The 56,796-nt window shown below is 52.2% G+C and carries 54 protein-coding genes (1 of these 54 cut by a window edge); 14 read left to right on the top strand and 40 right to left on the bottom strand.

Annotated elements, in window-relative coordinates; genetic code table 11:
* Positions 1 to 188 precede the first annotated feature (188 nt).
* The 3 genes from ACIGCM_RS21875 to ACIGCM_RS21865 are packed head-to-tail and all read left to right on the top strand — an operon-like array spanning position 189 to position 3,247.
* A complete protein-coding gene (locus ACIGCM_RS21875) occupies positions 189 to 725 on the top strand; it encodes an ATP-dependent zinc protease (protein WP_397504173.1) in 537 nt (178 codons plus the stop codon).
* Positions 726 to 730: 5 nt separating this feature from the next.
* Positions 731 to 2,257 (top strand): inactive transglutaminase family protein, encoded by a 1,527-nt coding sequence (locus tag ACIGCM_RS21870; RefSeq protein ID WP_397504172.1) that lies wholly within the window; start codon positions 731 to 733, stop codon positions 2,255 to 2,257.
* Positions 2,258 to 2,260: 3 nt separating this feature from the next.
* Complete coding sequence (locus ACIGCM_RS21865; RefSeq protein WP_397504171.1) at positions 2,261 to 3,247, top strand: alpha-L-glutamate ligase-like protein; 987 nt, start codon at positions 2,261 to 2,263, stop codon at positions 3,245 to 3,247.
* Between the two features lie 90 nt (positions 3,248 to 3,337).
* Here the strand turns inward: ACIGCM_RS21865 and ACIGCM_RS21860 are convergent, their stop codons facing one another.
* The 7 genes from ACIGCM_RS21860 to ACIGCM_RS21830 all read right to left on the bottom strand — a co-directional run bounded on the left by ACIGCM_RS21860 (position 3,338) and on the right by ACIGCM_RS21830 (position 14,104).
* The gene (locus ACIGCM_RS21860; RefSeq protein ID WP_397504170.1) at positions 3,338 to 4,486 is read right to left on the bottom strand and encodes a MalM family protein; all 1,149 of its coding nucleotides are present in this window, start codon (positions 4,484 to 4,486) and stop codon (positions 3,338 to 3,340) included.
* Positions 4,487 to 4,499: 13 nt separating this feature from the next.
* Positions 4,500 to 6,080 carry an outer membrane protein transport protein gene (locus tag ACIGCM_RS21855; RefSeq protein WP_397504169.1) on the bottom strand — a complete coding sequence of 527 codons (1,581 nt, stop codon included), beginning with the start codon at positions 6,078 to 6,080 and terminating at the stop codon, positions 4,500 to 4,502.
* A 15-nt stretch (positions 6,081 to 6,095) separates the two neighbouring features.
* A complete protein-coding gene (locus ACIGCM_RS21850) occupies positions 6,096 to 7,100 on the bottom strand; it encodes a transporter (protein ID WP_397504168.1) in 1,005 nt (334 codons plus the stop codon).
* Between the two features lie 51 nt (positions 7,101 to 7,151).
* Entirely contained in the window at positions 7,152 to 7,913 is a 762-nt protein-coding gene (locus ACIGCM_RS21845) for a C39 family peptidase (RefSeq protein ID WP_397504167.1), read from the bottom strand.
* Between the two features lie 80 nt (positions 7,914 to 7,993).
* The gene (locus ACIGCM_RS21840) at positions 7,994 to 8,437 is read right to left on the bottom strand and encodes a DUF6160 family protein (protein ID WP_397504166.1); all 444 of its coding nucleotides are present in this window, start codon (positions 8,435 to 8,437) and stop codon (positions 7,994 to 7,996) included.
* Positions 8,438 to 8,681: 244 nt separating this feature from the next.
* A complete protein-coding gene (locus ACIGCM_RS21835; RefSeq protein ID WP_397504165.1) occupies positions 8,682 to 11,393 on the bottom strand; it encodes a LuxR C-terminal-related transcriptional regulator in 2,712 nt (903 codons plus the stop codon).
* Complete coding sequence (locus tag ACIGCM_RS21830; protein ID WP_397504266.1) at positions 11,390 to 14,104, bottom strand: LuxR C-terminal-related transcriptional regulator; 2,715 nt, start codon at positions 14,102 to 14,104, stop codon at positions 11,390 to 11,392. The genes ACIGCM_RS21835 and ACIGCM_RS21830 overlap by 4 nt, the downstream gene beginning before the upstream one ends.
* Before the next feature lie 342 nt (positions 14,105 to 14,446).
* On the opposite strand from ACIGCM_RS21830, the gene pabB reads away from it, so the two are divergent.
* Positions 14,447 to 15,793, top strand: coding sequence for an aminodeoxychorismate synthase component I (gene pabB / locus ACIGCM_RS21825; protein ID WP_397504164.1), 1,347 nt, complete (start codon positions 14,447 to 14,449; stop codon positions 15,791 to 15,793).
* 62 nt (positions 15,794 to 15,855) lie between these two features.
* Here the strand turns inward: pabB and thrH are convergent, their stop codons facing one another.
* A complete protein-coding gene (gene thrH, locus ACIGCM_RS21820) occupies positions 15,856 to 16,473 on the bottom strand; it encodes a bifunctional phosphoserine phosphatase/homoserine phosphotransferase ThrH (RefSeq protein ID WP_397504163.1) in 618 nt (205 codons plus the stop codon).
* A gap of 188 nt (positions 16,474 to 16,661) precedes the next feature.
* Between thrH and ACIGCM_RS21815 the strand changes: the two genes are divergently transcribed.
* Positions 16,662 to 17,396 (top strand): phosphoadenylyl-sulfate reductase, encoded by a 735-nt coding sequence (locus ACIGCM_RS21815; protein WP_397504162.1) that lies wholly within the window; start codon positions 16,662 to 16,664, stop codon positions 17,394 to 17,396.
* Between the two features lie 62 nt (positions 17,397 to 17,458).
* Here ACIGCM_RS21815 and cysB read toward each other — a convergent pair whose 3' ends face one another.
* The 5 genes from cysB to ACIGCM_RS21790 all read right to left on the bottom strand — a co-directional run bounded on the left by cysB (position 17,459) and on the right by ACIGCM_RS21790 (position 21,537).
* Positions 17,459 to 18,433 (bottom strand): HTH-type transcriptional regulator CysB, encoded by a 975-nt coding sequence (gene cysB, locus ACIGCM_RS21810; protein ID WP_397504161.1) that lies wholly within the window; start codon positions 18,431 to 18,433, stop codon positions 17,459 to 17,461.
* Between the two features lie 159 nt (positions 18,434 to 18,592).
* A complete protein-coding gene (locus ACIGCM_RS21805; protein WP_397504160.1) occupies positions 18,593 to 19,105 on the bottom strand; it encodes a universal stress protein in 513 nt (170 codons plus the stop codon).
* 191 nt (positions 19,106 to 19,296) lie between these two features.
* Complete coding sequence (locus tag ACIGCM_RS21800; protein WP_397504159.1) at positions 19,297 to 20,202, bottom strand: 5'-nucleotidase; 906 nt, start codon at positions 20,200 to 20,202, stop codon at positions 19,297 to 19,299.
* 7 nt (positions 20,203 to 20,209) lie between these two features.
* Positions 20,210 to 21,166 carry a putative 2-dehydropantoate 2-reductase gene (locus ACIGCM_RS21795; RefSeq protein ID WP_397504158.1) on the bottom strand — a complete coding sequence of 319 codons (957 nt, stop codon included), beginning with the start codon at positions 21,164 to 21,166 and terminating at the stop codon, positions 20,210 to 20,212.
* Positions 21,166 to 21,537 (bottom strand): thioredoxin, encoded by a 372-nt coding sequence (locus ACIGCM_RS21790; RefSeq protein WP_397504157.1) that lies wholly within the window; start codon positions 21,535 to 21,537, stop codon positions 21,166 to 21,168. Before ACIGCM_RS21790 ends, ACIGCM_RS21795 begins: the two co-directional genes overlap by 1 nt.
* Before the next feature lie 386 nt (positions 21,538 to 21,923).
* On the opposite strand from ACIGCM_RS21790, the gene ACIGCM_RS21785 reads away from it, so the two are divergent.
* Positions 21,924 to 23,003 (top strand): 3-deoxy-7-phosphoheptulonate synthase, encoded by a 1,080-nt coding sequence (locus ACIGCM_RS21785; protein ID WP_397504156.1) that lies wholly within the window; start codon positions 21,924 to 21,926, stop codon positions 23,001 to 23,003.
* Between the two features lie 142 nt (positions 23,004 to 23,145).
* On the opposite strand, the gene ACIGCM_RS21780 is transcribed toward ACIGCM_RS21785, so the two are convergent.
* The 3 genes from ACIGCM_RS21780 to ACIGCM_RS21770 form a co-directional block, all read right to left on the bottom strand.
* Entirely contained in the window at positions 23,146 to 23,424 is a 279-nt protein-coding gene (locus ACIGCM_RS21780) for a GNAT family N-acetyltransferase (RefSeq protein ID WP_397504155.1), read from the bottom strand.
* Positions 23,425 to 23,445: 21 nt separating this feature from the next.
* Positions 23,446 to 24,708, bottom strand: coding sequence for a hypothetical protein (locus ACIGCM_RS21775; RefSeq protein ID WP_397504154.1), 1,263 nt, complete (start codon positions 24,706 to 24,708; stop codon positions 23,446 to 23,448).
* A gap of 75 nt (positions 24,709 to 24,783) precedes the next feature.
* Entirely contained in the window at positions 24,784 to 26,160 is a 1,377-nt protein-coding gene (locus tag ACIGCM_RS21770) for a GntP family permease (protein WP_397504153.1), read from the bottom strand.
* Positions 26,161 to 26,477: 317 nt separating this feature from the next.
* Here ACIGCM_RS21770 and ACIGCM_RS21765 point away from each other — a divergent pair, with 317 nt between their 5' ends.
* The gene (locus tag ACIGCM_RS21765) at positions 26,478 to 26,729 is read left to right on the top strand and encodes an Lpp/OprI family alanine-zipper lipoprotein (protein WP_010483743.1); all 252 of its coding nucleotides are present in this window, start codon (positions 26,478 to 26,480) and stop codon (positions 26,727 to 26,729) included.
* A 134-nt stretch (positions 26,730 to 26,863) separates the two neighbouring features.
* Here the strand turns inward: ACIGCM_RS21765 and ACIGCM_RS21760 are convergent, their stop codons facing one another.
* The 3 genes from ACIGCM_RS21760 to ACIGCM_RS21750 all read right to left on the bottom strand — a co-directional run bounded on the left by ACIGCM_RS21760 (position 26,864) and on the right by ACIGCM_RS21750 (position 28,924).
* On the bottom strand, positions 26,864 to 27,826 hold the full coding sequence (locus ACIGCM_RS21760) for a L,D-transpeptidase family protein (RefSeq protein ID WP_397504152.1): 963 nt from the start codon (positions 27,824 to 27,826) through the stop codon (positions 26,864 to 26,866).
* 137 nt (positions 27,827 to 27,963) lie between these two features.
* A complete protein-coding gene (locus tag ACIGCM_RS21755) occupies positions 27,964 to 28,242 on the bottom strand; it encodes a hypothetical protein (protein WP_397504151.1) in 279 nt (92 codons plus the stop codon).
* A 64-nt stretch (positions 28,243 to 28,306) separates the two neighbouring features.
* A complete protein-coding gene (locus tag ACIGCM_RS21750; RefSeq protein ID WP_397504150.1) occupies positions 28,307 to 28,924 on the bottom strand; it encodes an arylesterase in 618 nt (205 codons plus the stop codon).
* 10 nt (positions 28,925 to 28,934) lie between these two features.
* Between ACIGCM_RS21750 and ACIGCM_RS21745 the strand changes: the two genes are divergently transcribed.
* From ACIGCM_RS21745 to greB, 3 genes are read left to right on the top strand one after another with little or no spacing between them, the layout of a single operon-like run.
* Positions 28,935 to 29,618, top strand: coding sequence for an ABC transporter ATP-binding protein (locus ACIGCM_RS21745; RefSeq protein ID WP_397504149.1), 684 nt, complete (start codon positions 28,935 to 28,937; stop codon positions 29,616 to 29,618).
* On the top strand, positions 29,618 to 32,122 hold the full coding sequence (locus ACIGCM_RS21740; RefSeq protein WP_397504148.1) for an ABC transporter permease: 2,505 nt from the start codon (positions 29,618 to 29,620) through the stop codon (positions 32,120 to 32,122). Before ACIGCM_RS21745 ends, ACIGCM_RS21740 begins: the two co-directional genes overlap by 1 nt.
* A gap of 55 nt (positions 32,123 to 32,177) precedes the next feature.
* Positions 32,178 to 32,675, top strand: a complete 498-nt coding sequence (greB, locus tag ACIGCM_RS21735; protein WP_397504147.1) for a transcription elongation factor GreB — start codon at positions 32,178 to 32,180, stop codon at positions 32,673 to 32,675.
* An 18-nt stretch (positions 32,676 to 32,693) separates the two neighbouring features.
* Here the strand turns inward: greB and ACIGCM_RS21730 are convergent, their stop codons facing one another.
* The 3 genes from ACIGCM_RS21730 to ACIGCM_RS21720 form a co-directional block, all read right to left on the bottom strand.
* On the bottom strand, positions 32,694 to 33,005 hold the full coding sequence (locus ACIGCM_RS21730; protein ID WP_397504146.1) for a class I SAM-dependent methyltransferase: 312 nt from the start codon (positions 33,003 to 33,005) through the stop codon (positions 32,694 to 32,696).
* Between the two features lie 294 nt (positions 33,006 to 33,299).
* The gene (locus tag ACIGCM_RS21725; protein ID WP_397504145.1) at positions 33,300 to 33,734 is read right to left on the bottom strand and encodes a DoxX family protein; all 435 of its coding nucleotides are present in this window, start codon (positions 33,732 to 33,734) and stop codon (positions 33,300 to 33,302) included.
* A gap of 102 nt (positions 33,735 to 33,836) precedes the next feature.
* Entirely contained in the window at positions 33,837 to 35,252 is a 1,416-nt protein-coding gene (locus tag ACIGCM_RS21720) for a transglycosylase SLT domain-containing protein (RefSeq protein ID WP_397504144.1), read from the bottom strand.
* 233 nt (positions 35,253 to 35,485) lie between these two features.
* Here ACIGCM_RS21720 and ACIGCM_RS21715 point away from each other — a divergent pair, with 233 nt between their 5' ends.
* The 3 genes from ACIGCM_RS21715 to ACIGCM_RS21705 all read left to right on the top strand — a co-directional run bounded on the left by ACIGCM_RS21715 (position 35,486) and on the right by ACIGCM_RS21705 (position 38,812).
* Positions 35,486 to 36,316 (top strand): TatD family hydrolase, encoded by an 831-nt coding sequence (locus ACIGCM_RS21715; RefSeq protein ID WP_397504143.1) that lies wholly within the window; start codon positions 35,486 to 35,488, stop codon positions 36,314 to 36,316.
* Between the two features lie 453 nt (positions 36,317 to 36,769).
* A complete protein-coding gene (locus ACIGCM_RS21710) occupies positions 36,770 to 37,213 on the top strand; it encodes an oxidoreductase (RefSeq protein ID WP_397504142.1) in 444 nt (147 codons plus the stop codon).
* Between the two features lie 6 nt (positions 37,214 to 37,219).
* Positions 37,220 to 38,812: a diguanylate cyclase gene (locus tag ACIGCM_RS21705; RefSeq protein WP_397504141.1), complete on the top strand. Its 1,593-nt coding sequence runs from the start codon at positions 37,220 to 37,222 to the stop codon at positions 38,810 to 38,812.
* On the opposite strand, the gene ACIGCM_RS21700 is transcribed toward ACIGCM_RS21705, so the two are convergent.
* The 9 genes from ACIGCM_RS21700 to selD all read right to left on the bottom strand — a co-directional run bounded on the left by ACIGCM_RS21700 (position 38,796) and on the right by selD (position 47,813).
* Positions 38,796 to 39,593 carry an acyl-CoA thioesterase gene (locus ACIGCM_RS21700; RefSeq protein ID WP_397504140.1) on the bottom strand — a complete coding sequence of 266 codons (798 nt, stop codon included), beginning with the start codon at positions 39,591 to 39,593 and terminating at the stop codon, positions 38,796 to 38,798. The genes ACIGCM_RS21705 and ACIGCM_RS21700 overlap by 17 nt on opposite strands.
* A 184-nt stretch (positions 39,594 to 39,777) precedes the next feature.
* Positions 39,778 to 40,551 carry a CHAD domain-containing protein gene (locus ACIGCM_RS21695; RefSeq protein WP_397504139.1) on the bottom strand — a complete coding sequence of 258 codons (774 nt, stop codon included), beginning with the start codon at positions 40,549 to 40,551 and terminating at the stop codon, positions 39,778 to 39,780.
* A gap of 78 nt (positions 40,552 to 40,629) precedes the next feature.
* A complete protein-coding gene (locus ACIGCM_RS21690) occupies positions 40,630 to 42,627 on the bottom strand; it encodes a DUF3488 and DUF4129 domain-containing transglutaminase family protein (RefSeq protein WP_397504138.1) in 1,998 nt (665 codons plus the stop codon).
* Positions 42,620 to 43,564, bottom strand: coding sequence for a DUF58 domain-containing protein (locus tag ACIGCM_RS21685; protein ID WP_397504137.1), 945 nt, complete (start codon positions 43,562 to 43,564; stop codon positions 42,620 to 42,622). The genes ACIGCM_RS21690 and ACIGCM_RS21685 overlap by 8 nt, the downstream gene beginning before the upstream one ends.
* 32 nt (positions 43,565 to 43,596) lie before the next feature.
* Positions 43,597 to 44,514: an AAA family ATPase gene (locus tag ACIGCM_RS21680; protein WP_397504136.1), complete on the bottom strand. Its 918-nt coding sequence runs from the start codon at positions 44,512 to 44,514 to the stop codon at positions 43,597 to 43,599.
* A 142-nt stretch (positions 44,515 to 44,656) separates the two neighbouring features.
* Entirely contained in the window at positions 44,657 to 45,265 is a 609-nt protein-coding gene (locus tag ACIGCM_RS21675; protein ID WP_397504135.1) for a flavin reductase family protein, read from the bottom strand.
* Between the two features lie 33 nt (positions 45,266 to 45,298).
* The gene (locus tag ACIGCM_RS21670; RefSeq protein WP_397504134.1) at positions 45,299 to 45,577 is read right to left on the bottom strand and encodes a hypothetical protein; all 279 of its coding nucleotides are present in this window, start codon (positions 45,575 to 45,577) and stop codon (positions 45,299 to 45,301) included.
* Positions 45,578 to 45,678: 101 nt separating this feature from the next.
* Positions 45,679 to 46,779 (bottom strand): tRNA 2-selenouridine(34) synthase MnmH, encoded by a 1,101-nt coding sequence (mnmH, locus tag ACIGCM_RS21665; protein WP_397504133.1) that lies wholly within the window; start codon positions 46,777 to 46,779, stop codon positions 45,679 to 45,681.
* Complete coding sequence (selD, locus tag ACIGCM_RS21660; protein ID WP_397504132.1) at positions 46,779 to 47,813, bottom strand: selenide, water dikinase SelD; 1,035 nt, start codon at positions 47,811 to 47,813, stop codon at positions 46,779 to 46,781. The genes mnmH and selD overlap by 1 nt, the downstream gene beginning before the upstream one ends.
* Before the next feature lie 110 nt (positions 47,814 to 47,923).
* Between selD and ACIGCM_RS21655 the strand changes: the two genes are divergently transcribed.
* On the top strand, positions 47,924 to 48,967 hold the full coding sequence (locus tag ACIGCM_RS21655) for a patatin-like phospholipase family protein (RefSeq protein ID WP_397504131.1): 1,044 nt from the start codon (positions 47,924 to 47,926) through the stop codon (positions 48,965 to 48,967).
* A 39-nt stretch (positions 48,968 to 49,006) separates the two neighbouring features.
* Here the strand turns inward: ACIGCM_RS21655 and ACIGCM_RS21650 are convergent, their stop codons facing one another.
* The 9 genes from ACIGCM_RS21650 to ACIGCM_RS21610 form a co-directional block, all read right to left on the bottom strand.
* The gene (locus ACIGCM_RS21650; RefSeq protein WP_397504130.1) at positions 49,007 to 50,095 is read right to left on the bottom strand and encodes an AI-2E family transporter; all 1,089 of its coding nucleotides are present in this window, start codon (positions 50,093 to 50,095) and stop codon (positions 49,007 to 49,009) included.
* A gap of 138 nt (positions 50,096 to 50,233) precedes the next feature.
* A complete protein-coding gene (locus tag ACIGCM_RS21645; RefSeq protein WP_397504129.1) occupies positions 50,234 to 51,043 on the bottom strand; it encodes a DUF4892 domain-containing protein in 810 nt (269 codons plus the stop codon).
* Complete coding sequence (locus ACIGCM_RS21640; protein ID WP_397504128.1) at positions 51,043 to 51,705, bottom strand: glutathione S-transferase family protein; 663 nt, start codon at positions 51,703 to 51,705, stop codon at positions 51,043 to 51,045. The genes ACIGCM_RS21645 and ACIGCM_RS21640 overlap by 1 nt, the downstream gene beginning before the upstream one ends.
* Before the next feature lie 50 nt (positions 51,706 to 51,755).
* A complete protein-coding gene (locus tag ACIGCM_RS21635; RefSeq protein WP_397504127.1) occupies positions 51,756 to 52,625 on the bottom strand; it encodes an alpha/beta fold hydrolase in 870 nt (289 codons plus the stop codon).
* Positions 52,622 to 53,446 (bottom strand): alpha/beta fold hydrolase, encoded by an 825-nt coding sequence (locus ACIGCM_RS21630; RefSeq protein ID WP_397504126.1) that lies wholly within the window; start codon positions 53,444 to 53,446, stop codon positions 52,622 to 52,624. Before ACIGCM_RS21630 ends, ACIGCM_RS21635 begins: the two co-directional genes overlap by 4 nt.
* An 86-nt stretch (positions 53,447 to 53,532) precedes the next feature.
* Positions 53,533 to 54,189, bottom strand: coding sequence for a LysE family translocator (locus tag ACIGCM_RS21625; RefSeq protein WP_397504125.1), 657 nt, complete (start codon positions 54,187 to 54,189; stop codon positions 53,533 to 53,535).
* Positions 54,190 to 54,233: 44 nt separating this feature from the next.
* Positions 54,234 to 55,043 carry an AraC family ligand binding domain-containing protein gene (locus tag ACIGCM_RS21620; RefSeq protein WP_397504124.1) on the bottom strand — a complete coding sequence of 270 codons (810 nt, stop codon included), beginning with the start codon at positions 55,041 to 55,043 and terminating at the stop codon, positions 54,234 to 54,236.
* Positions 55,044 to 55,157: 114 nt separating this feature from the next.
* A complete protein-coding gene (locus ACIGCM_RS21615; protein WP_397504123.1) occupies positions 55,158 to 55,601 on the bottom strand; it encodes a hotdog fold thioesterase in 444 nt (147 codons plus the stop codon).
* Between the two features lie 60 nt (positions 55,602 to 55,661).
* Positions 55,662 to 56,796: the 3' portion of an AMP-binding protein gene (locus ACIGCM_RS21610; protein ID WP_397504122.1), read on the bottom strand. 533 nt of this gene lie beyond the right edge of the window; only the last 1,135 of its 1,668 coding nucleotides appear in the window; its start codon lies beyond the right edge, outside the window — the gene reads right to left on this strand; the stop codon is at positions 55,662 to 55,664.

The following is a 56,796-nucleotide window of genomic DNA, read 5'->3' as shown; positions in this document are numbered from 1 at the left end:
ATCCAAACGGATGCGTTACTATCTAATAAAGCAGGCAATAACCTGTTATTGCACAAAACGGCCATGTTAGAATGCTTTCATGCATGCCAGCTAAAATGCACAAACTGCTACTCTCTCAATCTAGGCGCATGGATCGCGAAGCCTCATCGCCTTTTTACCCTCCACCTCCGAACCACCGAATAGGACTTATGCGACTGAAGCCCTCTGCACTGATTCTTTGCCTGCTGCTCTGTCCCGGCTTAAGTTTGGCTGCGGACAAGACGGTTTATGGCTTGAATGAATACGTCAAACTGACGGGCATCGACGCTGAAGTAGCGGCTAAACTAGATACCGGTGCAAAAACAGCATCGCTCAGCGCTCGGGATATCGAGCGTTTCAAGCGCGATGGTGAAACCTGGGTGCGTTTCTATCTGGCTATAGACGATGCCCACGACAATCCAATTGAGCGTCCATTGGCACGCGTCAGTAAAATCAAACGACGCTCCGGCGACTTTGATCCTGAAGAGCAAAAAACCTACACCGCTCGACCTGTAATCGAGCTTGAGGTGTGCATGGGACAAGCCCAACGCACAATTGAAGTGAACTTGACCGACCGAAGTGCATTCCAATACCCGCTGCTGATTGGATCCGAAGCGCTAAAACGCTTCAATGCACTGATAGATCCAAGCCTTAAATACGCATCAGGGAAACCTGCATGTACCACTGACGTAAACCTTGGCGAGTAATGCCCATGCGCTCTCTTACCCTGCATCTGAAAATCCTGATCACTATTTTGGTGAGCTTGGGTATTCTGATAACGGCATACCAAATTTTTATTCTTGGTATTCCACTGACATCAGATGAAACTGATGACCTTTGGAATATTGATGCAAAGATCGAATTTCAAGCCAGTTCAAAAGAGCCGGTCAAATTGCAGATGTTTGTTCCGCCATTGAACCAAGACTACGTCAGCCTCAATGAAAGCTTTATCTCGAATAACTATGGGGTGAGCGTCAACCGCGCAGACGGCAACCGCAAAGTGACTTGGTCAGCACGTCGCGCCAGCGGTAAGCAAACAATTTACTATCGCTTGGTGCTCACCAAGCGCTACAGCGGTGAACAAGCCAAGGCCAAAGGCCCAATCTTCCGTGATAGCTTGCCCGTTGAAGGCCCAGAGAAAATCGCGGCAGACGCCCTTCTCGCACCGATTCGCCAGCACTCGGCTGATGTTGAAACCTTCATCAGTGAAACCATCAAGCGTCTTAACAACGTAAATGATGACAACGCTAAGCTACTGCTCAGCGGTGATGCTTCAACGTCCAACAAGGCAAAAGCTGTCGAGTTGCTGCTGTCGATTGCACACGTGCCAATGGAACGCGTCCACACGGTGCGACTGGCAGCTGAAATTCAACAGTCTCCCGAGTTGTGGTTGCGCAGTTTTAACGGCGACAAATGGCTCTACTTCAATCCCGAAACCGGTGAGCAAGGCTTACCAGCAGACCGCCTAGTTTGGTGGGTCGGCGATGAAGACCTGATCAAGCTCGATGGTGGCAAGCAGGCACAAGTATCTTTCGCGCTAAACAACAGCGAAATGAATGCAATTCGCCTGGCCAAACTGACTGACGAAAGCACAGACGCAGACTTCTTGTCGTACTCACTGTACGGCTTACCACTGCAGACGCAGAACAACTTCCAGATCATGATCATGATCCCAATCGGCGTATTACTGATTCTGATCTTGCGTAACCTGGGCGGCCTGCAGACTCTCGGCACCTTTACTCCAGTACTGATTGCATTAGCCTTTCGCGAAACACAGCTTGGCTTCGGTATTGTTCTATTTACCTTGATCACTACATTGGGTCTTTCGTTACGCTCTTACCTGGAACACCTCAAGCTCCAGATGCTGCCAAGGCTTTCTGTGGTACTGACTTTCGTGGTCATTTTGATTGCAGTGATTAGCCTGTTCAGCCATAAGCTTGGCCTTGAGCACGGCTTGTCGGTAGCGCTGTTCCCGATGGTAATTTTGACCATGACCATTGAACGCCTGTCTATCACTTGGGAAGAGCGTGGTGCCTCGCATGCGTTTAAAGTTGGCGTCGGCACCCTCTTTGCCGCCTCAATGGCATACCTGCTGATGAACGTTCCTGAGCTGGTTTACTTTATGTTCACCTTCCCGGCCGTACTGCTTATTCTCGTAGGTTTCATGCTGGCAATGGGTCGTTATCGCGGCTATCGCCTGACCGAACTTTTCCGCTTCAAAGCCTTTCTTAAGGATTGAGCCATGCTAGGTCTATGGAAAACCTGGAAGGCCCTTGAAGCCAAAGGCATCATGGGCATCAACCGACGCAATGCGGACTACGTGCTGAAGTACAACAAACGGCACCTGTATCCGCTTGTGGACGACAAGATTCTGACTAAAGAGCGCGCCATCGATGCCGGCATAAATGTGCCAGAAATGTACGGCATCATCTCGACTGAAAAGGAAATTGATAACCTCAACGATATCATCGGCAACCGTACCGACTTTGTCGTCAAGCCCGCACAGGGCGCAGGCGGCGACGGTATTTTAGTGGTTGCCGACCGCTTTGAGGACCGCTACCGCACGGTCTCAGGCAAGATCATTGCACATGAAGATATTGAGTTTCAGATCTCAAGCATTCTCACAGGTCTCTACTCGCTTGGGGGTCACCGTGACCGTGCGCTTATTGAGTACCGTGTAATTCCGGATCAAATCTTCAAGAGCATTAGCTACGAAGGCGTACCGGACATACGCATTATTGTGCTTAAGGGCTACCCGGTGATGGCGATGCTACGACTGCCCACACGCCAATCTGGCGGTAAGGCAAACCTTCACCAAGGCGCAATTGGTGTTGGTGTCGACCTGGCAACAGGCCTGACCCTAAATGGCACCTGGCTCAATAATAAAATCACCAAACATCCTGACACCACCAATGCCGTAGATGGCGTTCAACTGCCTGACTGGGATGGTTTCATGACCCTTGCCGCCAACTGCTATGAGTTATGCGGCCTTGGTTATATTGGTGTTGATATGGTGCTCGACCAAGAAAAGGGCCCGTTGATCCTCGAACTTAACGCACGCCCTGGGTTGAATATTCAGATCGCCAATGACACAGGCCTAACCCTACGTGCACATGCGGTTGAAGCGCGTATTGCCGAGCTTGAGAAGGACGAAATCCAGGAAACGCCGCAAGAGCGTGTACGGTTCGCTCAAAACCTGTTTGCGCATAACTTCACCAGAGAAGTCTAAGTATTGCTGGAAGGTTAAAAGGCCGCTTATTGCGGCCTTTTTTATGCAAAATTGTCATACAACATAGACGTTGTGGCGCTCCCCCAAAGTTTACTGCACCACCGCTAACTCAAATGAGCCTACCCCAACATGAGCGTGAACCTGCACGCCAGCCTCATCAACGACAACGTCCTGTATTGGGCGCTTGAAAGGCTGATTATCCAAGGTGGATAAACCCTTGTCTTCGTCAGTCGTCAGGACTAACACATAGCGCTCGCGGGTTGCCGCCTGGATTTCGATTGTGCCCTGAATAAATGCAAAGTGAGACCAGGTTTCAGCATGTAACTGATACACCGCATCACTGACCAGGCGAGTGGGCCGCTTCTGTTCATCAAGAAACAACAGTGAAGGATACACCACCTGTTTGTTAGCGAAACTGCGCACCCGTAATCCATAGCGCCTTGTCGTTTTTGGTAACTTTATCGCCGCGTAGTAGCTTCGCCCCATTGGAAAGTCAAAACTAGGCGAAAAACGATTGAGCTCCTCGAAGCGAGGTTCATCTACCGATAAGTCTGTGAAATCATCATCTGTCAGTTGTGTACAGCAGCGATCGGTCAACTCGGCGTAAAGCCCACCCGACGGCTTGCTTCCCACTAACAACTCAGTCATAGCAGCATTGCGCTGCCCGTCAAGGTTAGGTATTAAGACCGGCTTCCTGACAAACTTAACCTGACGCCCCTCGGTAAACTCAATTGCGCCGGAAGCTGAGGATGCCTCTGAGCTGATGCGTGGACTGAGCAAGGAGTTTTGTACGCGCCCTTGCTCGTCAACCCATGTGTAATATTGGCCATCGTCACCTTCACGCTGGTAGCCACGCCCTTCGAGTACGTCTGCATCGATATAGTCCGACGACGATTGACCTGTCGACAATAAGACCTCGTCCCCCCCTGATAACAAGGAACGATTGGCGTAGAAACTGTTTTGTAAGGTGCCGTTCGCATCTACCCACGTGAAGTATCGGCGCTTACTTTCTCCAATCGCCCTACCCGCGGCAAGGTCATCCGCTTGATTAAAGCGGGCGACCTCACTTTGTTGAACGTGCTTTGATGCAATGCTCTGCTGCTGGGTGAAGGTTTCATTCAGCAGCGTATTGTGAACAGCCCCCTGATCATCAACCCAGGTAAGATAGCGATTGTCTGCAAAGGTATTCCCCGTCCAGCAAAGTAAACAGATTATCTGCAGCGTCCTGAACATATCCATATGCCAACGTCACTCAAAAGGTGGTCCGGTAAGTCAAAGCAAACACATAAGCTTTCACACTTGTTTGGACATCAAGGTCGGCATACGGGTTGTAGACGAGACCGTCGATGCTTGAGCAGTTAATATTGCAACTTGAGCCTGCGGGGATATTCTGCTTACTGACCAAATAGTTAAAACCCACGTCAATGACAGTGTCTTTATCCCACTGATAACCCGCCCCCAACCCGTAAAGCGTTGCATCACCAATAGGCGCCAACACATCTGCCTTATTTCCTGGAATCGCCGAGGGCCGAGGCTCATACCCCATACGCAAGGTCAGGCGATCGTTGTACTGGTACTGCAGCCCAAGCGCCCAACTCCAGACCGATTTATAACCACGATCGAGGGTTAGGGTCGTTGCAGTCGCATTATCAGGAGAGAGCAAGCTGGCGATACGCAAAACATCCAACTCACGGTCGAATTTAATATCAAACTCATTCCAAGCGGCATAATCAGTCCATTTCACATCAAAATTGATCTGCCATTTTGGCGTTGGTTTAAGTTTAATGCCTGCTGCAAAATGCGCGGGATAGGTCAACTCGAGCGACGCTTTACCGCGTTCATTATCAAATACACCATCAGGGGTGATGCTACTGAATATCGCCCCAACCAAGGAGCTGTCCAACCCCTGCCAAAATCCCTGCCAATCATCACTGTATGAAATGTTGTAGTCGCCTTTTAGCTTTGTCTTGGCTTCGCTTTGGTAAACAGCGCCCAAAGCAAACCAGTCGACTGGTTCCCATAGAAACCCTATGTTCCAAGTCGGTGAAAGTGACTGCTCCAAGTCGAGGTCAATATTCGCGATATCGGTGAATGGGCCAAGATCCCCGCCACAAATGTTCAGCAAGACCTCGAATGGATTGCCATCTATCGTACAGAGTGCGTCTTGCGCCGCACCGGTAAACCCTGTGAGCACCCCTGGCGCACGAAAGTCTTCATTAATAGCCAGCGCCTGATGTGAAAAACCTACTGATAGACCCACTGATAACTGATCATTGACTTGGTAAGCCACTGAAGGCGATAGGTAGGTAATTCGCTGGATGGCGACTTGCTTACCTTGATAGCGTGCAGGGTCATTATCATCACGGGAATACCCCAGTACTTGTGGGGCATACACATTATTGGCAAAGGTAAACTTTGAGCCTGGTGGAGTAATAGAAATTCCCGCCAACGGCGCAAACAGTACAGGTACATCGGTAGCGCCACCCAAGCCAGGAAAGTACATGGCGGATGTCGTTGTTCGGCTCGATGAATTTGCCACGGGGTCATCTGATAAGCCAAAAAAGCTATCACCGTAATTCTCAGGAGCATTAAATTCAGAGCGTATATCCAAAATACCCGTCACGAACTTTATAGCCACCTGACGCCCCTTCAACTTAGTCAAAGCAGCGGGATTATAGTGCACCGCATCAATACCTGATGAATCAGCAGTAATTGCGTTCCCTAACGCCATCGCCTTAGGGTTGCCAATGGTTAAATTCTGTGAAAGTTGTGCATGCGCACTGCACACCCACAATGTACCTGCCGCGGATAATATAATACTGACGAGTTTCATAATAACTACCCGCCCCTATTCTGGCTTAAGACCAGTGATATCAAGCGGCATCGACAGTCCCAACAATACATCGGGGGAGTCTTCTGTCAGACCGAAACCCGTATTAACATTTATAATATGATCAGGTGAGGTTCTTAACCCCAACGAAAAATTCATCACGGCGCTTGTCTGCTCGCGCCCCTTTAAGGTTGTATCATCGAACTTAAACTCGGGCGCAAGGTTGTAGGCCATCTGGTATGATGCAGCCAATGAAACATCATAAGACAAAGCATAGGCAAAGCCCATGTTGAACGAGATTGATCCACCGGGATCAACTTGATTGAGTAATCGACCGCCACGAACTTGATTAATGTTTTTTATTGGAAAGTTATAGGTATAGCCAAGCGACCCAAACAGCACTACAGGATCAATTACATAGGATAAGTTGGCACCAGCACTCAGGTTATAACTGCCATTCCCCGTCGACAAACCGTCATCAACTTGTACGTCATAAGGGCTGTCGCCGGTGGGCAGTCCAACTGATGCATATAAAGTCGTTACAGGTGCACCGCGCTGAGCATTCCATGGCTGCCAACGCAGGCTCGCGGAAATGTCACCCAAACTATAGGCATTAAGATCACGCTCAGTATCATACTTCGCCACGAAAGGCAGGCGGATACTGAAGGTCAGGTTATCCCACACACCGTAGTCAAAGGTAAATGAGTTGGTAAAGGTATGCTGTGCTTCAGATTGGCCGATGACACTGAATGAGTTATCACCAGTTCTTACAGTCTCAATAACCGTATCTCTGACTAAGCTATAATCGACACCGTAAGTCAGTGTCCGCTCACCTTTCTTGAGCAACGTGTAACTTTTCTCGGCGGCTTGGAAAACTTCAGCCAATGCTGTTGCACTGTCAGCATCACCCTCCTGCTTTCCTAACGCATCCCTAGCACTATCAACTGGCTCATTATCTGCATACAGGTCAATACCTGGAAATAGGCATAGCGCGCATACAACTCCAGCGCATGCAAGTCTCATACATAATACTCCGTTACTATGTCTGCAATCGCGAACAGCACAGGCAGCTAATTACTTTCGGCGAATATGCTGTATTGCACCGTTAGAACCAAGATCGGTTGCTTGATTCTCAGTAAACTTCGTTATCGCCGGAAATGTTCTGAACGCCAACAATGAGACGGTGCGATCATCTATAATTCGAAGATCCTGCTCATCTAACGCAAGTGCATTGTTTATGCCGCTTTCGCCAGGATAAATTACGAATAATACATTCTTATCCCAGACACGCTCGAAACGAGCTCGAGTAAAACTTATATTGCCAATGGCAGGATCAGCCACAAAAACATGCTCGTCATAGACATCACGGACGACCACAAAGTGCTTAAATCCTGCATATTCAATTGGCACAATTACAGGGTGTTCTAGGCTTTCCAGGTCAGAAAAAGTTGCACGAAACCCACCACTGTTATAACCCAGCGCAGCGACGTAACGCTTCATATCCAATAAAGAAAACCCGCGACGCGCTACAATCTCGTCGGCCTCACCAAACTTGAGCAGGCCCTCCATAACTTGACGTTCTTCTAGATTTTTACCGAGAAAATAGTCAAGTAGTGTTGTTAATGCAGCGGAACCACAGCTGTAATCATAGGCCTGTCGAATAACACGCTTGAATTGCAGTTGCCCCAAAGGCTCAAGCTCAATTGACTGTCTAAACGGACTGCCATTCAGCGCAACTTGAGAAAGGTTAACTCGCCCTTGAGGTTGTGGTTTGACCTCTACAGTTTCGGTAACACCAAATATACCGATTAGGCTTCCCAGCAGGATTTCAATCATCAGAGGTATGCCCTCTCTTAGATCAAGGTCCCTGCCAGTAATCACTGGCAGGGTAGTCATAGCTAAGAAAGACTAATGGCCTAGTGGCCCCAGACTTTGACAGTAGTGCCTGCCAAATTAATATCACTGACGGCAAGCGAACCGATACTGGCGGCGGCGGTGGTACCAACCTTGATAGCACCCACTGACAACTGACCAGTCACAGCTGGCAAGCCAATTTGCAGTTGTTCGGTATCTGTACCGCCAATGCTGGTGGTTACCACGTCAACCAGAATGGGGGCGTCATCGGAAATGTTAAAACCGTCAAAAGCAATGGTTTCAAGGCGCAGTGAGCCACCCGCCGGATCATTATCGGTGTATACAACGCTACCGATACTACCGTTGAACTGACCCGAAATACTGATACCGTCTTGACCTGTTACTGTTGCCAATGCGGAATCGTCCATGGCTTTCAGTTCAGCTTGCGCCATGAGTGGGCTGGCGAGGACGGTTGCTGCTAATGCGAATTTGCTAATAAATTTCATTGTTGAGATCTCCACAGTTCTCGGTTTTAGTATCCCGAAGGATGCTGCTATAGACTCCTGTCGCTAGCAGCAGGAACGACAACACGGGTTGTCGCTATTCGAGGTGACATTGCTTCCTTAGTCATGCCACCTCGAACACTTAACGCTGTTGCATTAAGTCCTGCCTTAAACCTACTGTCGCAAACCGCTGCTGCCTCCCTAACCAAGGAATGGTGGATCAAACCAAGTAGGCTTCAAGATTTGCTTATGCCTCGCTCAACAAACCCAAACTCTTACCTTTCAGCACTGCTTGGGTTCGAGTTCTTACACCCATTTTTGAAAACAGGTTATGCAAGTGCCATTTGATAGTCGCCTCTGAGAGATGCACGGCCTGAGCGATATCACGATTGGACAAGCCCGCTCCCACGAAACGCAAAATTTCCCGCTCTCTGTTACTAACATCCTGATTATCGTCAAGTTGTTGGTAATCAATGGAAAATTCTTTGCATTGATCGCGAAGCATTTGTGTCAATGTTTGCCATTGTTCCCCTGCTGCCTTATCCGCAGCAAGCCATGCCTCCATGACAGGCAGTAACCAGAGCGCATCGTCAATAAACAAGCGCTTATATCCACGACTCACACCACTTTCAACGACCTCTTTAAGCAAGTTGAATGACCGCTCAGTGTTACCTTTTCTCCAGTAAGCAACTGAAAGTAACAGAGATACCTTAAGATTTTGGTCGGTCATCGGCATGTTGTTTTCTGCCACGACACAAGCCTCAAGCGCCGACATTGCTTTATCTGCCCTACGCTCCGAGAGCGCTAGCCGTGCCTCAGCCAATATCAAACTAATGCTGCCGTTAGCGTGACGCTGAGCTGGCAGCGTTGCCAGATGCTGCTTCAGTTGAAGACAAATGCGTTCAGCCTCATTGGGCCTGCGCAACCACAACAAGAAATGCACTTTACAGCTCATCGCCTGGGCATAAACGCGCTCATATCCAGGGGCGTGCAAACTGAGGATCCACTCGTCAAGCTCATATAACGCTTGCTCTGTGTGTCCTTCATAGAAGCGTTTGCGCACAATGACCAATTGCCCCCTGTTAAGTAGCTCAACCGGTGTCACTACATCCCGCCAAGTAACTGCTTGAACGACTCCATTCAAAGCGTCTTGATCGACACCTTGCTCATAGAGAATATCGGCAGAGGCCAACCACAGCGGTCCTCCCACACGACTCTGTTCACCCAGAACCCGATCTGCCAATTCACGTGCACGCTTGGCAATCTCTTCGCCTTTGTGCAACTCGCCAAGCTGCTTACATACGCAAACCTCTATCATGCTGATGACGACGTTCAGGTAATCGCTTTGAGTTTCACTGAGTTTCGAACGTGCAGCAAAAATGGCCTTTGAAGCCGCTGAATACGAGCCCTGAAGTGAATAACATGCGGCCTGTAAACAGTGCAAACAGGCCGAAAATAAAGGCTGAGAGGCCGGTGCTAGCTTTAGCCAGTGGGCCGTCACTTTAAGGCAGCTGTCGAGTTTGTCTTGGTAAAGCATGACCAATGCTTTAATAATTTGCGTAGCAGCGAGCAATTCAATAAAGCCAGGCTTCAAGGTCTCAGTGTTGGCATCCTGAAGTTGCCCGCTGATCCCTTCTATCAATGACTCTGACTCCGCATACTTTTGCTCGAACGCTAGCTGCCATGCGAAGAAAATTTGAAAAACGCAATATTCCTGTATGACCTCGCTGGGAATATCCTGTAAACAACTGAGCACTTGATACACTTTTTCCTCGGCAATCAATTGCCAGCCGTAGCTCTCTAGTAACTGCGCGGCAAAGCTATAATCACGCGAACAGACTGCATATTTGATTGCTTTTTCAGGTAAGTCCCGTGACTCACACCAATGCGCTGCGGCATGTAACAGGTGTGTCGGATCTTCGTTTTTTGTCAGGCGGCGCTTAAGAAACTCCGCAAATAATGGATGATAACGATACCAACCATCCTTACGCTCAGCCTCAACGATAAATAGCTGTTCCTCACATAAATAGGCCAAGGTACTGTGGCCATCGTCTCGCCCGGTCAATGCATTGCAGAGGTCGGCATTGAACTCGTCTAGTAACGACGTGAGGTTGAGGAAGCGTTGTAGTTCTGAAGGTAAGTCGACAAGGACATCCTCAGTGAAATAATCAGCAAGATTGCGCTCTGTGCCCGGCATAGTGACTGTCGGTGTAAATCGACGACTCAGCGCAGGCGCGATAAGTGATGCCAAATGAAGAGCGGTGACCCAGCCTTCTGTTTGCGCATAGACCTTGGCAATATCTGTATCGCTCGCCTGGATCGATTTAACGTCCCGATAATATTGGTCGACTTCATTTTGGTTGAAGCGCAACTCATCAACGCCAAACCAACACGCCCTAGGATCATTTGAAAACATACCCACGTTGAAACGGGTACTCACGACGAAGTGAATGTGACTGGGTAGCGCTCTTAGCTCCTCCTCAATCAGTCCCGCAAAGTTGCACTCGCGAATACAATGGAGGTCATCGAGCATCACATAGAGTTCATCCTCAATACCTTTTAGGTGACTGAAAAATAAAGCCAGCAGTTGGCGATCCGACAGTGCAACATCGCTTGTTAGCGCTGACCTGATAGGCTCTGCGAATCCTGGGAACTGGGTTGTGATTGCCTCGCATAGATAATTGACTAAGCGACTGAGGTCAGCATCCAACGCATCAAAGGACAACCACGCAACCTTTGCACCTTCAGACTGTAAACGCTGACGGTACTCCGTTAGAACCGCACTCTTTCCATAGCCTGCCGGTGCGTTCAACACCATTAGATGCTTGTCACGCAACCGGTACATTTTGTCGATTAAAAGGGGGCGTGGCATAAGTTGGGTTATGCCGAAAATTTCAGGTTCAAGTTTGCTCGGTAACAGATGAATGTTTGCTGAAGCTGAATCAGTGTGTGTATTCATGACCCTAACACCCCCAGTTCGCGGGCACGCCTAATCGCCTGGGTGCGATTGCGTACCTTGAGCTTTTCGTAAATGTTGTGCAGGTGCCACTTGACCGTTCCCAGCGCCAACTTCAGTTGCTGTCCAATCTCATCGTTTGACATGCCTTGCGCCGCATAGGTAATTACTTCCTGCTCGCGCTCAGTGAGATCCTCTTCTACTGTTTCAAGCAAACGCTGAGCTGACTCACCAGGCCAGAGTGATAAAAGACTGCGAATAAACTCTTGCAAGGCTGGTTGACGCTCAGCCATCTCGAGCTGATAGAGCATGCAACGGATAGCCTCGCCCTCTTCCAGAAACAGACTGCGAACCCCCTCCCGTTCGCCAGCAACCAAGCACTGAACAAGCAAGGTTTGCGAGCGTTCTTGATAGCCCAACTGGTGGTAACTATGTCCAGCCAAAAGGTCCAGTTGGATGCGCTCAAGACCTTCCCAGTCATCTACAAGCATTCCACGAAGCTGGGTAATTTCATGCAACGCTTCGCTATAATGGCCACGCGCCTGCTGCAACCGAACCCGCGCCAATCCTTGCACCCACAGCACTGGATTTAGGCGCATGTGTGCGTAATTGCTCGCCAGCTCATTCCAGTTGATACTCTTCAGGCGTTGCTCCGCTCGCTTGATTCGGTCATCGCCTGTTTCTTGTAAAGTGCGAGAAATCTCATATCCGACTGCTTGTGCGTAGTAGCGCCAGGCCTTGTTGCGCGCGGCCAGATTCTGCATATAAACCAGGGTTGCATGAGCTTCCTTGGGGAAGCCCTCCATGTACTGCATGTTCGCTAAGCACAGTGTGCCTTTGGCATAGATATCAACTGGACTGATTGCGTCAACAATCGACAGCATGCGCTTAAGCGTCTCAGTTACGCCCTCAAAACGACCCTGTTGGTAGGCGATCAGACACTGGGTGATTTTTGGCAAAACGATGGCTTTGGATTTGTCGTTAAACCATGAGGTTGTGCGTTCGCGAAGACGCTCAAAAAGCAGCTCTGCCTGTTTGATCTTGCCCTGCTCAAGCAGCAGCAATACTTCAACATTGATGAGCTGCATTTGCAGGTAGTTGCCAGCCAGAAAATGGTTTCGTTGATTGGCCAAGGTCAGTAATTTACGAGCCGCTTCGTGCCAGCCCATCATCACATTAGCCAAAGCACCTATGGCTAACATTGCCACCTCAAGAAAGGCGGTACGCGCGCCTAACTGGAATTCAACTCGACGGGCCAGCTTGACGCACGTACGAAGATCATCCTTTTGCAGAGCCATCAACGACTTGATAGCCAATGCTGCTAACATACTGTCAGTTAACTGGGCATTTTCATCACCCTCGCCCCAGCGCAAAAGTAACTCATCAAGCGCTCGATTTGCCTCGTCTAAGCCGAGGTCAGCAACCTTCGCCCACAGATCACTTAGCACTAAAACAGGGTATTTGACTGCAATTTCATCAGGCACATAGTTGCGCCATTTATGCACCAGCCTAAGCTGGCCACGATTGATCAAACTTAAACCACAGCCGTCAATTAGCGCCGCCAAGAGTTCAAAGTCTTGTGCGTAATAGGCATGCTCAATCGCATAGTTTTGCATGTGGTTATTGGTAAACCACAAGCTGGCATTGAAATGAGTTTGTTTGAACCGCTCTGTATCTTGCTTACGCAAGCGTGCGCGAAGAAACTCGGCGAAGCACCGGTGAAATCGAAACCATTGACGATCACGGTCTAGCGCAATCATAAATAGTTGCTGGGTTTCGAGATCTTCAATCAGCTCCTGCCCATCGCCACAACCGGTCAGGGCTTCTGCCAAGCTGCCATTAAAGCGCTGCACCACACCGAGGCTAAGCAGCGACTCTTGCCGTTCGAGCGGTAACAGATCAAATACCTTGCCCGAAAGGTATGCGCCAATTGAAGCGGGATCACTCTGAAACTCAAGCAATTGCTCAATTTGCTGCGGGTTAAGTTTGAGCCACTCACTCACCTTCAGCAGCGCGGTTATCCAACCTTCGGTGTAGCTGTAGATTTTCTTCAGCATGAGCGTTTCAAGTCTGTGCCCGCTGTATTGCAGGTAAAGCCGGGTTTCATCCTCGCTCAGCCGAAGCTCACGCTCGCCAATCTCAGTTAAATAACCTTTTGCACGCCAAGTGGCCAAACTGAGTTTTGGTTTAACGCGAGTACCAATAGCAAGGGTAAAGCCATGGGGCGCATAGTTGACCAGCCTATCGATGGCGCTCAACAAGTCGGCATTTGTAATAAACTGGAAATCATCGACCACCAGCAACAATGGCCTGTTTAGCTGTAGGATATTTCCTAAAACCGATTCCAGAGCCTGCTGGGTGTCAAAACTGACAATATCGTGGGTGAGCGCACAACCAATATCGCCTAAACCAACATGAACGGTATTGAGGGTGTGAACCAACTTTTGAAAAAAAACTAAGGGCGTATTCGACTCTGCAGTTAACGTTAACCAGGCCACGCAGTGCCCCTGATTAACATGTTTTTTTGCAAGCGCTGCAAGCTCACTCGTCTTGCCAAAACCAGCGGGTGCTGAAAACACTATCAACGGCGCAAGAGGCGTTGTAGAGAGGGCTGATTGGAGAGAGAGTCTTGCAAGATAGTGTTCCGGAACCTGCATCGGAACGATTTCTAATGGCAGACTGTAATCCGCAGGTTGATCCAGCACTTCATTCATGTCATCCATGACCTGATCCCTGTGACTTAATTATTATTACAAATGTTCAATTCCCTTGAACTGCGATAATACTAATCAGCAATGTGGCTGCACGCAAACCAAGGGGCCTTTGACAAAGATAGCGAGCGCCATGAGTACAAGGCAAAAAGATGCGCAAACGCACCGGGGTCGCGCTCGACTTTAGTTGTCTTAAATGAGCATTTCGAGCAGTTTCTTAACGCAGCACGGGCTGCCCCAGTAATACCTAGTGCAGGGGTTTTCATCGGTTCCCTAAGCAAAGCCTATAGGCCTTGTAGCGCAAGCACCTTACAATGTATATCCACGTTTTTTTGAACGCTACGCATGCCAACTTTTCAGGTTCATGTCTTACCTTACCAAACCAATCCGGATTCATATTTCAGTCGCCTGAGAAACGCGCCTGGCGCCGTCATGCTCGACGCGGGAAGACCCGTAGCGCAACATGGACGCTATGACCTTATTAGCGCTTGGCCATTGGCTGAAATGTCTCCGCTCCCGCAGGAAACAGCCATAGATTTTCTGGGAAGATTGAGAACTGCAAGCAACAGCCTAAGCACCAAAGACGTACCGCAGAACACCTGCTTACCCTTTGTTGGAGGATTAATTGGTTACTTCGGATACGATTTCGGCCGGCGCTTGGAGGCCATCACTGACTGTGCCGTAGATGACCTAAGTTTGTCTGATGCTAGAGTTGGTTTGTATGCGTGGGCGCTCATTACCGACCACCAGTTAAACACCACGCAGTTGGTGTTTCACCCGCAAGTTAGCCTCGCCGAGCGAAGCAGGCTGATTGATTTATTCGAGCACACAGCAACTGAAAACTGGGATAGTTTCCGCCTCAATAACAGCTTTCAAGCGGACATCAGTCCAGTCAGATACCAGCAAGCAATAGAAAAAATCCAAGCTTATATCCAGGCTGGAGACTGCTACCAAGTCAATTTCGCTCAGCGGTTCCAAGCCCAGTATCAGGGCGACCCATGGGGTGCCTATCAAGCGTTGCGCGCGGCTTGCCCTACCCCATTTTCCGGTTTTCTAACCCTGCCTGATGGCGCCGCAATTATCAGCTTATCCCCTGAGCGATTTATGCGGGTCAACCAAGGACGAATCGAAACCCGCCCCATCAAAGGCACACGTCCACGGGGAATAGACCCAGACGATGACGCCAAGCAGGCAAGCGAGTTACTTCACAGCGCTAAGGATCGTGCCGAAAACTTAATGATCGTTGATCTATTACGCAACGACCTTGGCCGCTGCTGTGAGGTTGGCTCGGTTCAAGTACCTGAACTATTTGCCCTTGAAAGCTACCCAAATGTTCATCATCTGGTCAGCGCAGTCACTGGCAAGCTGGCGGAAGGCAAAGACCCGCTCGACTTGATTGCCTGCAGCTTTCCGGGCGGCTCAATTACTGGAGCCCCCAAAATCCGGGCCATGCAAATCATTGATGAACTTGAAGAAACTCGACGCGGACTGTATTGCGGCTCGTTGTTTTACCTGGACATACGCGGCGAGATGGACAGCTCAATCACCATTCGAAGCCTGCTGGCCAAAGACGGCACTATCACGTGTTGGGGCGGCGGCGGGATTGTGGCGGACTCGCAGTGGCAGGCTGAATACCAAGAGTCGCTGACCAAGGTTGATGTGCTGATGCGCACCCTTGAACAACTCGGCTAAACATCGCATAACTAAAAAAACCGCTTCATCTGTAAAGCGGTTTTTTAGTTATCAACTAAGGGTTACATGCTTAGCTGGCGATTTGAGGCCTTGAGAAACTCACGCTTCAACTCCTCAAAGGTGTGCACCGCTGGGAACTGCGGAAACTCACGGATTACATTTTCAGGCGCATGGAACAAAATGCCCGCGTGGGCTTCGCTGAGCATTGTTGTATCGTTGTAAGAGTCGCCAGCAGCAATAATGCGGTAGTACAAGCTTTTAAGTGCAATAACAGACTGGCGCTTAGGGTCTTTCTGACGTAACTGGTAACTGACAACACGGTCGTTTTCATCCGTCACCAGCTTGTGGCAAAGCAGCGTAGGAAAACCAAGCTGACGCATTAACGGCTGCGAGAATTCGTAGAAAGTGTCTGACAAAATCACGACCTGAAAACGCTCGCGTAACCAGTCTACAAATTCAACCGCGCCATCAAGCGGTTTGAGTGTAGCAATCACTTCCTGGATATCAGCCAGCTTCAGACCATGCTCATCAAGAATACGCAGACGTTGTTGCATCAACACATCGTAGTCGGGGATATCGCGGGTGGTCGCTTTTAGCGACTCGATACCGGTTTTTTCCGCAAAAGCGATCCATATTTCAGGGACCAGTACGCCTTCCAGGTCGAGACAAGCGATTTCCACGGGACACTCCTAGCTGTATTTTTATAGAAGACGGCACTCTAGCGGCTCGCCAAACGCGACGCAATGCGCCTCTATATATTCAAAACTATCAGTCGCAATGGCAGTTGGTTATTTAGCGGCATATCCACGATTTGTTAACATCGGGATCACAAAGCGCTTAGCGTCACGATAACTAGGAATAACCCCTGATGAGTCACCCATTTGATGTAGCTGAAACAGCGGCAATCTACGCCACAAAATCGCCGCAAGAGATTCTTAAGCTGGCCTTTGAACATTTTGGCGACGAGCTGTGGATTTCTTTCAGCGGTGCAGAGGATGTTGTGCTGGTGGATATGGCCTGGAAGATCAACAAAGACGTAAAAGTCTTCAGTCTTGATACAGGGCGCCTGCATCCTGAGACCTATCGTTTTATTGATCAGGTTCGTGAGCATTACGGGATCAGTATCGATATCCTTTCGCCTGATCCGACCGCCCTTGAGCCGATGGTAAAAGACAAAGGCCTGTTCAGCTTCTACAAGGACGGCCACTCAGAATGTTGCGGCATTCGTAAAACCGCACCACTACGGCGTAAGCTTTCAACGGTTAAAGCCTGGGCAACCGGCCAACGCCGCGACCAGAGCCCGGGGACGCGCAGCTCAGTTGCAGTGCTGGAAATCGATGGTGCCTTTTCATTACCGGACCGTCCGTTGTACAAATTCAATCCCTTGGCACAGATGTCCAGCGAAGAGGTTTGGAACTACATTCGCGCACTTGAACTCCCTTACAACCCTCTGCACGAGCGTGGCTTTATCAGCATCGGCTGTGAGCCTTGCACTCGCCCTGTTCTGCCGAATCAACATGAGCGCGAAGGTCGTTGGTGGTGGGAAGAAGCGACGCAGAAAGAATGTGGCTTGCACGCAGGCAATCTGATTAGCAAGATTTAATCTGCTTAAGCTCTGACGCAAAAAAACCGGCATTTTGCCGGTTTTTTTGTGCCCTTGATTGGTCAATAGGTCGGCAATTCAACACCTTCAAATAACTCTTCAAGTTCAGACTTGTTGTGGCATTGCACAGCTTTGGCCAACACCTCACGGGTTAAATGCGGGGCAAACTTCTCAATAAAGTCGCACATAAAGCCGCGCAAGAAGGTGCCGCGACGGAAACCAATTTTGGTCACACTTGGCTCGAATAGCTCACTGGCATCCAGTACTACCAGGTCTGGATCAAGTACCGCGTCAACGGCCATTTCAGCGACGATGCCCACACCTAAACCAAGCCTCACATAGGTTTTGATCACGTCTGCATCGGCGGCGGTAAACACCACTTTAGGTGTCAAACCACGATGACTAAAGGCCTCATCAAGCTTGGAACGGCCGGTGAAACCAAACACGTAGGTGACAATTGAATGCTCAGCCAGCGCTTCTAGCGTCAACTTTGGCAACTTGGTCAGTGGATGGCCTTGAGGCACAATTACACAACGATTCCAGCGATAGCACGGCATCATCACCAGGTCGTTAAACAGCTCGAGCCCTTCTGTTGCAATGGCAAAATCAACAGTTCCGTCAGCGGCCATTTCGGCAATTTGCAATGGCGTACCTTGATGCATATGCAACGCTACATCTGGGTACTGCTTGATAAAGCCACTGATCACCTTAGGCAGAGCGTAACGGGCCTGGGTATGTGTTGTGGCAATGGACAGTGTGCCCTTCTTCTCATTGGAAAATTCTTGAGCAATCTGCTTGATGCTCTCAACTTTGCGCAGAATTTCACCTGCGGTGGTGATAATCCGCTCGCCGGCTGGTGTTACCCGCGTCAAGTGCTTACCGCTGCGGGCGAAAACTTCGACGCCCAGCTCATCCTCCAGTAGACGAATCTGCTTACTGATGCCCGGTTGTGAGGTGTATAGACTCTGTGCAGTAGCAGACACGTTGAGATCGTGGTGCGCAACTTCCCAGATGTAGCGCAATTGCTGGAGCTTCATAACAATCCCTCAAAGCAGATAAGCGCCGTGCTAATTTTCGGCTGCTTTATATAACCATAAGAACGGTTCAATCGTTCAATTTAGACGATTTTTTAAAAATTGCAGGTTTAATTGTCTCGTCGTAACTGAGTCAACCGTTACAGTCGTCACCCATGCAGCTCAAAAAATAATCCCTGCATCACCACGGCTGCGATGCTGCAGCATTGGCACCATGTATACCGGTACCTCGGCTAACTGGATTATTCGTGCAGCGGTTCGCCCCATTGGAATCTCCAAATCTGTTCCGTGGCTATGACTGCCTATGACTAGCAAATCCACTTCTAGTTTCTGCGCTTGAGCCAATATCACCTGCGGCGGATCGCCCTGCACCACGCGCACGGCACGAATAAGCGCCAGCTCGTGCGGGGAGTCAGCGACCTCATCTTTGAAACCCTGCAACACCCGCGCTTCTATGTCGGCCATCACTGTTTCCAACCCGTTATGGCGAAGCGTTTTTAAATGGTCCTCATCGAGATAGGTTTTAAGCACTGATTCTGCAAATAAGCCCATGGGTTCCACAGCATGGATCACGTAAAGGCTGGCGTTGAAAGCTCGGGTCATCGCCAGCGCATGTTGCAGTACATACGGCGCATAGAGTCCCAGGTCGGTGGCATAGAGAATGGTTCGGATCATGCTGGCTCCTTGTACCCGCATGACGGGTCATACTTGAGCTTAGCAGTGCCGCCAGCATGTCAATTTAAAAGCGCGCTTAATAACGATCAGTGGAGACCCATCTGGTTATAACCAGCCTTCGGGCTTGGCTTTAAGCGCACCAGAAGCCTCGCCAGCCAGCTATGGCAACCATTCATTACCGCTACAGACCATTAGGGTTGAAGTTCGTTACTCACACCGTGCGGTACATGGCCCGTAGCGACAACTTCACGGGCTTTTTCGCAGTGGCTGGCTTGGTCGTCAAAAAACACATCGGCACCGAAGGTGTTGAGAATTGATGACTTATCCAGCCCGCCCAGAAAAAACGACTCATCGAGACGGATATTCCACTCGCGTAACGTGCGGATAACACGCTCGTGAGCGGGTGCAGAGCGCGCAGTAACCAATGCGGTGCGTATGGGGCAAGACTCTTCAGGGAACTCTTGCTGAAGCTTGTGCAGGGCCGCTAGGAACGGCTTGAATGGCCCACCACCGAGTAATTGCCGGGCAGATTCCTTCTCATGGCTTTGAAATGCCTCCAGACCACCCGATTGATAGACCCGCTCAGACTCATCTGAGAACAGCACTGCATCGCCATCAAAGGCAATCCTCAGTTCTGTGCTCGCTTCTCGCCGGCTTCCACCGGACAAAATAGTTGCAGCGCCAAAACCGGATCGCAGCGCACTGCGTACGTCATCAGCATGGGTCGATAAAAATAAATGGCAGCCAAATGCTGCTAAGTAAGGGTCAGGACTACGGCCGCCAACAAACGCAGCTCGGGAAATACCCAGTCCATAATGCTGGATTGAGTTGAAAGCACGCAGGCCAGTGTCTGCGCTGTTACGCGATACCAGGATCACCTCTACCCGCGGCTGTCCCAAGGTTAGGTTGAGCGCGAGTAGCTTTTCCACCAACGCAAAGGCGTCACCCGGCATAAGGATTTCATCCTCATGATCGATCTGATACTGGCGATAAGCTGCAACGCCCTCGCCGACATAGACCTTGTGACTCTCACGTAGATCGAACAAGGCACTGGACGAAATCGCCAGAACCAGTTTATCGCCCAGAACCTTGCTCATAGTGACCTCAACCCTGAGTGTTACGTTGATCCATAAATTGAAGTGCCTGATACAGGGCTTCAATACGCGGCATCGACTGCCCTGCCGCTGCAGCAGCCGCGAGGGGTGCAGCATAAATCGCGTGCAGCTCTAGCGGTCGCTGGTGGGCGTAATCGTGGTACATGCTAGGCAAATAATCCTGCATACGCTCGGTTGCTTTAAGCATTTTAGCCGCAAAATCCTCTGGAATTTGATAGCCGCAAGCGCCTGCACCAGCAACCACTTCATCCATGATGGCCGCAATCAAAGCCCGGCTACTAACATTCGCCATAAGTCCGGTAGTGCCTGAATTGAGCAACACCGATAGCCCGTTGTAGGGCACATTCCACACCAGCTTTTGCCAGCGCGCCTGACCCAATTCAGCTGCCGCCATAGAGTCGACACCCGCAGTCTTGAACATATCCGCCCCAGCAGCCGTAATCTGCTGACGCTCCTCAGCCGTTGCCGGACCAGAGTGATAGCCAATATTCACCGTACCCAAAGCCTGATGTTCTATGACCCCCGCCTCTGCGCGGTGCACACAGATCAAACACAAACCACCGAGCAAGTGCAGATGATCCGGCAGCAGCGGCCGCAGTTCATCCTCAACCGCCAGACCATTTTGCAGCAGCAATACTTTGGCCCCCTCAGCAGCCACTTGGCTAATTGCAGGCGCTAACGATGCATTACTGCTGGTTTTAGCCCCGACCAGTAACCAATCGCAGCGCGGCATATCCGCAGCATTGTTGTAGGCCTGTACGGGGTTCAGTGTCAGCGCCCCATGCACCGCACTCTTGAGCACAAGCCCCTTGGTTGAGACCGCGGGATACTCGCTGCGCAGTAGAAAATGCACATCAAAACCTGCGCGAGCGAGCATCAACCCATAAAAACCGCCAATTGCACCGGTGCCAATAATGCCAATACGTGGACGTTGTACTGCAGACATCAAGGAAGCTCCTCAGGTGGAAGCGAAAAGGCCGCATCCAAAGCCAGACACAGTTCATTCGCGTGTAAACGACAACTCACTTGATCATAAAAACTGCCGTCTTTAACTGCAAACAATGCGGGCAAATGGAACACGTCATAACGTTGAACCACACCCGGATTATTCGCCGCGTCGATCCAGACCAGTTGCTCAATTGGCAACTCCATTTCAGCCAAAGACTTTCTGGCCCAGCGACAACTGGCGCACCCGGCGCTGGTAAACACCACTAATGACCGGCCCGAAAGATCTAATAAGTGGCGATCAACATCCAGATCTGTCAACTCATACTCAGTTAATGCATCCCCGGTTTTTACCGTTGGTAAATGCGTCACCTTTTGCCTCATCTTAGTGATATGCCAGCAGGGTCCGGACTCCAATTCAGAGGCGAACGGCTTTGCACAGTATCAGATTGGCGCTGAGGATCGCCCTGCTTTTACCGCTCCTTAGCGGTCGATTGCCCTGCTGCCCGACGCCCAAAACAGGGCAGGTATTTGCCTAACAACATAAGTATGCCGCTGCCAAACCACCTAAATTGCAGATTAATTCACCAGAGCGACGATTAATCCACCGCACAATCGCTTTCAGCCATTGTCGAGTTCGCCTGTTACGCGATAAGGTTCTCTTTCCCCGCTGTGCTCATTATTGCTGTGCTCCGCCACACGGGGAACGCTGGCGGCCGGCACCCGTGACCTGACGAATCTGACTGATGAATAGCACGATGGCTGATTTACCAATTGATGACCTAAACGTTGCTTCCAACGAAACGCTCATCACCCCCGAGCAACTCAAGCGTGAAATTCCGCTGACTGACTCGGCCCTGAATACTGTCTCCTCTGGACGTGAAGTAGTACGCAACATTCTTGATGGTAAAGACCATCGTTTGTTTGTCGTCGTTGGCCCATGCTCGATCCATGACATAAAAGCCGCACATGAATATGCCGAGCGGCTAAAAGTATTGGCGGCCGAAGTCTCTGACACCCTCTATCTTGTCATGCGCGTTTATTTTGAAAAGCCGCGTACCACTGTGGGCTGGAAAGGCTTAATTAACGACCCTTACTTGGATGATTCATTCAAAATCCAAGACGGCCTGCATATTGGCCGCACCTTGTTGCGCGACTTGGCCGAGATGGGTTTACCAACCGCAACCGAGGCCTTGGACCCCATTTCGCCCCAGTACCTGCAAGACCTTATTAGCTGGTCTGCAATTGGCGCGCGCACTACGGAATCACAAACCCACCGTGAAATGGCCTCTGGCCTGTCTTCAGCGGTCGGCTTCAAGAACGGTACCGATGGCGGCCTGACTGTGGCAATCAACGCATTGCAGTCGGTTTCCAGCCCGCACCGCTTTCTCGGCATCAACCAAGAAGGAGGCGTTTCGATCGTCACCACCAAGGGTAATGCTTACGGCCATGTTGTATTACGCGGCGGTAACGGCAAGCCGAACTATGATTCAGTTAGCGTTGCCGTGTGCGAGCAAGAGCTCAGCAAAGCAGGTATCACGCCCAATATCATGGTCGATTGCAGCCACGCCAACTCCAACAAAGATCCAGCCTTGCAACCCTTGGTTATGGAGAACGTTGCCAACCAAATTCTCGAAGGCAACCAGTCTATTGTTGGGCTTATGGTCGAAAGCCATCTGGGCTGGGGTAGCCAGTCAATCCCCAAGGACTTGTCACAACTTAAATATGGCGTCTCGGTCACTGATGCATGCATTGATTGGGAAAGTACTGAGAAAACGCTGCGCAGCATGCATGCCAAGCTGAAAGATGTATTGCCTAAGCGCCAGCGCGGCAAATAACCGCAAGACTTAGCACGTCCTTAGTGACAGCCCTTGCAACATGGGCTGCGCGATGAAAAGGTCTGTTGAGTATTTAGATGTCGCAGAATGCAAAAAGCCGGGGGAACCCCCGGCTTTTTTGTGTGCGCTTTAACGACGCCTGTCAGTTGTTGCTCAAGCGTTGCTGTCGCTCCATATAGCGCTCAACGTATGAGCACGATGGAATCACCGTGTAGCCCATCTGATCAGCATATTGCAATGCGTGCTCAGTCAGCTGGGCAGCAATCCCACGCCCGCGCAAACTGTTGGGAACAAATGTACGGTAGATATCCAATGTCTGCTTGCCCAAGTCCATATAGGCCAAATAAGCACGATCACCATCGACTGTGATTTCGAATTGGTGACCTGCCTGATCGTGATGAATGGACAACGCCTCGCTCATTACTACTCCTCAGAGGGGTTCTTACTCAACCCGAACCTTATCAATCTTTCCAAGGCGCAGCGACATTTGCGCTGTGCCATTGCCGCCTTGGACGGTCAGAAAGGCCTTTTCGTTCGCGACTCGGGTCAAAACGCCTTGATAATACATGCCATCATACGTGATAAAGCGCATGCGCCTGCCAACATAATCAGGCAAAGCGTCAATATTGACAAATCCTGAAGACACTAAGGCAACTTCCGCAGCCGCTGTATTGGCTTGGGATGCCTTATCTGCTGCTGCTATTTTTAGCGCAACCGGGTCAACCCATGCAAAACCAACATCCTTAACCGGCACCTGATTGACCGTCAGAGTTGGGCGCATCATTTTGAGCGCATCATGGGCCTCAAAGAATTGTAGGCCATCCCACACCATTCCTTCTGTCGGCTCCAGTTCAATACGCAGCGATTGCGGATCAGCAAGGTAACGTGCATAGGCATCCAGTACAGGCTGATCAAGTGCAACACGTTGCTGGCGCAACGACTTATCAATTTTTGCAATCGCCGCCTTGCGATAAGCGTCAAGGGTCAGCCCCATCTTCGCCGCGCAGTAAGTTTGCAGTTTACGCTGATACTGATTATCCGTGAGCTCAAAGCTAAGGCGTTTAATCCGGGGTGGATTGCTGCGTAGATCTGTTGGATTATCAGATACATTGGCCAGCGCCATGCTAACCTGCATAGCGCCCATTTCTCGGGTATCTGAGTTCAGGTTAAACGTAAGTTTCTGTGCAGAAGGTTCAAGCAAGTAGGAAAACTCACCATCGGTCTCCAGCGTGCGGTATCCCATATCGAGCAGCTCATTGGCACCAATGGTTTTTACATCACCACAGGCCACGGCACTTAAAGCACTGTAGATATCGGTTTGTTTGGGCGGCTGGTAAAACGCCTGAGCCAGTGGGCCGAACACGTCAATCGAGAGCCCCTTGATGCTAACCGCCATTTGCTCAGGAAGCTTGCGTTCTGCCAAGCGCTCCTTAAACCGCAACAGCTCTGAAAGGCCATTAAACTTGAGTTCGGCGTGAGCAATCTGCAGCTTGTCGCCAGCTGCAGGAATACCGATAGTCACATTCTCCAGCCCGACACGGCCGTCAAAGGATGAGGTAATTCCGCCGTAGCTGATATCAACCATTGGTGCCAGACGATCCTTGGCATCGTTCATGATCGAGCGCACTGACAGGTACAGCGATAATTTGATGACCACTGCTACCAACAAAACTGACAGCAAGCCCCACTTGATAATTTTCCCCATCGCATCCCTTCCAGAGTCTTAGGCCATCAATTCGATATCACGCATAATATCAGGCAAACAGCTTCAATCCGGGACTTAGAGCACACTTAGAACGGCAATGCATGCCAGTACAGCGATCACAGGAACCACCACTGTGACGACAAAAATATCCTTGTAGGCCTGTTTGTGATTCAAGCCCATGATCATCAGCATGGCGATAACCGCTCCACAATGGGGTAACGAATCCAAACCACCCGCCGCAATATTAGCAATGCGGTGCAGGACTTCGGGCTCTATACCCATGTCCAAATACTTTGGTGCCAGGGTTTGCATGAAAATTTGCAAGCCACCCGATGACGATCCAACAATAGCCGAGACCACGCTAACCGAGGCAAAAACGGACAGCAGCGGTGGCAAATCAAGGGATAAGACCCACTGCGAAAACTGCACAAAGCCAGCAGTGTGAGTCACCACCCCACCGAAACCAATTACAGCAGCGGTGTTGAGTAGCGGCATGATTGCGTCATCGGCCCCCTGCCCCAGCACCCCGAGGGTATTGCTGCGTAAACCAGGAAATATCAGAATCGCAGTCATCGTCGCGACGACCAAGGCCAGGCTCGGCCATAAAATCGGCTGCTGCAAAGCAAACTGTACAATGCTTGCGAGTCCTGTGGACGAATCGGGAGTCACGCCAGCAATCAACATCAAGCGGGGCAATAGAATCACCCCAAGCACGACTAGAATCGGCACTAACGCCAATGCCCAGTGCGGTCCAGCACCCGGAGCTCCAGCGATTTGCTCCATTCGCAAATCCTGCGCGTTGGATTCAAAACCCTCGCCTTTGATTATCGCAAGACGCCATTCTCGTTGCACATAGGCCATGCCCAACACGACCATAATCACCGTGGCAAAAATACCAATCCAGGCACCCGCAAACAGGTCCGTGCCCAGTGCATTGGCAGCAATCACGTTGTGGATGGACGGAGTGCCCGGCAGTGCGGTCATGGTGAACGTTCCCGCGCCCAACGCAGTGGCAGCACAAAACAGCCGCTTGGGGAGATTGGCTTCGCGCATCAAGCTAACGCCCAACGGGTACATGGTGAAGATCACCACAAACACCACCACACCGCCATAGGTCAGGAGCGCACACACCAGCATCGCCACCCATAAAGTTCGCTTGATCCCAAGGGTCCGCGTGATTGCTTGAGCGATGCTGTTGGCGGCCTGACTCGCTGCCATGGTCTTGCCAAAAATGGCACCACAAAGGAACAAGACAAAAAACTTGCCGGCAAAAGTGAATGCACCTAACGGCCCGAACGGAAAATACTCGAGCAGTGCCTGCGGCACTAATAAATCATTGGTGATGGCAACTATTAAGGAACTGAACAGGGTCGCGATAAATATATTCACGCCGCGTAACGCCATGAACATTAGCAAGCCCAGTGCAACCAACAAGCCTAGATTACCCAGCATATTCCCTGCCTTTTTTTGTTTTAGGTGACAGTTTAGTGAACCAAAGTGGCTTATGAGTGGTCGGTTTAAGAGTGCTCGATGCGTGCCATGTGCTTAAACGCATCGAAGGCTGTTGAGCCGCGCCGTGAGCGGATTGTATGTTTTTCATACAGCCGATGTAAGGGCTAATGGTTTGACCGAAATAAACTGAAAAAAACAGGCTAGACTTGCACTCGCTCAGTTTACTTACTACAAGTTATGAGTAGTATGTACGCCGGCTAATCCCCCTTCACTGGGGAATTGGTATTATGGAAAAACTCCACATTTAGGGGAACACAATGAACAACGTCCTGAAATTGTCTGCTCTGGCTCTGGCCGCAGTATTGGCTACTGGTTGCAGCAGCATGTCCAAAGAAACTGAAGCTCGTCTGACTGCTACTGAAGACGCTGCTGCACGTTCGCAAGCCCGTGCTGATGAAGCCTACCGCAAGGCTGACGAAGCTATGGCTGCTGCTCAGAAAGCTCAGCAAACTGCTGATGAAGCTAATGAGCGTGCTCTGCGTATGCTGGATAAAGCCAGCCGCAAGTAATAGCCTTCAGGCTAAAAGAAAGCCGACCCATTTTGGGTCGGCTTTTTTTATGGCTTGCGGCTTTATAAGTGCAAACAAAAAACTATAAAAACCCGCCGGGTTTCACCTGACGGGCTGGCGCATCCCCCGCTCAATCAGAACGGGTTACTGATTTGTTCATTGCTACTCGGCGCGCTTTGCTCTTCCGCAATCTCAATCGGCAAGCCATCTTGCGAGGCCACAACTTCACGCACAACTGCCCAGTCCAAACGGAAGTTTGCAAACTCATCTTCCTTGAGCAGTGTATTGATAACGGCGGTGTGTTTATCAATTACCGACACTTTGCCCTCATCATCCAAGGGTTCGTGGGCTTCCAAGTAAACACGGCCATTACTACGACCAAACTTATACGGCTGGTTGATAATGCGCACCGAGGTGCCCACCGAAGTCATTGCCGCCAACTCCAGTACATTCTGGTTGAACATCCGGAAGCAGCCATGGCTGACGCGCATGCCGATACCGAATTTCTTGTTCGAGCCGTGAATCAGGTAGCCAGGCACTGACAGGGCCATTTTGTATGGACCCAGCGGATTATCAGGGCCGGGTGGCACAACCGATGGCAGCGGATCACCATCAGCCGCATGCTCCGCGCGAATGGACTGAGGCGGATACCATGCAGGGTTAGGCGTCTTGGCGGTGATTCGCGCATGGGCAACCGGAGAGCCCCAGCCTTCGCGACCAATGCCAAGCGGATAGGTGTAGACCACATCCTTGCCCTTAGGGAAGTAGTAGAGACGGTATTCAGCAAGGTTGATTACGATACCCTCACGAGGTCCCGGCGGGAGAATAAAGCGTGTTGGAAGAATGATTTCGGCACCCTCTCCCGGCAACCAGGCATCGATGCCAGGGTTGGCTGCAACCATTTCCGAATAACCAAGGTCATTGGCGGTCGCCAAGTCCGCGAATGTATCTTCATACTTGGCTTTGACCACTTGAACCTGACCAATAATGTCATCGCCTGGCGGTGGCAATGGAAACTCAAGTGCACTAGCTGATCCCGCGACCAGCAATGCGGCAACAGAAAGGCAGCGGGTAACCGCAGGTACGCGCGACAACATCCGGAATTCCTTGGAGAAGGTGACTAATTAAAAGGTGTGTTGCTTATTTAACGCTGCACAATTGTACACCCCAGCGTTAATCACAGGGAGTGCCGTACAGCGTCAGCCTGTGACAACAAAAGTAGCCAGTGGTTGCCTTAACTGATCAGCATCGCCCGCTCACCACGACGCTGGGCTTCAAGGATCTGCTTGCAGATGGGACATAAGCGTTTGTCACGCAGCATAGCTTTCTCAAGTGGCTGCCAGAGCGGCTGCGAGGGTAAGAACCCACCACATAAAGTCCGGTCACCGGAGTTGCCCAGCTCAAGTTGACGCTCCACCAAATGCACACGCACTTCACGACAGGCGAACAAGTCGAGCTGCTCATCAGGTTCGATCAGTTTATAAGCATGTAAAGACCAAGCAATACGCGGCATTTAGGGCTCCAGAAGGGGGCGCCACATTATCCGAAACACAGGGTTCAGAAAAGCCTCAAAACACTCATTTAGGCTTATTTAGCAGTGGTTGCAGCACTGGCCAAACGTTTTCCAGCAGTTTTGACTGAGCCGCCAGAGCTGGATGCAAACCGTCTGCCTGCATTAATTGCGGCACACCACCGACGCCTTCGAGAAAAAACGGCACAAACGGCACTTGCTTCTGTTGGGCCAAGTCACTGAAGACCTGAGCAAATGCGGTGGTATAGCGCTGCCCATAATTGGGCGGCAAGCGCATGCCTAATAACAGCACCTTGGCACCTGCCTTCTGCGACTGATCAATCATTCCGGCAAGATTTTGTTGCAATTGACTGGGTGCCTGCCCACGCAGGCCGTCGTTGCCACCCAACTCAAGAATAACCCATTGGGGCTGATGCTCCTTAAGCAACGCAGGCAAGCGTGCTGCGCCACCTGAGCTGGTATCACCACTGATGGATGCGTTGACCACCTCAGCGTCATAACCTTGCTCATTGATGCGTTTTTGCAACAAATTCACCCAGCCCTGGCGGGTATCCAGGCCAAAAGCAGCACTGATACTATCCCCGACTACCAACATCGTCCCTGCAGATGCACTGCTGAGCCACATTGTCAGTATCAGGACAACGCCGATAAACCCTGTACGCATTGGATTCTCCATGAGCTCACGTATTCTCACCGCGCGAAACCTAAGCAAAGTAGTGCCTAGCGCAGAAGGCGAGTTAAGCATATTGCACGCCCTTAGCCTGGACCTCAATGCAGGCGATAGCTTGGCAATAGTCGGCAGCTCTGGCTCAGGTAAGTCAACCCTGCTGGGCTTACTTGCGGGACTCGACCTGCCCAGCAGCGGCCATGTGGAACTGGCCGGTAATAATCTCGGTGAAATGGATGAAGACCAACGCGCCCGGGTTCGAGCAGAACATGCAGGGTTTGTGTTTCAGTCCTTTCAGTTGCTTGACAGCCTCAATGCCCTGGAGAACGTCATGCTGCCGCTTGAGCTTGAAGGTCATCGTGATGCCCGTGAGCGCGCGCGCGGCCTACTTGAGCGTGTCGGCCTGGGTCATCGCCTGAGTCATTATCCGCGCCAACTATCAGGCGGCGAACAACAGCGAGTGGCTATTGCACGTGCATTTGCTGCAGAACCTGATGTGCTATTCGCAGACGAGCCCACAGGCAACCTTGACAGCCATACTAGCCAACGTATCAGCGATCTGCTGTTTGAATTGAATCAGGAACGTGGTGCCACACTAGTATTGGTCACTCACGACGAACGCCTGGCGCACCGCTGCCACCGTCTGATTCGTCTGGAAGGCGGCCATTTGATTGATGCAGTAGAACCTTGATGACCAGACTCCCCTGCTCTCGCCTTGTATCCCTTGCCTGGCGTCAATTACTGCGCGAGTCACGTTCAGGTGAACTGCGCATTTTGTTCTTTGCATTGGTCGTTGCAGTTGCAGCCAGCACAGCAATTGGCTACTTCAGTGCGCGGCTAAATGATGGAATGCTGATGCGTGCCAGCGAATTCCTCGCGGCCGATATGGTGCTTTCTGGCAGCTCACCCGCCTCTCCTGAGCAAATCAGTCAAGGTCAGAAACAAGGCCTTGATCATGCACAAACTGTTGAATTTTCGAGCGTCATTGCAACGGATACCGGCATTCAACTGGCTAGCGTCAAAGCCGTCGACAAGGCTTATCCCTTGCGCGGACAATTAAAACGCGCCGATCAACTTTACGGCCCAGAACACCCCAGCAGCGGCCCTGCCGAAGGTAATGCCTGGGCTGAGGCACGCCTGTTTGCAGCACTGCAACTCAAGATCGGCGACAGCATCGATGTGGGTAATAAAACCCTCACGCTCAGCCATGTATTGACCTATGAGCCCGACCGCGCCGGCAACTTCTACAGCCTGACACCAAGGGTGCTGATCAACCTTGAGGACTTGGCAGCCACCGGAGTCGTGCAGCCTGGAAGTCGGGTCAGCTACCGTGAATTATGGCGCGGCACGCCTGAACAACTCGCGGCCTACAAGCAGCTAATTGAGCCTGCGCTTGAGGCGAACCAGAAAATAGAGGGCAGCCGCGACAGTAACCGGCAAATTGGCGGCGCCCTGGGTCGTGCAGAGCGTTACCTGAACCTCGCCAGCTTAGCGGCTGTATTGCTTGCTGGTGTAGCCGTGGCACTCTCAGCCACGCGCTTTGCTGCTCGTCGTTTTGACGCCAGTGCACTGATGCGCTGCCTTGGCCTTTCACGCAGCCAAGCCCTGAGCCTGTTTAGCTTGCAATTAGCGATGCTCGGAATTAGTGCCAGCATTATTGGTGCCCTGATTGGCTGGCTGAGCCAATATGGCCTGTTTTATTTACTCCGGACCTTACTGCCTCCGGACCTGCCATCCGCCAGTTTCGGACCTGCATTGGCCGGCATCGCCACAGGTTTAGTCGCACTGGCGGGCTTTGCCCTGCCACCTCTCGCGGCCCTGGGCCGAGTACCACCACTGCGGGTACTGCGCCGTGATTTATTGCCGGTTCCAGCCAGCTCATGGCTGGTATATGGCGCGGCGCTATTCGCATTAGGGTTGATCATGTGGCGTCTGAGCCTCGACCTGCAGTTGACCCTTGCCCTACTGGGCGGCGGCTTAGTAACGGCATTAGTCTTGGGTGGATTGCTGCTGATTGGCTTGAAAAGCCTACGCCGAGTATTAGCAAGAGCCTCGCTACCTTGGCGTCTTGGCCTGGGCCAACTGCTGCGCTACCCCCTCGCCGCGGCAGGACAGTCACTGGCATTCGGCTTGATTATTCTAGCCATGGCGCTTATCGCGCTGCTGCGGGGCGAACTGCTCGACACATGGCAAGATCAACTACCTGAGGATGCGCCCAATCACTTCGCGCTGAATGTGCTGCCTGACAGCAAAACCGCATTTGCCGCACGCCTTGCTGAGTTATCACCTACGCCCGCACATTTGTACCCGGTCATTCCAGGTCGGTTGATCAAAATCAATGATCAGCCGGTCAAGCAGATAGTCAGCAAAGAAAGTCGTGGCGATCGTGCGGTCAATCGTGATTTGAGCCTGACGTGGACAACTGACCTACCCGCCGACAATGAACTAATCGCCGGTAACTGGTGGAGTGCTGATGAACAACAAGACATGCCAGGTGTTTCAGTAGAATCAGAACTGGCCGAAAGCCTGCAACTGAAACTCGGTGACCGACTGAGCTTTATCGTCGGCGGGCTGACCCGTGATGTTCGCGTAACCAGCCTGCGCAAAGTCGACTGGAACAGCTTTCAGCCAAATTTTTACATGATCTTTGAACCAGGCACTTTGCAGGACTTGCCCGTCACCTACCTAACCAGCTTCTACCTGCCGCCAAAGCATGACCGGCAATTGGTTGAGCTTGCCCGCGAGTTCCCGGCCGTCACGCTGTTGCAGGTCGATGCCCTCCTTGCACAGCTACGCGGCATCGTTGCTCAGGTCACGGTGGCCATTGAGTTTGTCTTGCTCTTTGTATTGGCGGCAGGGCTAGCGGTGTTATTTGCAGGTTTACAAGCCACGCTTGATGAGCGTATTCGTCAAGGCGCATTACTTAGGGCATTAGGCGCTGAGCGCAAACTTCTGGTTACCGCCCGACGTACCGAGTTCGGCCTGCTGGGGGCCGCGAGTGGCGTGCTAGCGGCACTGGGTTGCGAGCTAATCAGCTTTTTACTGTACCGCTACGCGTTTGATCTCACTTGGCATCCTCATCCCTGGCTCTTGGTATTGCCTGTGATAGGTGCATTGTTAGTTGCATCGGCAGGTGTCCTGGGGACTCGCCGAGCATTAAATGCCAGCCCACTGACAGTGCTGCGCGAGGGTTGATAAACTCAGCGAAAATCCGCGTTTTTTTGCAGCCACTCATTGTTCACAGGTGTTTATGAGCCGTTATCGACCGCCACGCTCTGCTGGCACGCCACTGATCACACCTGAAGGCGAAGCCAAAATGCGCGCGGAGTTACATGAACTGTGGCACGTACGTCGGCCTCAGGTAACTCAATCCGTTAGCGAAGCGGCTGCTCAAGGTGATCGCTCTGAGAATGCCGAGTACACATACGGCAAGAAAATGCTGCGTGAGATCGACAGCCGCGTGCGCTTTTTAACCAAGCGACTGGAAAACCTCAAAGTCATTAGCGCCCAGCCCAGCGACCCCAACAAAGTTTATTTCGGCGCTTGGGTTACAGTTGAAGACGATGATGGCAACGAGTCACGCTACCGCATTGTTGGGCCAGATGAGCTGGATCTAAAGCAAAACATGATCAGCATAGACTCGCCACTAGCCCGCGCCTTGATTGGCAAATCACTCGATGCCGAGGTAACGGTGCAAGCACCTACCGGAGACAAAACCTGGTACGTGGTCGCAATCAGTTACCCCTAGCCTCGCATGCTGCTTGTTCTAAAGACGCCGCGTGATCAAGCCTTGCCGAGCGACCCGAACAAGTTGACGAACGCGTTCGTCAAGGTTTTCAGGCGCGATTGCTGGCAGTACTGCCAGATCAAAACTATCACTGGCAAACCGCGCCAGGGAGTCATTTGGATCGACGAACTGAACCAAGAAATCACGAGCAGTGCCATTGCGGCGCGGCCAGCCATCCAAATAACGCAGCAGGCTGGGTTGATGGATACCGCCCAGTAATATTTTGGGGTTGCGTTTGATTAGCCCAGTGGTAATCGGGGCTAGGCGAATATAGGGTTGGGGACAAGTCATGCTCGCGTCTCCGCCTCAGAAATCCCGCTGGGCAGCGGTGAGAGGCGACACCGAACCAGCGCTTTAGCGGTATTTCGAAGCCTTTAATAGGTCTTCTCGGAGAGTTGCACTGGGCAAATCCCGCGGCGCCCCGCAAGTAGCTGTTTAAATCGGCGCATTTGCATCCTAGAGAAACTGACTGACGCCTGTCAATACAGACGATATAAAAACCTCATGACTGATCGATTGTCCGTAGAGCAAAACTATCGCTCAATAAAAAGCCCGCAAATTTGCGGGCTTTCAACATCACTGCAATCAGCTGGAAATACGCTGATCCACTGACAACTTGCCAGCACCTTCAATCATTATCGCTACACTCACGGCGAGCAATGCCAATGCATACTCGAAACCGTTAGCGCTGATAAAAAAGCCGTTGCCGATGTGTACGCTAAAGATTGCCACCAGCATTGTAATAGCCAATACCAGTCCTGCAGGGCGTACCAGCAAGCCTATAACCAATGCCAAGCCACCGAAGAACTCGGCGCTGCCAGCCAGCAATGCCAGTAGATAGCCAGGCGTCATACCCAAGCTTTCCATCCATTGACCAATCCCTTCTAGTCCCGGCCCACCAAACCAACCAAATAACTTTTGCGAACCATGAGCCGCAAATGTCAGGCCGACGATAACTCGCAGGATGGTCAGGCCATAGCCTGCGTGTGTGGTGGTTAGCGATTTAATCAGTGCGCTCATGTTGTCAGTCCTAGTCAGACGTTAAGTAAGTGAAACGCATAATAAACCATTAATTAGATATGAATAGCGCATAAATGCCATAAAAACCATCTAACAAATAGATCATTCTCTTGCGGTGACTTTGCGGGTCTGCGGCTCGAGCAAATAGCGTTCGCGGTCATAAGCCAAGTAGTACTTATTGACACTATTAACATAGCTGACAACACTCATACCCACCTGCTCCATGGCAATACGTTCAACCTGAAAGAACCACTGATTCGGGTTCAGCCCACGACGCTTAGCCTCTGCTCGCATACTTTGTACACGTGCTGGCCCCATGTTATAGCCGGCTAAAACAAAGGCCATGCGCTCACGCTCGTTTAGCTTCGGGCTGTTAAAATAGGACTTGCGAATCATTGCCAGGTACTTGGCGCTGGCCAATACATTGTTATCAAGCGCGGTAATATTCCCGACACCCACCGCGCGCGCTGCCGCAGGGGTGATCTGCATCAAGCCTGTAGCACCGCCGCCGCCGCGGGCCTTGGGGTTTAGGGTTGACTCTTTGAACGCCAAAGCTGCCAGCGCCAGCCAATCGAAATTAAGCTGCGTCGCATAGCGTTGCAACACGGGCCGCACCTGCTCCAGACGCTTGCGCTCAATACGGCCTAATGGATAGTGAACCCTGTAAAGTCGTCGATAAATCCGCTGAAATGCAACGTCTTGATCTTCAGGTTGACGGTAGGTTTTGAAAAAGCGATCAATCGCCGCGCTTAGCATCGGTGCGTCACGGCGCACGTACCAGCGCATCACGCCATTATTGGAAAGCACCAGGTGCCTTTCAATTTGCAGTTTGGGCATGACTTTGCTCCAGCGCTCTGCGATCGGCAACTCGACTGCCGTCACGCTAAAGATCCCGGCCTGGACCATTTCCAGTACATCTTCGACAGCCAGCGTCGGGTCGACCCACTCAATAACAATGGGCGACTTCCTGCGCTGGATCAGCTTCTTGTTAAGCTCTGCAATCGCCTCACCAGCCACACTCCCTGCCGGTAATGCCACACTGCGACCCGATAGTTGCTCAAGGTATTTGTAGCGTCGATCACCCCGTCGGCCGACTACAACCACTTTGACATTGGTGCGAATAGCACCACTCGCACTCACTGCCGTTGCCGTGCGCACGGTCAGTAATTCCCCTGGTGCGACCAGGTCGCCCTCACCCCGCTGCAATGCACCTAGCAGTTGGTCTTTGGCCATTGGGATAATTCGTAGCTTGATCGCACGACCATCGTGCGCGTTGCGATTCAGGTACTGCTCGAATGCACGCAATCGATGATATTCGACACCAATACTTTGCCCCTTTACTTCACCTGAACTGTTGCGGCTTTGATTGACTAGCACGCGTAGCTCAGCACCACGGCGAATGCTTGCCAAATCGCGCGACTCTGCTGACTTTGTTACTTCCAATGGCCCAGCCACACGCGCTACGGCCGAATAGGGCAGCAGCATGAGTAGGCACATCATTAGCAACATTCGCGACATCAACACTCCGGACCACGGCGCAATAAATTAATGGCCATTGGTCAGCTAAAAACAAATCGATACCTGTCCAGCCCGTGTAAACGGCCGCGGAGACTCTCACAGTCGTTAATATTTCGCCAGTACAACTTAGCAATCAACATCACTAACTACATGTAAGTGATTGTTTTTAATTAGTTTGTTATTAAAACTAAAAGCTCTGATATCCTTAGCAATCACTTTCACTGGTTAGCACCATGCAACTCACTGACATTGGCGTCAATCTGACTCACCCCAGCTTAAATGAACAATGCGCAGCGGTTCTCGATAGGGCCTACGCTGCTGGGGTCATGCAATTGCTTTTAACTGGCACCAGCCTAGCTGAAAGTGAACAAGCAATGCTGCTCTGTGAGAAGCACGATGAAAGCCAACAGCGACTGTTCAGCACGGCGGGCATTCACCCCCACGATGCCAGCAGTTGGAATGGCGACAGCGCAAACCAGCTAAAAGCCTTGCTCGCTCACGAGCGTGTCCGCGCTGTTGGTGAGTGCGGGCTAGACTTTAACCGTGATTTTTCACCGCGGCCACAACAGGAAAGAGTCCTTGAGGAGCATTTGGCGCTGGCCGTCGAGTTGCAACTGCCGGTGTTTTTGCATGAGCGCGATGCAGACCAGCGTCTGGTAGAAATACTTCGTGAGTATCGCGACAAACTTCCGGCAGCCGTTGTCCATTGCTTCACCGGACAAAAACGTGCCCTGTTCAACTACCTGGATCTGGATTTGCACATCGGCATTACTGGCTGGATTTGTGATGAGCGTCGGGGCACTCACCTACAACCCCTGGTGCGCGAGATCCCTCAAGGCCGGTTAATGCTCGAAAGTGACGCCCCCTTCCTGTTACCGCGCTCATTGAGACCAAAACCGAAGAATGGCCGTAACGAACCTGCCTACCTGATCGAAACACTTAAGACTGTCGCAGAACACCGCGCAGAAAGCCTTGAGCAGGTTGCCGCTCATACCACTGCTACCGCCCAAGCATTCTTCCGGTTGCCGACGCTCAAGGTCACTGCCACCGCTGAGCAGCCATAACACTTAGGCACGCGACGCCGGTATCAGCTCCAGCCTAGTGTTGCTTGTGCGCTGGGCGCTTCGGCTGTCAACGCATCTTGCCGACCACCAACTCCTTATACTTACTCGCCGTGTGCCTGTTTTTAAGACGGGTTTAATAGTCGGGGGGTACGTTGTATATCGGCAATTATTGGACTTCACTGAGCCAAACAGCATCGCACAATGCCACCCGGCCTATTGCGCAAAACTGAACAAACAGACAACAAACGCCTTTAAAGCTAAACTGCTGTTTCATGTATGAGTCGCAGCAGTGGCGTTTTATCAGTGTGTTGCAAAGCAGCCAGCTTCCCTCGGTCTTAACGCTATTCCTGAAGTGTCTTGGAGTTGTACATCCGCGAGGACTTAAATGTGCGGCGTGCTCGGCTAAACATCTGTCTTTTTTTATTGTGCTGCCTCACGATTAGCAGCAGCGTAATGGCGTCCCCGCCCTACCCAACAAACCGCATTGCCCTGTCTGTAGAGCTCGGCGATGGACACTCGCGAAGCTTCACCCTCAGTGATCTGGAAAAAATGCCGAAACGCATGATCACCACGCGCGAGCCTAATCAACAGGCTGCCATTGAGTGGACAGGGATTGATTTAGGCTATCTATTAACTCAGGTGAACATTTCACCTGACAGCTATTCATCACTTCGCCTCGAAGCGCTCAATAACTATTCAGTAATCATCCCTCGTGAGGATATTCAACGCTTCACCCCAATCATTGCCTATCTGCGTAATGGCCAATCGATGCCTGTCTCAGAGTTCGGACCGCTCTACTTGATCTACCCCTTTGACCTGTTTCCAGAACTCAATGTGCAGTTATATTTCAATCGCTCAATTTGGCAATTGAGCAAGATTAGCCTCAATAGCGAGTGATCATTGATGCCGACTCATGATCTTGCGCGCTTTCAAGCCAATCAACGGCGCCTAATGGCCGTGCTGGTGGTTTTGGTGCTGGTAATGGCTGTTATTGTAAGCAGCGCACTCTGGATGGTCATCAGGCAGGCCGAAACCCTTGCTGCCCCTTCTTTGCACAGCGAGCTATGGCGTTCGTATCAGGTCAATGCGCAAATACGCCGCACGCTAGACGTCGCGGAGGCTTTCAAGCGCGGCGATGTACAGGGTGATGATTTAACCGAACAAGTGCAGGTTTTGCGCAGCGTCGTCAGCCATTTTGACGGTGAGCAGTTATTCCATTTTTTACCCATAAGGAGACCCGCCGCCGAAGCCGCTTTGCATGAAGTTTTACGCCTAAGCAAAGACTGGGATGAACGCGCAGCCTGGGGCGATCCTGATGGCGCACGCATTCTGGCCAATGAGATTAGCCTGAAACTACCGAGCGTAATTGCTCCAATGGCCGACGTCATGGTGTCGGCCAATATATCGCTGTCCAACGAGCTGGATGAAGACCGGCAGATGATACATGCCCGTTTTCTCTATTTGGGTTGGGCATTGCTTGGGCTACTCATCGGCGGAGCACTGTTGGTGCTTCGGCTGATTATCAGCTACCGGGAGGTTAGGCAGCTGTCGCTGCGTCTGGGTGACCTCAATCAAAACCTGGAGGCGCGTGTCGAAGAACGCACCCAAGAGCTCTCTGATGAGCAGGCGTTACTCAACTACATATTGGAGGCCAGTCCTAGCGATGTAGCCCTACTCGACACTCGCGGCGCTCAGGTGCACTTTGTTAATCAACGCTTGCTTAAACGCAGTGGCATAGAAAACCAGCAGGACTTTTCAATCAATGCCTTGTTTGCCCAACCCGATGAAGGCGCGCGTTTCCAAGAAGCGCTTGAGGCCCGACGACAAATCAATGATTGGGAAGCACTTCTAGCGGCGAAACTGCCTTATTGGGGTGTTGTTTCAGGGCGTGTTCTGGAACAAAAAAACCACAGTTCCTACCTCATTTGGTGCTACGACATCAGTGTACGCAAGCAAATGGAACAAGAGCTGTTAACCCTTGCCAACACAGACAGCCTGACAGGTATCAACAACCGGCATGCGTTCATGCAATTGGCAGATGATTTGCTCAGACTCAATCACCGCTACGATCATCATTGTGCAGCCCTGATGATCGATATTGACCACTTCAAACAGATCAATGATGTGCACGGTCACCAAGTCGGTGATATGGCCCTGCGTGCCATCGCAGAGACCCTTAGCACGGGTTTGCGTGAAGTTGATGTGCTGGGTCGCCTAGGTGGAGAAGAGTTCGCCATCCTGCTGCCCGAAACAGAAATCGAGCAGGCCCAGTACGTAGCAGAACGCTTGCGTATGAGTGTTGAAGCCATGCGCGTTGCGCTGCCTAATCAGACATCGCTGAATATAACTGTAAGCATCGGATTGGCATTCAACACCTCACAGGAGACCCTCGACCACTTGCTGGCTCGGGCGGATGCTGCGCTGTATGGCGCAAAGGCAAACGGCCGTAACCAAATAGAGACGGCCGATGAGCCTGTGATCAGGCAAAAACAGTAGTGGTCTGTCGGCTGATCGCCAATAGATCGCCCTGAGCATCCCACAATGCAGCGGCTACATGGCCATAACCATCACGTGCGTACTCAATGTTCGCCCGGTACAGGTACCAATCAGCAGAACTCATTTGCTTGAGGGGCTGCACAAACTCAATGGTCCACGTCAAGGTGCTGCCCGGGGCAGGCGTCTTTAAATATGGCAACACTGCGGGTGGCCATGCATCGACCAGAGCCAACAGGTGGGACTCAGTAATAGTCTGAGGCTGATCTTCACCGCGAAGCTGCACCCAGCCACCCATTTGCCGTTTAGCTTGACCCGTATAAGGCATGGCACCTATGGCCCAACGCATGGCCAAGAAACGGGTGAACCCTGGCGTGACATTGGGAATAAATGGCAGCTCTTGGCAATCTTCAGCTGGCTTCACTTGCGGCGCGGGTTCAGCGTCAACACTGATAATTGAATCACGCGACGCACCAAAACTGCCTTGAATCAACGTCACCACCTGGCCGTTTTGTACAGCGCGCCCAAGCACCTGGCTCACGGCACGACCTTCACGCAGTACCTCCGCTTCAAAGCTAATCGGTACATCCGGCGCAGCTGGTCCCACAAAGGTAATAGCCAGCGAACGCACTGGCCGCCCGGCGTCAACCTGAGCGTTCATGGCCTCGTAGACCAACGCAGCAACCAAACCACCGAAGCTGGCTCGCCCCTGCCCCCAAGCATCTGGAATCACCACATTAGCTGGGTTGCTGCGAACGGCTTGGAGCAATGTGGAGAAAGTCATAAGCATCTCGGAAGTTCAGGACGAAACTGATCTTAGAGGATAATGACCACCCCATGAAAGTGGCCGAATAAAGGGCAAAACTTGCATTTACAATTACACACCGCAGATTGCGCTGGCTGCAGCAGAATGCTGGATAAAGCGCATGTCCGGATAATCCGCCAATTTGACTACTTCGCCCTAGCTATCACTGTTTGCTCATTAGTTTTGACCTTAATCCAGCCAGCGCCTCGGCGGCTTTGACTTCAGCGTGTTGCAATTGTGTTTGCCAAGTCACGACGCATGGCAGTAGGTCGGGCTCAGTTTCGCTGAGCATCAACCATTGCAATAAGTCATGCCAATTACCCAGTGCTGACTGAGCTTGCTTGAGCGCTTTTTGGCTGCTCTTGTTGAGCAAGGCAATATTTGGGTATGCCTGGGCGTTGTAACGGACACGTTTGACCAACAAACGCAGGTCATGCCAGTCATGAAGCGGGTCGGCCATTGCACGTATCAATCGACGCTGGGCCTTGAGCAGCCGCGGCTCAAGTTTGCGCTGAATGACCCGCAACGACCCATCCCGTTCAGCCATACGCCACTGTGTGGGCCATGTATCAAGGGCTTGCCAGAGCGCTGCTAATTGCGGGCTCTGCAGGACCTGTTGGTAGTCCTGCAGTGCACGTTGTTGGCGTTGGGCAATCAATTCGGGCGCTTGCTGCTTAAGCTGTAACTCTGCAACTAGCACTTCAAGGTCACGCACCGGACCTGTCAGCTTGCCAAGCTGGGCAGCTTGCCCCTGCAAATAATCGCAGGCAGGCAAGCCGCGCAAAGGTTTGAGCAGACTGCGCAATCGCCGCAGGTTGATGCGTACATCGTGTAACGCCTCAGCATCAGTCGGCGCCTGCATACGCGCTACACAAGCAAATAAGCTAACGTGGTGTTCAAGCACCTGAGCGCTGATCCGATCAGCAAATGCTGACATTAAGACTCTCCTTAGGCGTGAGTACCTAGAATAACCAAGGACTGATGCAGCACAATCGAGCAACAGTCACAAAAGATTTTAATGCCGGTAAGCCCGGCTCAAACGCCAAGGCAGCGCCTTACGCAAGGCACGCAGGTGATGACGTAGCGTTTGCACGGATTGATGTTTGCCGGCGTAACGCTGCGCTTCAAACGCCGCCGCGAATGCTTCGATTTGCCTGGCTTGACCTGGCATCGCTTGGGCTGCGCGCACGGCAAAATCGCGTGCACCTTCTGCAGGTCGACGCACGATTGCGTGGCGCGCCAATAAGCGTTCGAAGCGCAAAAAAATTCGCTGCTGTGGGTCGCGCGGCTGCTGCCATGGTTTAAATAGAAAGAGCGCGACCAGGCTGAGTACAATGGCTCCCCCGCCGACCAAACAAATAGCCAGCCAACGCCCATTAACCTGACCAAACCATCGTTGATACAACTCCAACTGCTGCGCCCCTTGATAACCCAAGACCCAGCGCTGCCAGTCGTAATTGAGTTGATCCCAGGCAAATCTAAGTTGATTGAGCCACGCCAGATTACGGTATCGCAGCGGTGAGAATGGCGATTTTTCGAGGAAGCTATCTTCCCCTGCCAGCGCTTGTTCCAAGCCTTGTTCGATGCGCTCAGGGGCGACCTCAAAAGTAGGGTCGGCGCGGGTCCAGCCTTTGCCTGCCTGCCAGTACTCAACCCAGGCATGCGCATCAAATTGACGAACCTGGACGTAGCTGCCGGATGGATTTGATTCGCCGCCCTGATAACCGGCAACAACACGTGCTGGAATTCCAGCAGCGCGCAAGACAAAGGTCATCGCGCCGGCATAATGCGCGCAAAAGCCGCTGCGGGTTTCAAACAGAAAATCATCAATGCTATCGACCCCGACTGCTTGCGGGCGGAGTGTGTAGTGATACGGTTGCTCATGGAAGTTACGCAGAACCGCCTGCACCAGTTGCTCGGTTTGCGGGTGTTCGCGCTTGAGTTGCTGTGCCCAGGCTCGGCTGCGTGGATCACCCGCCTCAGGCAGTTGCAGTAAGCGCTGCAGTGAACGTCCCGGGCCTGTCGGCTCACGCAGCGCCTGGGGCCAAGAGGTCAAGTTATAGAGCAAAGATCGGTCTACAGGCTTGTTCCGCTGCAAACGAAAGTCGCTCATCATGCGTGTATTTTCAAGCGTGGTCTGGGCCACATCCAAGGCAAATAACCATGGCCTCGCACTGGGCTGCATCACAATACTGTAGATGATCGGCTCGCCTTGCTTTTGCCATAACGGTTGCAGCGGCAGCTGAGCAAAGCCCGACTGGGACCAACGCCGCCCGTCAAACCGGTCAAGTGTCAGCGCACGCCAATACAGCTGACTGCGTGGTGGTACCGGCCCTTCGAAACTGGCGCGAAATGCCAGCTCGCTGGATTGACTCAGTTCGGCAATATCAGCCGGAGCCATAGTGTCCGAAAGCCCGGTAACGCCTTTTGAATTGCTGCCCGGCAGTGACCATAGCGGCCCCATACGTGGAAAAAACAAGAACAACAGCAACATCAAAGGCAGAGCTTGCAGCATCAGTGCAGCGGCCAGCCTCGCAGTTGACCAAGGCCGCATTGCCAGTGCGCTTTGTTGCAGTCCGATCATCGCCGCCAGCAAGGCACAGACGGGCAACAAGCTAAAGGCAGCAGTGAGCATGCTGTCATCAAATAAATAGGCCGTGACAACAGCGAAGAAGCCAAGAAATATCAGGACTAACGCATCACGGCGCGTGCGCACCTCAACCAGCTTCAACACAAAAGCCGCGATCAGGAGCACCACGCCCGCATCGAGCCCAACCACACTGCCGCGCGATAAGAACACCCCCACCCCAGCACCGAGCATCAATGCGCCTTTAACCCACGCACTGGGGAATCGAGCACGCATGCGGTATATCTGCACCCGCCAGACCGCGCAGCCAAGCCACAAACCAACAACCCACAAAGGAAGGTGGCCAAGGTGCGGAATAATCACCAATACCTGTGCAATCAGCAGCCACGTCAGGCTAACCCGTGGGATGACCTGCTGATTATTCATCCGAAGCACTCCGTGCAGACCCTGCAAGGCCGTATAGCGCCAAGGCGCGCAAGCATTGCTGGCAATGTTGCTCGCCACTGTTTACGGCGATGTGGCTGCCCGGCAAATCCATTGAAAACGGCTGCTGACGCTCGGTCAGTTGCAACACCCAATAGCACAGCAGTGACAAGCGTGTTTCGGTATCGCTGGCCAGCCTATTGAAGTCGAGGCAGACATCACGTCCACTCAGTTCACTAAAGTCTTTAACCAGTAAGCCCTGCCCTCGCGAGTAGGCCTTCCAATGCAAGCGCCGTTTCGAGTCACTGGGCTGATAGGCTCTAAGCCCTTGAAAGTCATCTGCACCGCTGCCCTGCGCACGCATGCCTAGGTCTGTTGCATCATCACTAAGACCGGAGCTCAGCGGCAAATCGCCCTCGATTGGGCGTGGGTAAACCAGCAATTCCAAATCAAGGTCTACCCAGCTCCACGCCACCAAAATCCCCAGTGGAAAGCGACTCTCAACCCGCACTCTGCCGGGCCGCAACCAACCACGCTTGGTGGCTGGCATCGCCAATTCTGCATCACTGCCCGATAGCGGTGCGACATCAAACTGGAGCAACTCATCGGGTGGCCAACCCAAGGCTATTGCTTCGTGTGCCCGCCTTTCACTCTCAAGCCTGACACTAAAGCGTGCATGCTCGCCGACAAAAACCGGTTCGGCAGAAGCCGACTTTAGGATTAAACCGCTCAGGTTGAGGTAGGTGTGCAAGATGGCGACGATAAATACCGACCCCAACAGAAAGGTCAGGCCATAGGCCAAGCTGTTTTGATAGTTGATCGCGGCCAACAGCATCAGCGTCAGCGCGAGAAGAAACATCGCGCCAACCCGTGATGGGATGATAAATATCTGGCGCTGGGTCAAACGCAGTGTTTTTACTGGCGGGATGCGCCGAGACAACCAACGGTTCCATCTCGGTTTGAGCCTGCGGATCAAATTGCTGCAACCTCACGCAGCAACCACTGCACCAAAGTACCGCCACTGTGGCCCGTTGGATCTGCCCGCTCACGCAAGCGATGGCCGACCACGGAGGGCAACACCGCTTGCACATCTTCAGGGATTACATATTCACGCCCCTCAAGCAGTGCCCACGCCCGAGAAGCCGCTAACAGCGCAAGACTTGCCCGAGGTGAAAGCCCCCAGGCAAACTGTGGCTGGCTGCGCGTTGCCTCGACCAGACGCAAAACATAGTCAACCAGCGCATCGCTAACGCGGACTTTAGGCACCTCATCTTGCAATAAAGCCAGCTGCCTGTGATCTAACACGGAGGCCAATTTGGGCAACATTGTGCGCCGGGCATCGCCCATCAATAGCGCCTTTTCAGCCGCCTTGGCGGGATAACCCAGGGATAAACGCATCAAAAAACGGTCGAGTTGTGATTCCGGCAAAGCAAAGGTGCCGCCTTGGCTGACTGGGTTTTGCGTAGCGATTACAAAGAAGGGATCAGGCAGTGCGCGTGTTGCGCCTTCAATGGTGACCTGACCCTCCTCCATGGCCTCAAGCAGCGCACTTTGGCTCTTGGGCGTGGCGCGGTTGATTTCATCAGCCAGCACCAACTCTGCAAAAATGGGGCCTTGGTGAAAGACAAACTGCCCGCTGTCTTTATCAAACACCGAGGTGCCAAGAATATCGCCCGGTAGTAGGTCAGAGGTGAACTGAATCCGTTGAAAACTTAAGCCCAGTACCTTCGCCAGCGCCTGACTCAGAGTGGTTTTACCCATGCCAGGTAAGTCTTCAATCAATAAGTGACCGCGCGCCAGCAAGCAGGCCAATGCGAGTCTGACCTGCTGCTCTTTACCCAGCAATACTTCGTTGACCGCGCTTAAGCACGCATCTAATTGGGTGCGCATCATGAACTCCTACGACAAGTTAACCTGATGCTACTGGCAGCCGCAGCTGCGGCAAAGGGCCATGTAATCTTTACTCACGAAACTGTGACATTAGTCGGCACCGTTTAGCATGAGCGGTAACTTGAGTGTAGCGATGTGCGGTTTACGTCGGCCGTATCATTTCAAAGGTGTCCCGGGTGCGGGTATAAGACATGCCGCCCAAGCGCCCAACTATATCCAGCTTGTGCGGATCAACTCGGCCCTTTTCATTGAGCACCTCATCATCAATGTGCGCCAGTAAAACCTCCGCAAAAATCAGATTGCAGTTAGGGTTGTCATGGGGGAAAGGCTGAATCTGCGACACCTTGCATTCAAATGTCACCGCAGCACCCGCAACGCGCGGTACCGCAACCCGCTCACTGGGCACACTGGCAATGCCACATTGTTCAAACTCACTGACACCATGGGCCAGGATTGCAGAGCTGGCGTTCATGGCTTCAGCATGCTCAAACGACACCAGTTGGATCACCAACTCACCGGTCTCCTGAGCATTTCGCAAAGTATCCTTGAGGCTGCCGTCAGGATGATGATTTACATTGACCATCAAAGTCGGCGGCTCATCGCTGATCACTTGAAAGAAGCTAAAAGGTGCCAGATTGCTCACCCCAGCCGCAGAACGGCTTGATACCCAGGCAATTGGCCGTGGGGTGACTGTCGAGGCCAGCCAACGGTAGGCATCAAGCGCAGCTAACTGACTAAAATCGATGAGCATCTGCAATGTCCTGCTTTCAGTTTTTCGAATGGTTTAACGACCCGCGCGGGACTCACCGATGTAAAAGCGCGCTTTCTGCGCTTTACTGCTACAGCCCTCGTAGGCTTCAAACTGTTGCTGGGTTTTAGCTGCAGTAAGCAGCGATAAGGCTTTCGAATAGCTGACTGTACCTGCAAAGCCTTCGGCTTTGGCCAGATCAAGCTCTTTCCAAGCTGTGTCCAATTGATTGGCACAGCCATCACGGTTAACGGTTTTACCCGAGCAACCGGCTAGCAACAGAACAACCAGGGGTAAGCAGATCAACGCTTTCATAGTGCCTCTCAATTATTAGGTTAGTCCGGTGGTCATCCGTGTTGACGGCCACCCGTAGTTTTTACAGCGCCCTAACTGGGACAACATTAAAACGAATTAGATCAACACGTTGCACGCTCACGTAAATACTCAACAACGGCTGCTTGTTCGCCACTGAACTCAATACGCCCGGCTTTGCTCTCGTGCTGAAACACATACATCGGATCGTAATATTCAACCAACAGGGTTTCAATCCAGCCACGATGAAGGCTCACATCGTTGTTGGTTTGCTGCTCGATCAACGCTTGATCCATGATTGCAGCCAACCGCTGGTAACGCTCTCCACCCAAGCGTTTTAGGATATTAGCCAAGCTTTGTTGCAGACGCTCAGCGAAGGCTGCAAAGCCCTCTTCTTCACCGAGTAATTCAACGAACTCGGCGCGAAGATCAATCACATAATCCTTGAGAATTCGCTCGACTCGTCCTTCCACACTGTCTTCAAGCCAGACCAGTGGAAAGCTTTGCATGCCGTCATACAAAGGCAAAGGCAAGGAGCAGCGGCCGATGATTCGCCCTTCATCTTCCAACACGAATTGGTTGATGCCACGATCACGTTTTTTCAGGATGTCGATGGCCAGCGAATTTTCAAAATCAATCTGCATTGGCTGAGTGGTGGCCCGTTTACCAAAGCTTGAGCCACGATGATTAGCATGGCCTTCAAGGTCCAGGCTATTTTCCAGCTGCGCGATGACTTCTGTTTTACCGGTGCCAGTCATACCGCCTACTAGAACAAACTGACTCTGTGCAATGGCCTGCTCGGTCGTCTCAATCAAAAAGCTGCGCATGGCCTTGTAGCCACCGGTTACGCGTGGGTAGGCAATGCCCATTTCGGTCTTCAACCATTGCTGCACTAACTGCGAACGCAAGCCGCCACGGAAGCAGTACAGATACCCTTCGGGATTGGCGTGGGCAAAAGCCGCCCACGCGGCCAAGCGATCTGCTTTACGTTGGCCATTAACCAACTGATGGCCCAACTCGATAGCGGCTTGCTGACCGTGCTGTTTGTAGCAGGTGCCCACCTTTTGCCGCTCAATGTCATCCATCAAAGGCAGGTTTACCGCTCCGGGAAACGCACCCTTGTTGAATTCAACCGGGGCACGCGCATCCATCATCGGAGCATCTTGCAAAAATAGCTGGCGGTAGTCGTTGGTGTCGTCACGCATTACACCACCTCAACCGCGTAACGCTGTCGCTCAGACATTTCGCCAATCGACTCAAGGTTCAGGCCACAGTCGGCGGCGACTTGAAGAAACTCGGCCTCACCTTCAGGCGTAACGGCAACCAACAGGCCACCACTGGTTTGCGGGTCGCACAGGAGCAATTTGCACAATTCAGGCAGCGGCGCAATCTTGTCGCCATAGCTGTCGAAGTTACGCAGGGTGCCACCCGGTACGCAGCCCTGCTCCAGATAATATTCAACGCTGGGCAGGCGCGGCACCTTGGCAAACTCAACCCGAGCAGTAAGGCCACTGCCATCGGCCATTTCCACCAAATGACCAAGCAGGCCAAAGCCGGTAACGTCGGTCATTGCCATGACCCCTGCTAACTTGGCAAAGCGACTGCCTGGTTTGTTCAGTGTGCACATCCAGTCACGGGCCAGGCCAATGTCTTCACTGCGCAACTTAGCTTTCTTCTCGGCAGTGGTCAGAATGCCAATACCCAGTGGCTTGCTCAGGTACAGTTTGCAGCCTGCAGTGGCGGTGTCATTACGCTTCATGTGGCGCTTTTCAACCAGGCCGGTAACGGCCAGACCAAAGATAGGCTCAGGTGCATCAATCGAGTGACCACCGGCCAGGGCAATACCCGCCTCGTCACAAATTGAGCGACCACCCCGAATGACTTCACGCGCAACTTCAGGGGCCAGCACATTGACCGGCCAGCCTAGAATCGCAATCGCCATTAAAGGATCGCCACCCATTGCATAGATATCACTGATGGCATTGGTCGCCGCAATTCGCCCGAAGTCATAGGGGTCATCAACAATCGGCATAAAAAAGTCAGTGGTTGAAACTACACCACGCTCGGCATCAATCTCGTAAACTGCCGCATCATCGCGTGAGGTATTGCCGACCCACAGTTTGGGGTCAAGGTTCTGCGCACCACTGCCAGCCAGAATCACTTCCAGCACCTTTGGCGAAATTTTGCAGCCACAACCGGCACCGTGGCTGTACTGGGTCAAACGAATTGGCTCACTCATGATTTCTCACTGGTCGGGTCGACAGGCGGGCACATTCTAGCAAATCCAGCCTTGGCGCTAACGTCTCTCGCGAGTATGTTGATAAAACAATGCGTTATGGGGGTTTTACGGTGAAAAAGCGAGTCGCACTAGTCTTGGGGTCAGGAGGCGCACGGGGTTATGCGCACATTGGGGTTATCGAAGAACTAGAAGCGCGCGGCTACGATATCGCCTGTGTTGCGGGTTGCTCCATGGGCGCGGTCGTGGGCGGCATTTACGCTGCCGGTAAACTCAAAGAATACAGTGAATGGACCCAGAGCTTAGATTACCTTGATGTCTTGCGCCTATTGGACGTTAGCTTTCGCCTTGGCGCTATTCGGGGAGAAAAGGTCTTTGGCCAAATCCGTGAAATTGTCGGCGAGATCAACATTGAAGACCTGAGGATTCCGTTCACAGCGGTAGCAACCGACCTGACTAACCAGCAGGAAATCTGGTTTCAAGAAGGCAATCTGCATCAGGCCATGCGGGCTTCAGCAGCGATTCCAAGCCTGTTTACGCCAGTCATTCAAGGCTCGCGCATGCTGGTGGATGGCGGTTTGCTAAACCCATTGCCGATCGTCCCTGTCGTGTCGAGCCACTGCGATCTGATTATTGCGGTCAATCTCAATGCCAACAACCAGCAGCACTATCAGTTGCCCGTCATAGAGCGTCCAGCAGCGATCAAGGGGCGCTTTGATCACATGATGGCATCGCTCGGCTCGCGCCTGCCCACCTTGCGCCGTAAAAACGCAGAAGGTGTTGAGCAACTGCTATTGCTTGAAGACCATGCGGCACTTGAGCACGAATACATTTCACAACCCGATCAACAACTTGATGAACAACCGCCTGCTGCACCCGAACCGGATGCCGATGCAGCACCAAAGTCGGCGTCTGGCTCGCGCATTGCCAGCGTTGGCGGCCCTGCCTCGCTATTGGAGCTGGTAAACCAAAGCTTTGAAGTGATGCAGGCATCACTGGCGCAGTACAAAATTGCCGGATACCCACCGGACATTCTGATCAATGTTCCAAAGCGCGTCTGTCGTTTCTTTGAATTCTATAAAGCGCCGGAGCTGATCATGCTTGGCCGGCAAATTGCCAAAGACACGCTGGACAAATATGAGCGCGGCGACCACTAAGTACAGTTCAAACGACCGCCTGTTGGCGGTCGTTTGGGTTTACACAGGTGGCTTGTCAGTACTGCGTATGACCTGGCCAGACTGGTTCTCAAATTTAGGTTGCCCGCGGGCTACCCAGTCGGTGACCAAGTTGTAGGCAACCGCCAATAAAGTTGGCCCGAGAAACAGCCCCATAAAGCCGAACGTAAGAATCCCGCCAAACACACCAAGCAGCACCACAATCAACGGCAAATTACCGCCACGGCTGATCAGGTAAGGCTTAAGAATGTTGTCCACACCGCTGATGATCAGCACACCCCATATGCCAAGAAAGATTGACATGCCGACCTGACCATTCCAGACCAGCCACGCCACTGCCGGCGCCCAGACCAAGGGTGGGAACATGATTAAGCTGGCACCAAACGTCAGCAATCCCAGAAGCAGTGCTCCCGGGACGCCTGCAATCAAAAAGCCGATGTACGCGAGCACGGCCTGCGCAGCCGCTGTGCCAATCACGCCATTGACCACCCGCTGGACGGTGCCAGCAATAAGGTTCACATAATGGTCTGCACGGTCTTCGATCAATCGCTCAAGCAAGCTGCGGGCAAATGCAGCGAGGCGTTCACCGTCACGGTAAAAGAAGAACACCAGAATTAGGCTCAGCACCAGCTCAAGCATACTCCCGCCAATCTGCGCGCTGCGCTCGAGTAACCAGTTACCCACTTGACCGAAGTAAGGCTGCAACGAGGCAAAGAAGGCCGCGCCTTGCGCATCTATCGTCTGCCACAGGGAAACCAAACGATCACCGACCAATGGCACGCCTGCAAGCCAGGATGGAGGAGCAGGCAGGCCAGATACCTGAACGTTCTTGATCAAAGCAGTGGCGTCGCGGATGTGATCCGCCAGATTAAAACCCAGCAGCACCGTAGGGCCGAGAACCAAAAACACCCAACAAAGCGTCAAGATGGCGGCTGCCAGTGATGTACGGCCTTTGAGCAGGCGAGTTAACAGGCGCATCACTGGCCAACTGGCGAACGCCAGCACGGAAGCCCAAAACAGTGCCGACCAAAACGGCGCAAGCACCCACAAGCTTGCACCCAGCAATGCCAGCAGCAATATCTGCACCAGCAAGCGATCGTTATTGAGCATTTCTACATTCCTAATAGGGGTAAAACCAACAAAGGCCCTGTGCGTTAACACAGAGCCTTGTTAATCAGTCAAGGCGTATGCCTTGGTCGATATCGCAGCAGCTAGCGGATGGTGGGCTGCGACGAATGTTCTACTTAATTAACGCAGAACATTGACCTGCAAACCTGCAACATCCCCATCGCCCAACTCGAGCCGTGCACTGCGAACGCGTTGCGCCACTAGGGCCTCACGCCAGCTTTCAGCCTTGGCGCCGGCCAAGCTAACACGCATTGTGCTGTCTGAGTTCAACGCCCGCGACAGTACCTCAATCCACTCAGGAGTTGGCTCCTGTTGGTTGGACAAGTTCAACACACCAGTGGTTCGCAATTGTCGCAACAGGGTTGCTGGGGTTGGCAATAGTGCGGCGAGCGCGGTATCACTGGCGAGTAACTCAGCATGCAAGTATGCCCGACGATTTCCGCGGGTAATGCTATACAGCGCAAGAATACTGTCGTGTTGCGGCGCGGCTAGGCGAAACAAAGCAAACGACTGTTGCTCATCCGGCCCATATAGCATTGATTTGAAGAACACCGAGTTAGCCCACAAGCTACTGCCACCGCAATCACGTCCCTGACACCAGTAAAGCATCTGCGCGTCCTTGGCCAACAGCGCCTCACGCGTGGCATCGAAGACATCATTGGAGCTGTGTGTATCCGGCAAACGGTAGGTGATAGCTGTTAGCTGGCCCTTGAGCTGTATTTCGTTTTCATAGCGCAGGCGGCCACTGATCCGCCGAATGGAGCCTTGCGGGTAGATACGCTCCTGTTCCGGCTCGCTGCTGTAGCTGATGATTTCACTGCCGGTGAAGCGCGGCATGATTGGCAAATCCTGACTGCCAGGCACATCTGCCAACACCATAAAGCTAACCAGCATACCGAGCGCAACAAAAAAACTGCCTATACCAGCCATTAGCGAGCCAACATTGTCTGGGCGGATTTGACGACTTTTGAACCGTCTTCTTCGCTATGTGGAATACTTAAACCTCGCTGCACCGCTGGGCGCAGCGAGATGACATCAATCCAGCGCTGGAGGTTATCGAGGCCATCGATAGAAACTCCAGCCCAGTCATGTAAGCGCACCCAGGTAAAGGTCGCTATATCGGCGATGCTGTAGTCTCCAGCCAGGTATTCAACCTGCCCTAGACGCGCATCGAGGACTTCATACAAGCGGCGGGTTTCATGCTGATAACGGTCAATTCCGACTTGGATCTTTTCAGGCAAATAACGGTAGAACACATTGGCCTGACCTTGCATCGGACCAATACCGCTCATTTGAAACATCAACCACTGCATCACCAGCGAGCGGCCTTTACCATCGTGAGGCATTAATTTGCCGGTTTTTTCAGCGAGGTATACCAATATGGCGCCCGATTCAAATACCGAAAAATCATGGTTTTCACGGTCGACAATCGCCGGAATCCGTCCATTGGGGTTAATGCTGAGGAATTCGGGTGTTTTCTGCTGCTTCTTATCGAAGCTTAACGCGTGCACCTGATAAGACAGCTCAAGCTCTTCGAGAGCAATCGCTACTTTGTGTCCATTCGGTGTCGCCGCGGTGTAGAAATCGATCATGTGCTTCTCCATTGCAATGATGCCACCATTCCCCACTTCGGTTTACCAAGTCAAGAAGACTGCATAAAGCGATTGAAACAGTCTGCTACGAGCCGGGCACCTGCCTCATCATCAAGGTGCAAGTGGTGCCCTCCAGGCAGGGTCGTCACGGCGAAATCCAGCTCGCGGATAACCTTCTCATAACCCGCTTTGGCCTTGCCTAGCAGGATGCCCTGCTCCGCAACAACCAAACTAACTGGGCACGCAACCCGTTTAGCAAACGCCATTGCCTGAGCATGGGTCAGTAATAGCTTAGACGGCAACGTGAGACGGCTGTCTGTGCTCCATGAATAGCCTCCAGGCACCTCAAGTAGGCCGCGCGCCGCCAAAAACTGGGCAGCCTCAAGACTCACCGAAGTCATGCCGTTCATACGCATTTCAACAGCACGTCTAAATTCTGGATGAACCGTTTTGCGTTTTTTCGCCAGTCGCAGTTGTGCATTCAGTGCGTCACCAAAGCGCTCGGGCGCGCCTTCGGCTTCTAGAGTATGCGGGGTCACACCATCGATCAGTGCCAAACGTTCGATCCGCTCAGGTAAACCACCAGCCAGTAACAGACCGACAATCGCACCCATTGAGTGACCGATTACGCTGAATTTGTCCCATTGTAGAAACTCAGCTGCCTGCAAGACATCGTAGACGTAGTCCAAAATCGCATAACTGCCCCCCGCAGGGCGATGCTCGGATAAACCGTGCCCGGCAAAATCCAGCGCCACAATACGCAGCCCTTGAAGTTGAGGTGCCAGTCGAGCATAGGTTGCTGCGTTATCCAGCCAGCCATGTAAGGCAATGACCGGCTTACCCTCCTGCGGGCCATAGACCTGAGCAGCCAGTTCAATATGTGGCAGTCGCAAACGTAGCTCTTCACAGTTCGAGGTCATGCAGTTTCCTTAGTTGTGTCGGCATTGCCAGCGCTGTTCCAGCGGCCAAAAAATGACTTTAACAGCTGCGCAGTCTGCAGCGGATGCTCCAGCGGAAACATATGCCCGCCAGGCATGCTCAGGTATTCACCTCGAGGAATATGGCGTACATGTCGCGTGTGATGGGGTAATACAACGCGGCTATGGTGACCACGCACCATGGCCAGCGGTACTTGCAACTGCTGGGGTGGCCCAGCACTGACATGCGGCACATTGCGGTAGATACTGATTTCAGTGGCAGGATCAAAGCGCAGGCGTAACCCCGAATCAACGGGATACAAGCCATGCTCAATATAAGCACTCAAGCAATCGGGGTCGAAGCGACGGAATAGGCTTTTAGTCGCAAAATAGCGATGTGCTTCGGCTGCATCGGCGAATGATTCGCGGCGGCCGATGGTGCGTCCGGCTGGGGTGATCCGATCAATAAAGCCAAACCATTTAGCCGCTCGAATGACCATCTGATCAACCCGGGTCAACAAGGGGGAATCCAGCATGGCGACCCCCAAGTAGAGCTCCGGCCGCAACTGCGCCGCATGATAATGCAGCACACCACCAAGTGAATGCCCTACCCCCCAAACTGGCTGCTCGCGCTGCTCAAGATGGTGGATCAACTCACTGACCAGATTGCTCCAGTTCTCGTTGACCGGAAAATCAGGGTCATGGCCGTGCTGGTCAAGGTGTTCGACCTTATATTGCGGTGCCAGCGCGCTAAACAACTTAGCGTAGGTTGCTGCCGGAAAACCGTTGGCGTGGGCGAAAAATACAGTTTGGGGGCTCGGCATGGATTGGCTCAATCAATCGAAACTGAATGAATTGTCCGGCACCCACGCAGTTATCACAACGACTGTAATTGCCAGTGATGATGGCGCTATTGCCAAACTCCAGTCGCCACAGCCACGCGGCCAATAATTGCTGCCGCAACCAACAGAAAAACCACACCACAGAGTAAGTCGATGGTTGGCACTATGCGAACCAATCGTTCCTGCAGGCTACGATGGGTCAAACCAATACTCAGCACGCTAAACCACAGCAAACCTACGCCAAATAGAATGCTTGCTGCTGCCAGCTTGCCCGGGACGGACATATGCGCTGGAATCAGGCTGCTTAACAGCGCCAGAAAAAACACCAAGGCCTTGGGATTAAGAATATTGGTGGCAAAACCCCGCAACCATGGCCCCAGGATGGAAGGCTCTAAAGCGCGGGTGAATTGCCCTGCCTGCGCTGCTACAGCAGGACTGAATCTTGAGCGTAAGGCACCCAGACCCAACCATGCCAAATACCCGGCACCGGCGACTTGAATCATATTAAACAACAACGGTGAACGACTGAGCAGCAATGAAACACCGGTCAAAACCAGAATACCGTGCAACAAAATCCCGCAGGCAAGGCCTAGGGCACTGAGTAATCCATTACGCCGACCTTGATGAATCGATGTGCGCACCACCAACGCAACATCAGGCCCAGGGCTGATAAGCGCAATAACGAACACAGCCGTCAGCGACAGCAAGACGGAACTCTCCTGCATGGCAATCTCCACAAGATAAAATTAAACGCTGGATAGGGGTTGACTCAGCGGCTTGAACGCAGCCTTGCCGGGGGCAACCCGTAGGTTCGCCGGAACAGGCGAGAAAAATGCGCTTGATCGTAGAACCCAAGCTGCAGGGCAATTTCAGTCAACGGATCACCGCGCAGTACACGGGGTAACGCACGCTCAAGCCGCAACTGGGTGAGCCATTGATGCGGAGGCAAACCGCAGTGGCGGCTGAACCTGCGCAATGTTTGCCATGGACTCAGGTCACAAAAGGCTGCCAGTTCTTCCAGAGATGGCGGCTGATCCAGGCGTGACTCAAGCCACTCACGTAAGCGAGCCCAGGTATGACGCTCAAAACCTTGATCCTGATCTTTGATCCGCAGGGTGGAGCCAACATCCAGCAAGGTCGCCAGCATATTAAGCAGATAGCTTTCTTGCGCCAGAGTCGAGTCACCATTGACTAGCGAGGCATGCAGATTGCCTAGTTGTTGCTGCAGTTGAATGTTGCGCAAGGATGAACTGGTCAAGCGGGGTGTGCCCTGCCGGGTCTCACTCAAACTCCGACTGGCCTGCTCAAGGCGTTCTGGGTCGAGCGCTAATACGCGGATGCGATAACCTTCGCCAGTCAGACTTGCGCCATCATGAATTTGCTCTGGGGCCATCAACAATGCATCGCCCACTGTCGCTTGCTGGCGCTCTCCCTGGCACACATACCGATGCTGCCCGCGCAACAGCAAGCCGATGTGGTATTCCAGATGAAAATGCCGGGGAAAAGCAAAGTTATGGTACTCGGCGTTGATTAAACGTACGCCGGGTAAACCACTGATAATGTGCTGAGTCTGTTCCATAGCCGCTACTTTACGCTTTTGCAGCGGCTTGATCTTGGACAAAATTGCAGCAGGCGTGACAGAAGCTCAGGGCTGGATTCAGTGATTAACACGCAGCACTGAACCTTGTGGCCGTTAAAACTTAGGCATATCTCCGCCATGGGCAACAACCGCCACTGTCAGCCGAGAGATGCAGCTGGTTTTGCCGTCTTCAGTGGTCAGGCGAATATCCCACACATGGGTTGTGCGCCCCAGATGCACGGCGCGCGCGGTAGCGTTAACCCGGCCACTGCGTACACCACGCAGGTGATTGGCATTGACCTCCAGGCCCACACAGTAAAACTTGTCGCTATCAATGCATTGATAACTGGCCGTGGAACCCAGTGTTTCAGCAAGTACAACTGACGCACCACCGTGCAGTAATCCATAGGGCTGATGGGTACGTGAATCAACCACCATGCTCGCCGTTATAGATTCATCGTCAAAGGACTCAAAGCGGATATCCAACTGTTCGCCGATGGTGTTTTTCAAGGAGGCATTCAAGCCATCGATATCAGGTGTTCGGTGCCACATGCTCATATAGATTCCTTTTTATAAATGCATAGATCGCCGGCACAACCGACGTTCATTTATCGCAGCTCAGTCATGCCAAACCAGCGGCTGGCGACTTTCACTCCAGGCCGTGAAGCTGCTGGCGTAAGTACCTTCTACCACGTTGCGTTTGATTTTAAGGGTCGGTGTCAGAAAACCATTCTCAATTGACCAAGCATCTTTCACCAGCACCAGACCTTGCAAGCGTTCGTGCTGATCAAGACGCGCATTGACCTCTTCCAACAGTTTTATCAGGCTGCTCTCAAGCTCACCTCGGCCACTATTGGCTGCCTCCTGGCGGCCAATCTCCGATAACACACAGAGCGCCAGGGGTTGCGCCATGCCGTCGCCCACCACACAAACTTGTTCGATTCGCGAATGCACAGCTAGACGATTTTCAATGGGTGAAGGCGCGACATATTTACCTTTACTGGTTTTGAAAATCTCTTTGATTCTGCCGGTCAGACGCAAGTTGCCCTCAGCATCCTGCTCGCCCTTGTCACCAGTACACAGAAAGCCATCTGGGGTGATAGTCTCGGCTGTCTTTACCGGGTCTTTAAAGTATCCCTGCATGGTCGCCCCACTGCGCACCTGCAACTCGCCATCCTCTGCGATTCGCGCCTCGACGCCAGTACTGTTCTGGCCAATCCAACCTTTTTTGAATTTGCCAGGGCGGCAGACGTGCGAGTAACCGCAGTTCTCGGTCATGCCATACACTTCAAGCACATCCAGCCCCATCCGCTGATACCACTTGAGTAATGCCTCGGGCACGGGAGCAGCGCCAGACAAAGCAAAACGAATCGCGTCCAACCCCAACCCAGACAAGACTTTTTTGCCAACAATTGAACCGATGATGGGCAGTTTGAGGAGAAACTCGAGTTTCTCCGCAGGCATCTTGCTGTAGACCCCCATCTGGAATTTGGTCCAGATACGCGGCACGGCAAAGAACACAGTGGGTCGCGCTCGTTTGAGGTCATCCAGGAAAGTATCGAGGCTGTCCGCAAAAAATACGGTCGGGCCACCATAAAAGGACGAAAGCTCAATAAACATGCGCTCGGCAACATGACACAGCGGCAAATACGACAACAGCCGATCACCTTCTGTGACGCTAAATAAAGTGCGCGCATTACTGGCCGCAAAGCCGAAGTTACTGAAGTTATGCATCACACCTTTTGGCAGGCCA

Origin of the sequence: Pseudomonas sp. NPDC078700, assembly GCF_044542375.1 — a bacterium.
GTDB lineage: Bacteria > Pseudomonadota > Gammaproteobacteria > Pseudomonadales > Pseudomonadaceae > Aquipseudomonas.
This window is presented reverse-complemented; position numbering and strand designations above follow the sequence as displayed.

What these genes read in the sequence shown, in the direction of transcription:
- ACIGCM_RS21875 (WP_397504173.1), top strand. Translation starts at nt 189, where the DNA reads ATGCGACTGAAGCCCTCTGCACTGATTCTTTGCCTGCTGCTCTGTCCC.
- ACIGCM_RS21870 (WP_397504172.1), top strand. Translation starts at nt 731, where the DNA reads ATGCGCTCTCTTACCCTGCATCTGAAAATCCTGATCACTATTTTGGTG.
- ACIGCM_RS21865 (WP_397504171.1), top strand. Translation starts at nt 2,261, where the DNA reads ATGCTAGGTCTATGGAAAACCTGGAAGGCCCTTGAAGCCAAAGGCATC.
- ACIGCM_RS21860 (WP_397504170.1), bottom strand. Translation starts at nt 4,486, where the DNA reads ATGGATATGTTCAGGACGCTGCAGATAATCTGTTTACTTTGCTGGACG.
- ACIGCM_RS21855 (WP_397504169.1), bottom strand. Translation starts at nt 6,080, where the DNA reads ATGAAACTCGTCAGTATTATATTATCCGCGGCAGGTACATTGTGGGTG.
- ACIGCM_RS21850 (WP_397504168.1), bottom strand. Translation starts at nt 7,100, where the DNA reads ATGAGACTTGCATGCGCTGGAGTTGTATGCGCGCTATGCCTATTTCCA.
- ACIGCM_RS21845 (WP_397504167.1), bottom strand. Translation starts at nt 7,913, where the DNA reads ATGATTGAAATCCTGCTGGGAAGCCTAATCGGTATATTTGGTGTTACC.
- ACIGCM_RS21840 (WP_397504166.1), bottom strand. Translation starts at nt 8,437, where the DNA reads ATGAAATTTATTAGCAAATTCGCATTAGCAGCAACCGTCCTCGCCAGC.
- ACIGCM_RS21835 (WP_397504165.1), bottom strand. Translation starts at nt 11,393, where the DNA reads ATGAATACACACACTGATTCAGCTTCAGCAAACATTCATCTGTTACCG.
- ACIGCM_RS21830 (WP_397504266.1), bottom strand. Translation starts at nt 14,104, where the DNA reads ATGAATGAAGTGCTGGATCAACCTGCGGATTACAGTCTGCCATTAGAA.
- pabB (WP_397504164.1), top strand. Translation starts at nt 14,447, where the DNA reads ATGCCAACTTTTCAGGTTCATGTCTTACCTTACCAAACCAATCCGGAT.
- ACIGCM_RS21815 (WP_397504162.1), top strand. Translation starts at nt 16,662, where the DNA reads ATGAGTCACCCATTTGATGTAGCTGAAACAGCGGCAATCTACGCCACA.
- cysB (WP_397504161.1), bottom strand. Translation starts at nt 18,433, where the DNA reads ATGAAGCTCCAGCAATTGCGCTACATCTGGGAAGTTGCGCACCACGAT.
- ACIGCM_RS21805 (WP_397504160.1), bottom strand. Translation starts at nt 19,105, where the DNA reads ATGATCCGAACCATTCTCTATGCCACCGACCTGGGACTCTATGCGCCG.
- ACIGCM_RS21800 (WP_397504159.1), bottom strand. Translation starts at nt 20,202, where the DNA reads ATGAGCAAGGTTCTGGGCGATAAACTGGTTCTGGCGATTTCGTCCAGT.
- ACIGCM_RS21795 (WP_397504158.1), bottom strand. Translation starts at nt 21,166, where the DNA reads ATGTCTGCAGTACAACGTCCACGTATTGGCATTATTGGCACCGGTGCA.
- ACIGCM_RS21785 (WP_397504156.1), top strand. Translation starts at nt 21,924, where the DNA reads ATGGCTGATTTACCAATTGATGACCTAAACGTTGCTTCCAACGAAACG.
- ACIGCM_RS21780 (WP_397504155.1), bottom strand. Translation starts at nt 23,424, where the DNA reads ATGAGCGAGGCGTTGTCCATTCATCACGATCAGGCAGGTCACCAATTC.
- ACIGCM_RS21775 (WP_397504154.1), bottom strand. Translation starts at nt 24,708, where the DNA reads ATGGGGAAAATTATCAAGTGGGGCTTGCTGTCAGTTTTGTTGGTAGCA.
- ACIGCM_RS21770 (WP_397504153.1), bottom strand. Translation starts at nt 26,160, where the DNA reads ATGCTGGGTAATCTAGGCTTGTTGGTTGCACTGGGCTTGCTAATGTTC.
- ACIGCM_RS21765 (WP_010483743.1), top strand. Translation starts at nt 26,478, where the DNA reads ATGAACAACGTCCTGAAATTGTCTGCTCTGGCTCTGGCCGCAGTATTG.
- ACIGCM_RS21760 (WP_397504152.1), bottom strand. Translation starts at nt 27,826, where the DNA reads ATGTTGTCGCGCGTACCTGCGGTTACCCGCTGCCTTTCTGTTGCCGCA.
- ACIGCM_RS21755 (WP_397504151.1), bottom strand. Translation starts at nt 28,242, where the DNA reads ATGCCGCGTATTGCTTGGTCTTTACATGCTTATAAACTGATCGAACCT.
- ACIGCM_RS21750 (WP_397504150.1), bottom strand. Translation starts at nt 28,924, where the DNA reads ATGCGTACAGGGTTTATCGGCGTTGTCCTGATACTGACAATGTGGCTC.
- ACIGCM_RS21745 (WP_397504149.1), top strand. Translation starts at nt 28,935, where the DNA reads ATGAGCTCACGTATTCTCACCGCGCGAAACCTAAGCAAAGTAGTGCCT.
- ACIGCM_RS21740 (WP_397504148.1), top strand. Translation starts at nt 29,618, where the DNA reads ATGACCAGACTCCCCTGCTCTCGCCTTGTATCCCTTGCCTGGCGTCAA.
- greB (WP_397504147.1), top strand. Translation starts at nt 32,178, where the DNA reads ATGAGCCGTTATCGACCGCCACGCTCTGCTGGCACGCCACTGATCACA.
- ACIGCM_RS21730 (WP_397504146.1), bottom strand. Translation starts at nt 33,005, where the DNA reads ATGACTTGTCCCCAACCCTATATTCGCCTAGCCCCGATTACCACTGGG.
- ACIGCM_RS21725 (WP_397504145.1), bottom strand. Translation starts at nt 33,734, where the DNA reads ATGAGCGCACTGATTAAATCGCTAACCACCACACACGCAGGCTATGGC.
- ACIGCM_RS21720 (WP_397504144.1), bottom strand. Translation starts at nt 35,252, where the DNA reads ATGTCGCGAATGTTGCTAATGATGTGCCTACTCATGCTGCTGCCCTAT.
- ACIGCM_RS21715 (WP_397504143.1), top strand. Translation starts at nt 35,486, where the DNA reads ATGCAACTCACTGACATTGGCGTCAATCTGACTCACCCCAGCTTAAAT.
- ACIGCM_RS21710 (WP_397504142.1), top strand. Translation starts at nt 36,770, where the DNA reads ATGGCGTCCCCGCCCTACCCAACAAACCGCATTGCCCTGTCTGTAGAG.
- ACIGCM_RS21705 (WP_397504141.1), top strand. Translation starts at nt 37,220, where the DNA reads ATGCCGACTCATGATCTTGCGCGCTTTCAAGCCAATCAACGGCGCCTA.
- ACIGCM_RS21700 (WP_397504140.1), bottom strand. Translation starts at nt 39,593, where the DNA reads ATGACTTTCTCCACATTGCTCCAAGCCGTTCGCAGCAACCCAGCTAAT.
- ACIGCM_RS21695 (WP_397504139.1), bottom strand. Translation starts at nt 40,551, where the DNA reads ATGTCAGCATTTGCTGATCGGATCAGCGCTCAGGTGCTTGAACACCAC.
- ACIGCM_RS21690 (WP_397504138.1), bottom strand. Translation starts at nt 42,627, where the DNA reads ATGAATAATCAGCAGGTCATCCCACGGGTTAGCCTGACGTGGCTGCTG.
- ACIGCM_RS21680 (WP_397504136.1), bottom strand. Translation starts at nt 44,514, where the DNA reads ATGCGCACCCAATTAGATGCGTGCTTAAGCGCGGTCAACGAAGTATTG.
- ACIGCM_RS21675 (WP_397504135.1), bottom strand. Translation starts at nt 45,265, where the DNA reads ATGCTCATCGATTTTAGTCAGTTAGCTGCGCTTGATGCCTACCGTTGG.
- ACIGCM_RS21670 (WP_397504134.1), bottom strand. Translation starts at nt 45,577, where the DNA reads ATGAAAGCGTTGATCTGCTTACCCCTGGTTGTTCTGTTGCTAGCCGGT.
- mnmH (WP_397504133.1), bottom strand. Translation starts at nt 46,779, where the DNA reads ATGCGTGACGACACCAACGACTACCGCCAGCTATTTTTGCAAGATGCT.
- selD (WP_397504132.1), bottom strand. Translation starts at nt 47,813, where the DNA reads ATGAGTGAGCCAATTCGTTTGACCCAGTACAGCCACGGTGCCGGTTGT.
- ACIGCM_RS21650 (WP_397504130.1), bottom strand. Translation starts at nt 50,095, where the DNA reads ATGCTCAATAACGATCGCTTGCTGGTGCAGATATTGCTGCTGGCATTG.
- ACIGCM_RS21645 (WP_397504129.1), bottom strand. Translation starts at nt 51,043, where the DNA reads ATGGCTGGTATAGGCAGTTTTTTTGTTGCGCTCGGTATGCTGGTTAGC.
- ACIGCM_RS21640 (WP_397504128.1), bottom strand. Translation starts at nt 51,705, where the DNA reads ATGATCGATTTCTACACCGCGGCGACACCGAATGGACACAAAGTAGCG.
- ACIGCM_RS21635 (WP_397504127.1), bottom strand. Translation starts at nt 52,625, where the DNA reads ATGACCTCGAACTGTGAAGAGCTACGTTTGCGACTGCCACATATTGAA.
- ACIGCM_RS21630 (WP_397504126.1), bottom strand. Translation starts at nt 53,446, where the DNA reads ATGCCGAGCCCCCAAACTGTATTTTTCGCCCACGCCAACGGTTTTCCG.
- ACIGCM_RS21625 (WP_397504125.1), bottom strand. Translation starts at nt 54,189, where the DNA reads ATGCAGGAGAGTTCCGTCTTGCTGTCGCTGACGGCTGTGTTCGTTATT.
- ACIGCM_RS21620 (WP_397504124.1), bottom strand. Translation starts at nt 55,043, where the DNA reads ATGGAACAGACTCAGCACATTATCAGTGGTTTACCCGGCGTACGTTTA.
- ACIGCM_RS21615 (WP_397504123.1), bottom strand. Translation starts at nt 55,601, where the DNA reads ATGAGCATGTGGCACCGAACACCTGATATCGATGGCTTGAATGCCTCC.